The following is a 42,610-nucleotide window of genomic DNA, read 5'->3' on the forward strand; positions in this document are numbered from 1 at the left end:
CAGAGACCTTCGACAAGCCTCATCTTCCCAGCACAGAAGGCACTTTCGCGTTCCCGCTCATGATCTGGACACCACCGCAAGTGAAACGCGCAGGTTAAGGCTCACTTATCTGTCGCGAAGATGTCTTTTCTTGTGCTTAAGCATGAACGGCAGCAGGATTCTTGCTCGCGGCCCGGATGCGCAAGCCTCCACCCCCCGGGTCCGCGACCCACCACCTCCCTCGTCGGGCGCGTTCGTGCGTCCGCGGGGCCGTGCACCCCCTCTTCCGCAGCCTCCTGACCCCGCGTCCGTCGGGCGGGTGGGCTGCGGAGGAGACGGCCGTCGACGATCGACTCCCGCCCCCGAAAGGAAGTGGTATGCCCAAGCCGCTCATCGGACTGACCACCTACCTCGCCGACGCTCAGTGGGGGGAGTGGGAGCTGCCCGCCGCGCTGCTGCCCGCGGCGTACATCAGCTGTCTCCAGGCGGCGGGCGGCCGCGTGGTCCTGCTGCCGCCGGACGCGCCGGAAGCCGCGGCCGATGTCGTCGCGCGCCTGGACGCGATCGTCCTGACCAGCGGCGAGGACGTGGATCCCGCGCTGTACGGGGCGCGGCCGCATCCGTGCACGGGACCGCCGGTCCGCGAGCGCGACCAGTGGGAGTGGGCTGTGCTGGCCGAGGCTCTCGCGCGTGACATGCCGGTGCTCGGAGTGTGCCGGGGAATGCAGTTGATGAACGTGCATGCCGGCGGAACCCTGATCCAGCACCTCCCCGAAACGGTGGGTCACCACGGGCACAACCTGCACGGCGGCCACTTCTCCCCCCATGCCGTCACCACGGTGCCGGGGACGCGGATCGGCGCGCTCCTTCCGGGGACCCGCCAGGTCGCCACGCACCATCATCAGGCGGTGGACTCCCTCGGGGCCGGCTTGATCGTGGGCGCCCGCACGGCGGACGGCACCATCGAGGCGGTCGAGAGCACCCGGCACCGCTTCGCGGTCGGCGTGCAGTGGCACCCCGAAATGGCTTTCGATTCGGCCGTGGTGCACGCCCTGGTGGCCACCGCCAGGTCGGCTCCGAACCCCGCCCCGAGTCGCATCGCCGAGAGCAAGGTGCGCATCCGGCGGAGTACACCGGAGGTCACTTCGTCGACCCCGATGTCTTGACACCACTGTGCTCCGACGCCCAGGATCACCCCGTGAACCTGTCAGACAGCCAGACAGGTGGTCCGGTCCCACGGCGCGTCAGCGCGATGGAAGCGGTGTTCGGCCACCTGCGCAGCGCCATCGAGCGCGGTCAGTACGCCCTGGGGGACAAGCTCCCCTCGGAAGCAGAGCTGTGCCGGACCCTGGAGGTCAGCCGGCCCGTGCTGCGGGAGGCACTCCGGGCCCTCCAGGCCATGGGCCTGACCGTCTCCAAGACCGGCAAGGGCACCTTCGTCGTGGCGAACACGGTCGAAGACCCCACCTTCGGCGACTACGCGGCCAGCGATCTCCTGGAAGTGCGCCGGCACGTCGAGATCCCGGTCGCCGGATACGCGGCGCTGCGCCGGACCCCGGAGGACTTGGACCACCTGGCCCACCTGCTCGACCGGATGGAGCGGGAGACCGACACCACCGCGTGGGTCGCGCTGGACACCGTGTTCCATCTGGCGGTGGCCGAGGCCTCCGGCAACCCGGTCTTCCGTCGGGTCATCGAGGAGATCCGTGACGCACTGGCGCGTCAGTCGACCTTCCTCAACGAGCTGGGCGGTCGGCGCGAGCAGTCCAACTGCGAGCACCGGGCGATCGTCGAGGCCTTGGTCGACGGTTCCGAGTCCGACGCCGTCGAGGCGATGTCCCACCACCTCCACCGCGTGGAGGCCACCCTCACCGACATCGTGCGCCCCCAGCGCGCGGACACCTCAAGAGAAGGCAGAGCCGAGGCGTGAGCGAGCAGTTCCTCAAAGACGAGAAGCGCCCCACGACCCGTCACGTCGATGCCGGCGACACCGGCTACAGCAAGTCCCTGAAAGCCCGGCACGTCAACATGATCGCCATCGGCGGCGCGATCGGGACCGGGCTGTTCCTCGGCGCGGGCGGACGGCTCGCCGACGCCGGGCCCTCCCTGTTCGTCGCGTACGCCGTCTGCGGCGTCTTCGCGTTCCTGGTGGTGCGAGCGCTCGGCGAGCTCGTCCTGTACCGCCCCTCCTCCGGCGCCTTCGTCTCGTACGCCCGGGAGTTCCTCGGGGAGAAGGGCGCCTACACCGCCGGCTGGATGTACTTCCTCAACTGGGCGACCACCGGCATCGCCGACATCACCGCCGTCGCCACGTACACCCACTACTGGCACCTGTTCTCCGACGTTCCGCAATGGGTGATCGCGCTCATAGCCCTGGCCGTGGTCCTCACCGTGAACCTCATCTCGGTGCGGATCTTCGGCGAACTGGAGTTCTGGTTCGCCATCGTCAAGGTCAGCGCCCTGGTCGTCTTCATGGGCATCGGGATCTTCCTGCTCGTCACCCAGCACCCGGTCGACGGCGCCGTACCCGGTCCGTCCCTCATCACCGACAACGGCGGGATCTTCCCCAACGGGCTGCTGCCGATGCTGCTGATCATCCAGGGCGTCGTCTTCGCCTACGCCTCCGTCGAACTGGTCGGTGTGACGGCCGGGGAGACCGAGAACCCCGAGAAGATCATGCCGAAGGCGATCAACTCGATCATGTGGCGCGTGGGCCTGTTCTACGTCGGCTCGGTCGTCCTGCTCTCGATGCTGCTGCCCTGGAACCGGTACACCTCCGGCCAGAGTCCCTTCGTGACGGTGCTCTCCCACATCGGTGTCCCGGCGGCGGGCAGTGTGATGAACCTGGTCGTCCTCACCGCGGCCATGTCCTCACTCAACTCCGGCCTCTACTCCACCGGCCGCATCCTGCGCTCCATGGCCGTCAACGGATCGGCCCCGCGTTTCACCGCGCGAATGAGCCGCACCCAGGTGCCTTACGGCGGCATCCTGCTCACCAGCGGCATGTGTGTCCTCGGTGTCGGCCTCAACTTCGTGGTCCCCGCCGACGCGTTCGAGATCGTGCTCAACCTCGCGGCGATCGGCATCATCGCCACCTGGGGCATGATCATGGTCTGCCATCTCCTGTTCTGGCGGAAGACCACGGCCGGCGAACTGACCCGCCCCGACTACCGCCTGCCCGGCTCGCCCTGGACCGAACTCGTGACGCTGGCCTTCCTCGCTGCCGTCCTGGTCCTCATGTACGCCGACGGCGGCGCCGGACGCACCACCGTGCTGTGTGTACCGCTCATCGCCGCCGTGCTCGTCGCCGGCTGGTACGCGATCCGCGGCCGCCTGGCGCGCGACGCGACCACGGGCCACGATCCTTCCTGATCTACCGTCAAAAGGCGTCGGGCTCGCGGCACTTCGTGAGACCGGCGCCACCCGTAGCGACCCATCATCGAACGAGGCAGTGATGCTCAGCAGTTCCCTCGCGGACGCGCCCCCGATCCGTGAGCCCATCCACGCACCCGTCGCCCACGTCACCCGCGGCGGCATAGTCGAGGGCGTCCACCACGGCTCCGTCGTCGTCCTCGACGCCGCCGGCGAAGTACCGTTCCGGATCGGCGACATCGAGGTCGCCTGCTACCCGCGGTCGGCCCTCAAGCCGCTGCAGGCCGTCGCCATGGTGCGCGCCGGGCTGCCGCTCGAGGGCGAACTCCTCTCGCTCGCGATGGGCAGCCACTCCGGCGAGGAACGCCACCTCGCCGGCACCAGGCGGATCCTCGAACTGGCCGGGCTCACCGAGGACGACCTGCGCAACGTCCCGGACCTTCCGTACGACCCGGCCGTCCGCGACACCTGGGTGCGGGACGGCCGCCCGCCCTCCCGGCTCGCCCAGAACTGCTCCGGCAAGCACGCCGCGATGCTGTACCTGTGCCGGCTCAACGGGTGGCCGCCGCAGGACTACGACGCCCCCGGGCACCCGCTCCAACGGATGATCGCGGAAGCCGTGGAGGACCTCACCGGCCAGCGCATCGCGCACGCCACCGTGGACGGCTGCGGCACCCCCCTGTTCGCCGTCTCCCTGCACGGCCTGGCCCGCGCCGCCGCGCGCATCGCCACCGGCGCACCCGGGACCCCTGAATTCCGGGTGGCGGACGCGCTGCGCAGCCACCCGGAGATGGCCTCCGGCGCCGGACGGGACGTGGCCGAGCTGATGCGCGCGGTGCCTGGGCTGATCGCCAAGGACGGCTTCGAAGGCGTCCACGTCGCCGCACTGCCGGACGGCCGCGCCGTCGCCGTGAAGATCGCCGACGGCGCGAACCGGGCGCGCGTTCCCGTGATGGCGGCCGCGCTGGCCCTCGCGGGAGTCGACGCACGGCTGCTCACCGGGTTCGCGGGGGAGCCAGCGACCGGCGGCGGTCGGCGCGTCGGCGGCGTCCGGCCGGTGGCGGCGCTGGACCCGTCGGTCCTGCTCGCTCCCGCGTGACCCGACCCACCACTCCCGGCACTCACCGCGCTGGCGCGAACGGGCGCCGGCAGGCGCACGATCCGCTCGAACGAGCCGTACCGGAAATTCGATCGCTGGGCCGTGCGCTTGTCCGCGCTGTGCTCGGCGCTGACGGCGAGGACAGCGTCATCGACGGTGACCGTGATCTCCTGCGGCTCCAGACCGGGAAGCTCGGCGTGCAACACGTAGGTGCCATCCGCCAGGTCCTCCTCGATCGCGATCGGGCGGCGGTCGTACGTGCCCCAGCGCAGCGGGGTGGTGGGGATGCCTCCTCCATTCGCTCGACCGGGTCGGGCAGCCGGGTGTTCGGGAGCAGCGTCATCGACTGAGCCATCACGGCCGCCCTTCTCCACGGCGGAATCCGCGTTCCGCCTATTCGCGTGTGCTTCGTAACGGCCCGGGAAACGGGCAGGCCGCACGGAGGCGTGGACGAATGTCCTATGCCGAGTCGGTGCGATCGGACACGGAGGAGCCGGCGCTCTGCCGGTCCGGGGCGGGCGGCTGTTCGACCGCCACCTGGGCCGGGCGCAGCAGGATCTCGCCGAGCCGGTAGCCGACCCGCAGGATCTGGGTGCAGGTGGGGCGGTCGACCTGGTCCGATTCGGTCGAGGTAACGGCCTCGTGGAGGGCAGGGTCGAAGGGTTCGCCCTCGGTCCCGAACTGCTGCACCCCGAGCGCGGCCAGTTGTTCCTCAAGGCTCCTGGCGACGGTGTCGAAGGCCGCCGCGGTGTCCTCGTGGGCTTGGGCGCGGTCGATGGTGTCGAGGATCGGCAGGAGCGAGCGGAGCACCTCGGCCACCGCACTGGCGTGGATGGCGAGGCGTTCGCGCTGGACGCGCCGGCGGAAGTTGTCGTACTCGGCCTTCACCCGCTGCAGGTCTTGAGTCCGCTCGGCCAGCGCGGCGCGCAGCGACTCACCGTCGGCTCCCGCAGGAGCTTGGCCGGGCGAGGGTGCGGCGCCGCCACCGAGCAGGGCGCTGGCGGGGCCGCCAGCACCCTGCTGGCCACTGGGCTTGGCGGGCCGTTCCTCAGCGCCGGGCCGAAGCTGCAGGGTGTCCGGGTCGATGCGCCGCTTGTCGCGGATGACCACAGGCGAACGCTGCTCTTCGGGTTTCTTCCTCGGCCTGGATGGGGTGGTCATACGGCGCCTCGCTTGTGCTCGTCCTCATCCACGATCTCGGCGTCCACGACCTCCTCTCCTTCCTCGCCCTGGGGGCCGGTTGCGCCGCCACCTGGTGCACCGGGGGCGGTCTGGGCATAGATGGCCTGGCCCAGTTTCTGGCTGACCTGGGCGACCTTGTCGCTCGCTGCGCGGATCGCGGCGGTGTCCTCGCCCTTGAGCTTGTCCTTCAGCTCCGCCAGGGCCGTCTCCACCTCGTTCTTCACGTCGGCCGGGACCTTGTCCTGGTTGTCCTGAAGGAACTTCTCGGTGCTGTAGGCGAGTTGCTCGCCCTGGTTTCGGGTCTCGGCGGCCTCCTTGCGGCGGCGGTCCTCCTCGGCGTGCTGCTCGGCTTCCCTGATCATGCGGTCGATGTCGTCCTTCGGCAGGGCGGAGCCGCCGGTGACGGTCATCTTCTGTTCCTTGCCGGTGCCGAGGTCCTTCGCGGCCACGTGCATGATGCCGTTGGCGTCGATGTCGAAGGTGACCTCGATCTGCGGCATCCCGCGCGGGGCCGGCGCGATCCCGGTCAGCTCGAACATGCCGAGCTTCTTGTTGTACGCGGCGATCTCCCGCTCGCCCTGGTATACCTGCACGGTCACCGAGGGCTGGTTGTCCTCGGCCGTGGTGAAGACCTCCGAGCGGCGGGTCGGGATCGTGGTGTTGCGCTCGATCAGCTTGGTCATGATGCCGCCCTTGGTCTCGATGCCCAGGGACAGCGGGGTGACGTCGAGCAGCAGGACGTCCTTGACCTCGCCCTTGAGCACGCCGGCCTGCAGGGCGGCGCCGATGGCGACGACCTCATCCGGGTTGACGCCCTTGTGCGGGTCTTTGCCGGTGAGCTTCTTCACCAGGTCGGTGACGGCGGGCATACGGGTGGAGCCGCCGACCAGGATGACGTGGTCGACGTCCTTCACCTCGATCTTGGCGTCCTTGACGGCCTGGTGGAACGGGCCCTCGCAGCGCTCCAGCAGATCGGCGGTGAGCTGCTGGAACTGGGCGCGGGTGAGCTTCTCGTCCAGGTGGAGAGCGCCTTCGGCGGAGGCCGTGATGTAGGGCAGGTTGATCGTCGTCTCCGTGGCCGCCGACAGCTCGATCTTCGCCTTCTCCGCGGCCTCCCGGAGCCGCTGGGCTGCCATCTTGTCCTTGGACAGGTCGATGCCGTAGCCGTTCTTGAACTGCTTGACCAGGTAGCCAGCCGCTCTCGCCCATGTGCCGCTTCACCGAGCGCGCGGTGCGGTCCACGTTGGTGACGGCCTGGCGCTTGGCGACCTCGCCCACGAGCACCTCGCCGCCCTTGCCGAAAGCCACCACCGACGGGGTGGTCCGGGCGCCCTCGGCGTTGGCGATGACGGCCGGCTCGCCGCCCTCCAGCACGCAGACCACCGAGTTCGTCGTTCCGAGATCGATACCGACTGCGCGAGTCATCTCCGACCTCCTTCATCGCGTGCACGTACAGAACTTCCCTACATCGACACATAAAACTTGAGCCTCCTCATGTCAAGGTATTCGCAGGTGGCAGTGCGCGATGCGGAAGGCGCGCGGGTCGCTGCACAGCGCGTGGCTGGGGCTGGAGGAAATCTGTAGCGTGGAGGTGAGGTTTCGTGAGCGGCGAGGTGAGGCCGTGGTGCTGCCGATCGACGATCCGGACGCGGCGCTCTACGCGGTGGGACAGGTCGCGGCCGTGCTGCATGTCCAGGTGGCCTTCCTGCGGCGGCTGGACGAGCAGGGCGTGGTCGTGCCGGGTCGTTCGGCGGGCGGCCAGCGCAGGTACTCGCGCCGGGAGATCGACAGGGTCGCGGCCCTGGTGAAGCTGATCAGCGAGGGACTGACCCTGGAAGGCGCGCGCCGGGTACTCGATCTCCAGGTGCGGGTGGAGAAGCTGGAGGCCGACCTCGGCCGGGCCCGCGGCCAGTGATACCGGGCGCCTCCGCGTAGCGCGGGCGCGCGTCCTGGCGCCGCCGCTTGATCCCCGCCCTTGGGCGGCTCTCAGGCGGCGGCGGTGGCGGTGAGGTCGGCGCGGCCGAACAGGAGCGCGTAGCTGCGGGGCAGGCGGGCGAGGAGACGGTCGGTGAGCCGCTCGCCGCCGAGGGATGCCAGGGCGGCCAGGACGGAGGAGGCGTCCCAGCGAGCTGCGGTGAGGCTGGTGTTCAGGACTCGGGCGACGGCTTCGACGAAGGCGGGGGCGGCGACGGGCTTCGGCAGGGGGATCTGCGAGGCGAAGACGGCGCGGGCCCGCTCGGGGAGCGTGGCGGCCAGCTCGCAGCGTTCGTCGCCGGTGAGCTGGGAGCCGAGGACGGCCAGGACGGCGGTGAGGACGCGTTCGGCTTCCTCGTCGCTGGGGTAGCGGCCGAGGGTGCGGACCTGCTGGATCAGGCGGCGATGCCGGGTCATGACGGGTGGCCTTCCAGGGGCGGGCCGCCGCCGTGTGGGCGGCGGCACGAAAGCGGGTCAGGGTCGGTGGCCGGGGGCAGGGCGGCCGAACAGGACGTCATAGCCGGGCGGCAGCTGGAACAGGACACCCTCCATGAGGTCGTCGCCGGCGGCGTCGGCCACCGTGGACAGGACGGCGCCGATGTCCCACACGGCGGTCTTCTCGGTGGCGCCCTCGATCCAGGCGGCGGTGGCGCGCACGAACCGTTCGGGACTGAGCGGTTCGGCGGCCTGCAGGGGGTTGAGCAGGATCAGGGCGAAGGTCTCGGGCAGACGGGCCGCGAGCTTCGCGCGCACGTCGCCGACCAGGTGGGCGCCGAGCAGGGCCAGCACGACGCGGGCCGCACGCTCGGCGTCCTGGGGTGTGTCGTACTCTCCGCGTTCCTGGACCTGGTCCAGGAACGCCTCCCATCGAAGAGTCACCGCGCATTCCTCCCTTCCTCCCGGCACGGACCAGGCCCTGCCGGATGCGGGGCGTGCGAGGCCGATCAGAATTCGGCGGCCAGGCGGCGAGTAAGGCCGGTGAGCTTGAGGAGCCTGGCCACGGGGTGGCCGACCCCGTGCAGGACGAGCCGCCTGCCGCACCGGTCGGCCTGGTTGCGGGCCTGGACGAGGACGCCCAGGCCCGAGCAGTCCATGAACGTCACCTCCGACAGGTCGAGCACCACCTCCCGGTGCGCCTCGAGCGCGGCGGCCAGCCGCTGGCGAAGCCTCGGGGCGGTGGCGACGTCGATCTCACCGCCGACCCTGACCACCAGCGGTGTCGGCCGCCCATCGCGTACGGCGTCGCCAGTCGCGATGGCGCGGGCCAAACCAGGGGATGCGGGGCCGGATACGGGGGTGTTCCGTGCCGTCCCCTCGGGGGGCGGGGACGGCACGGAACGGCACAGGGACGCGGTCAGGCCTTGATCTCCTTGCGGCCACCGCTGTGGCTGATCGCGATCTTGCGGGGCTTGGCCTTCTCGGCGACCGGGATCTTCAGGGTCAGCACGCCGGCGTCGTAGTCGGCCCTGATCCCCTCGGGGTCGAGCGTGTCGGAGAGCATGACCTGGCGGGAGAACACGCCGAGCGGACGCTCGGACAGCTCCCACTTCACGTCCTCACCCTCGTGGCGCGGGCGGCGCTCGGCCTTGACGGTCAGCATGTTCCGCTCGACATCGATGTCGATCGCCTCCGGGTCCACGCCCGGCAGGTCGAAGCAGATCACGTACTCGTCGCCGGCGCGGTAGGCGTCCAGCGGCATCGGGGTCGGCCGCGACCACGTGCCGGTCGTGTTGAAGAACTGCTGGGTCAGCCGGTCCAGCTCGCGGAACGGGTCAGTGCGCATCAGCATCGCGAAACACCTCCACTGATCGATGGGTGCCAGTGCGCTTCACCTGACACCGTTCTAGCACGTCATCCATCCGATGACAAACATAGGGCGTCGTCCGTAAAATGACAGCATGAGCAAGAAGCCCCCGCAGCCCGCCCCCAGGCCCGATCCGGTCTCCTTCCTCGCCGCCGCCGCGGCGCTCGCCGCCATTGACGACGCCGTCCGCACCGCCCGGCAACCCGGCCGTCCCGCGGACCGGGACACGCAGGAAGGCGGCGCCGAACAGGCCCTGGCCGCGCTGGTACTGCTGCGGGAACTGCGCACCCAGCTCGCCGACTGGGAGGCCCCACTGGTGGAGACCGCCCGCGCGGCCGGCGCCACCTGGGCCGACCTCGCCCAGCCCATGGGCGTCGCCAGCCGCCAGGCCGCCGAGAACCGCTACCTGCGTCTGCGCCCCACCAAGAACGCCTCCGCCGGCGCGGAGACCGGCGCCGAGCGCGTCAAGGCGGTGCGCGACCGCCGGGCCGCGGACCGCGCCGTCACCGCCTGGGCGCGCGACCACGCCGCCGACCTGCGCGTGCTCGCCGCCCAGGTCGCCGCACTCACCGACCTCGCGCCCCAGGCCCGCCCCGCACTGGCCGACCTCACCACCGCCCTCGGCACCCCCGACCCGGCCAGCCTGATAGCTCCGCTCGCCGCGATGCGCCCCCACCTCGGCACGGGCCACCCCCACCTCGCCACCCGCCTCGACGACCTCACCCACCACACCGACCAGCTCCGCCATGACAGCGACCAACGGCGCACCTGACCCCGTCGCCGCCGCCGAAGAACGCTGGCAGCGACTCCAGGACCAGCTCGAGACCGTGGGCATCCGCATGCGGACCGAGACCGGCTCCGCCATCGCCTCCATCGACGCCTGCCTGCGCAGGCTCGACGCCATGCGCCAGGACCTTGCCGACCACCTCGGGGTCCCCCCGGCCGAGACCTGGCCGCCCGATCCCCGACGACCGGAGTGCGCCACGTGCAGCCCCGTTCGCCTACCATGCCGCTGCCGCAGGCGCGAGCCGTCCAGGCTCACGCCGAACCCGTTCCCCACGCCTCACCCGGAAAAGGAGACCCAGAGTGGGTAGCACTGTCGAGACGCTGGAATTCCAGGCCGAGACCCGTCAGTTGCTCCGGTTGGTGATCCACTCGATCTACTCGAACAAGGACATCTTCCTGCGCGAGCTGATCTCGAACGCCTCCGACGCACTGGACAAGCTGCGACTGGAATCGTTGACCGACTCCGGCCTCCAGGCCGACACCTCCGACCTGCACATCGCCCTCGAAGTCGACCGGGGCGCCCGCACGCTGACCATCCGCGACAACGGGATCGGCATGAGCCGGGACGACATCGTCGAGCTGATCGGCACGATCGCCAAGTCCGGCACCGCCGGCCTGCTGGACAAGCTCAAGGAAGCCAAGGACGCCGCCGCCGCGCAGAGCCTGATCGGGCAGTTCGGCGTCGGCTTCTACTCGGCGTTCATGGTCGCCGACAAGGTCACCCTGCGAACCCGGCGGGCCGGCACCGACCAGGGCACCCTGTGGGAGTCCGACGGCCAGGGCACCTACGACATCCAGGCCGTCGACGGCCTGCCCACCGGCACCTCGGTCACCCTGCACCTCAAGCCCGCCGACAGCGAGGACGCTCTCGCCGACTACCTGTCCGAGTGGAAGATCCGCCAGATCGTCAAGCAGTACTCGGACTTCATCCGCTGGCCGATCCGGATGGCCACCGAGCGCACCGACGCCGACGGCGGCGGCGAACCGGAGACGCTGAACTCGATGAAGGCGCTGTGGGCCCGTCCGCGCAGCGAGGTGACCGAGGCCGAGTACCACGAGTTCTACCAGCAGATCAGCCACGACTGGCAAGAGCCCGCCGCAACCATCCACATGCGCGCCGAGGGCACCTTCGAATACGAGGCGCTGCTCTTCCTCCCCTCGCAGGCACCGTTCGACCTGTTCTCCCGCGACACCCGGCGCGGCGTCCAGCTGTACGTCAAGCGGGTGTTCATCATGGACGACTGCGACGCGCTGATGCCGAACTACCTGCGCTTCGTCAAGGGCGTCGTCGACGCCCACGACCTGTCGCTGAACATCTCCCGCGAGATCCTGCAGCACGACCGCCAGATCCAAGGCGTGCGCCGACGCCTGGTCAAGAAGGTCATCGGCGCGATCAAGGACATGCAGACCAAGGACAGCGAGACCTACGCCAAGGTCTGGGAGCAGTTCGGCCGCGTGCTGAAGGAAGGCCTGATCGAGGACACCGACAACACCGACACCCTCCTCGAACTGATCTCGGCCGCCTCCACCCATGATCCGGAGAAGACCACCACCCTGCGCGAGTACGTGGCGCGCATGAAGGACGGCCAGGACGCCATCTACTACCTCACCGGCGAGAGCCGCGCGATGGTGGAGAACTCCCCCCACATGGAGGCGTTCGCCGCCAAGGGCTACGAGGTCCTCATCCTCACCGACCCCGTCGACGAGGTCTGGACCGACCGGATTCCGGCCTTCGACGGCCACCGCCTGCAGTCCATCGCCAAGGGCCAGGTCGACCTCGACGAACCCGCCGACGGCGACCAGGAGGCCAACGCCGACAAGGCCCAGCACGAGCAGGACTTCGCCGCCCTGCTGCCCTGGCTGACCACCACCCTGTCCGAGCACGTCAAGGAAGTCCGCCTGTCCTCCCGGCTGACGACCTCGGCCGCCTGCATCGTCGGCGACGCCCACGACATGACCCCCACCCTGGAGAAGATGTACCGGGCCATGGGACAGGAACTGCCCGCCGTCAAGCGGATCCTGGAACTCAACCCCACCCACCCGCTGATCACCGCGCTGCGCACGGCACACCAGGCCAACCCCGACGACCCCGCGCTGGCGGAGATCGCCGAACTCGTCCACGGCAGCGCCCTGCTCGCCGAAGGCGGCGACCTGCCCGACCCCGCCCGCTTCACCCGGCTGCTCACCGGCCGCCTGACCCACACCCTGTAACGGCACGGGGTGCGGCCGGCCATCGCTCAACGAGCCCCGGCCCGCCGCACCCCACCCCGGCCAACAAGCATCACCAGGCGGGTCAACACCGCACAGGGCGCCACCGGATCGCGCCTCCCCCGTCAGACCTGACCGAGCGGGCGGGGCGCGGTGGCGTGCCGCTTCCAGGAGTGATGAACAGAGCACCGCTGTCCTCGCTGGCATGAGGAGCCCCCGCGGCCGCACTCACCCGGCCGCTTCGGCAGCAGCGTCGGGAGCCGGCCGCCGCCGACGGTCACCCGAACGGACCAAGGAGATCCCAACCGTGTACGAGTACACCGACCGCAGGAATCGCAGCCTGGCCGACCGTATCCAGGCCGCCGCCGAGCGGCACCCCCAGCACGGCACCGAGCAGGACCAGGCCGCGGCAACCGCCCTGCTGGCCGACATGCTCCAGGCCGCCGCCCGGCACGGCATGACGCTCGCCAGCTTCGACTGGGTCACCGATCTGCCCGGCAGCTGCTACCGCGCCGTGGCCCGCAACCGCCACCTGCCGGACCGGATCGACGCCGCCGCCGAACGGCGCAGCAACCCGGGTACTGAGCAGGACAAGGCCGCGGCGACCGCCCTGCTTGCCGACATGCTCCAGGCCGCCGCCCGGCACGGGATCAGCCTCGACGCGTTCGACTGGGCGACCGACCTGCCCGGCAGCTGCTACGCCGCCGTCGTCTCCAAGAGCCGCAACGAGGCCGGCCGATGGGCTGCGGCCCGGTGAGCGACGGCGGGCCGTGCGCATCCCTCCCGCCCCCGCCAGCTTCACCAGCCTGCTCGCCGAGCGCCCGACCCACACCCGGTAGTCGAGGGCACCTTGAAGGCTTGCCTTCCGGGGCTTCCCGGGTGCCGGACGCGCCGTTGTGGCGCGGCGGCACCCGGGCCACGTTCACTGTGCCGGACAGGTCGCCAACGTCGGCCGCGAGCCTCTCGCCGCCGATCTCCGGTGCCGACCGCTCGTCCATATAGCTCCATTTCGGGCATCTTGACTAGTGCTGGCCAAGGTTCTATCCAGGTCAATGAGGAGGTTTGCCGCGGTCACCCGGGAGGTGGTCCGCCATGACGGGATCGCGAGACCGACGCGATCACTACGCGGCGCTGGGAGTGGAACCCACAGCGTCCGCGCGGCAGGTCACCTCGGCCTATCGCTCCCTGGTCCGGCTGCTGCACCCCGACACCCGCCCCGTCGAGCCGGGATCGGCGGAGCGACTCAGCGCGGTGGTCGCCGCCTACGAGGTCCTGCACGATCCCGAGCTGCGGGCCGCCTACGACGCCGAACGCGGGGCCGCCCGGCAGCACCCGGGGGACGGCCGCGCCTCGGCCCGTCCCCCGACCACGGGCCGGCGGGTGTCCGTACGCATCGTCCGGGAACCCGGTGGCGCAGAGCCCTGGCGCACCGCGCCCACTCCCTCCGGCGCAGCGATGCCGCACGGGTCCGAACCGCTCGTGCGGGTGGGCCCAGTGCGGGTCGCACCGCCGGGTGCGTCGCCGTGGGCGCGGGATGGCCCCGGCGACCTCTGGGAGTGGATGGTGCACCGGCTGTGGGAGGTGGAGCCATGGCTGTGAACGGCAACGACTACCCTACCGCCGTCTCCCGGTGGGACGGCCAGGTCACCGTCGCGGTCACGGGCGAGATCGACCTCGCCACCGAACCCCAGCTCGAGAGCCGCGTCAAGGAGTGCCTGGCGCGCCGGCCCAGGCGCGTCGACCTCGACTTCGCGCAGGTGAGGTTCTGCGACTGCTCGGGCGCGGACGCCCTGGAACGGCTCCACCGCCAGGCACAGGAGGAAGGCGTCGTCCTGAAGGTCACGGATGTGCGGGCCCGCTCGTCGCCCGGCTGTTCGACCTTCTCGGCCTCACCGACCTGGTCGAACCTCACCGATCTGGCTGAACCCGGACAAGGACGACACCGGGCCGCATACCGCGGCCCGGTGTCATGACTCGCGCGCAATCCAAAGCGCGGCACCCGACCGCGCTCAGACTCCTGGGAGCGGCCCGGTGTAGACCAGCTCCGCGGCGGTGTGCTGCGCCTGGCGCAGATGGGTCCCGGCGCGTTCGATCGCCGCGATCGCGCACCCCAGCTCGAAGGCGACATCAGCCTGCTTCTGCACCGGAGTCGGCGGATCCTCCAGGACCGCGAGATGCTCCAAGTCGATCGCGTTCAGGCCCGCCGCGAGCTGGTGCAGTGTGCGGGGAAGCTGCTCCAGCAGACCCGCCAGCACACCGACCGTGTGATGGACATCCGTCGGATACGGATAGGCGCCGGGCCGGCCGGTGCACTCGTTGAGGCGGCGGATCTCGTCGGCTGCCGCCACCGCGATCTCGCGCGGCATTCGCTCCCTCAGCATCACGCGACCTCCTTATCGCCCGGGCCCCATGCGATGCGGGCCGGTGTTCAGGCGTGGGCCGGAACACCCGCCCATCGGCCGCCGGGCCGGGCCAGCGGCTTCTCGGGCTCTGGCATCGCCCCGGGGATGTCCTCCTGGCGCCCGTCCGCCGCGATGGCGGCCCGGCTCACCGCCGTGCGCAGGTCGGCCGCCGTTTGCGGCGCCTCGGCCGAGTGGACCGCGATGCGCGCGAACGGGGAAGGCCGGTGCAGGTCGACGCTCACCACGACGTCCGTGAACGGGCGCAGGGCCACGAAATCCCGGCCGCCGGGATGGCGCCACACCCCCAGGCACAGCCGGCCGGGCACCAGCACACCGCTCTCGCGAGCACCACGCAAAACCCGCCACGGCTCCCGGGCGACCGCGACCTTCTCCACCGCCGCAAGCGGCACCCGCACCGGTCCCGAACGCGCCACGAGCCGCTCCCACCAGCGCAGCCGCACCACCAGGTCCGCACCTTCGACCGTCAGCCTCGCCATCGCCTCACACCCCCTTACCGGCGCCACCCTGCGACTCCACTTTCCGTACGGGCGAGGCCGCCTCCACTGCCATGGCCTCACCGGCGCCGGAAGCGGGCGGGCCGAGCTGGTCCGGCTGACGATGGGCCCGCGCTGCGAGCAGCGGCGCGCCGTGCCGCTCGGGCCGGTGACCTACCGCATCCATGATCGGCTGGCGGGGCGTGTCGAGCGCACCCGGCGGCGTGGGGATCAGACGGCGGGCCGCACAACGCCCCACCCAATGGCGCCCGCACTCGGGACAGGGCGGCGCACCCGCAGGAGTGTAGGGCGAGTCCACCGCGATCCCGTCCCGGGAGAAGTACTCCCAGTCACGCCCTTCGCCGTCGCGGTAGTGCTGGACGTCGTAGTCGATGCTCCACTGATGCCAGCAATGGCCGCAGGTGAACTCCACACGCTCCAGAGCCAGTTCCGTGATCACTGCCGACACCTCCTCGGCCGACGCTTCACCCTCTTCAGCTCCGGGCCCGCCCTATCGCCTCCGCCCGTTGGTACCCGGAGACCCCCACCAGTCCGTATACCCCCGAATGGCCCATCAAGGCAACCCGAGCTCCAGGTTCTCTCGGAGCCGACCTGGAGGTTTTTCGCTGCAAGTCGGGACGACAGGATTTGAACCTGCGACCCCTTGACCCCCCAGTCAAGTGCTTCAAGTAGTGTCGCCAGCCGAGGCCTCAAGGTCTCGGCCTCTCTGTTGCTCAACTACACTGGAATCAACGGATTTTGAGACACGTAACAGACGGAGGCCGATCGCAGCCTCTCTTGGCGAGTGACTCTCCGTCAGAGTCAACTTTGTACATAGACGTCTGTTTCGACTCATGGGTGATCATGGGCGCTCATAGCGTGCGGTCCCAAGCTGGTCCCCAAGGTCCCGGGCCGGCGTTCTCCTCGCCGCCGCTCGTCATGACCGACACCACCACCGCCATCGGCGCCGCCATCCCGGCCCAGCGCACCGCCGTCCTGGACGACGCCCACCTGGGCGACGTCAAGGGCGCGCTCGGCACCATCAGCCTCGACGGCACCGCACCGCGCCAGGGCCTGTCCGCCAAGCTCAAGACCCTGCTGGCGATCATCGGCCCCGGCCTGATCGTGATGGTCGGCGACAACGACGCCGGCGCGTTCGCCACCTACGGCCAGGCCGGGCAGAACTACGGCACCCACCTGCTGTGGACCCTGCTGCTGCTCGTCCCCGTCCTTTACGTGAACCAGGAGATGGTCCTCAGACTGGGCGCCGTCACCGGGGTCGGCCACGCCCGGCTGATCCTGGAGCGCTTCGGCAAGTTCTGGGGCGCATTCTCCGTGATCGACCTGTTCCTGCTCAACGCGGTCGCCCTCAGCAGCTGACCATCCCGCTGGGGTGGCGGGCCTGAAGCCCCGCCACCCCGGCACGCCCGGAAACCTGACCTGTGCCTCACCCGAGGAAGGAAGGGCACCACCGTGCGCCACACACAGCAACACTCCGCCACCAGGCCGCCGCACACCTGCCCGCGCGTCACCCTCGCCCTGCACGACGGCATCGAGCGCGCCTACCGCCTGGACGACCCCAGTGCCTGTCCCCGGTCCGGCACCACGAACACCACCGGCTCCGCGTACGAGCCCCGCGTGCACCCCGCGTACCTGCTGGCCCGCCAGGGCCACCACCCCGGCTGGTTCGCGCACTTCGCCGATCTGCCTCTGCCGGCCGCGCACCGCATCACCGCGGCCGCGGCGCTCCTGAGCGCCTGAGGCCCGTTCCGCACCTCGACACCACAGACATCAGCCCCGTGCCGTGCGCCGATGCGCGCACGACGCCTCACGGAGGCGACTTTGCCACGGCCGTTTTCGCTTCCTGCCACGTCGGAATACCGCTCCCCGCGACCCAGGTGCGCGGCACCCCGTGAGCTTTCCTGTCTGCCATCGTGCGGCGGCTCGCCGACAGCCCCCTCGGCAGCCCGACGCTGCACGCGGTCGCCGCGCAGGCCCCCGCCGGGCCGCCGGTACGAATGCGGGCTCGCTGGCTATCTGGCGCAGCATCAGGCAACTGCCATGAAGGAGGTGCCCCGTGCGGGCTCTGACCAGTTTCGACTTCGTGATCCGCCTGACCGTCGGTGTCGGCTGCGGGCGCTGCCACGCGCCCGGCGGGAAACTCGCAACCGTCCCGGTTCCCGCGTCCCGCGCAGCGTCCGACGCCACCCGGCTCGCGGGCGGATCATCAACGAGACACTCTGGCGGCTCGCCATCCCGCAGGCTTCGGCGCCCGGGAGTGGTTTGAACGCCCCTGGCTTGCGGACATCGCCGGGGTGGCGAAGTACGCAGGGATCGTCGCCGTGTCCGTGGCGGTGGCGGTGGCCACAGTCTGGCGCTGTCCGAACCGGCCGGCCGGCGAAATCGTCCTGCGGGCGGCATAGATCGCCCGCCCCGCCCCGCCCAAGACCAGGCCATCACCCGTCTGCTGAGCCCGGACGGGCCGACCGCCGTCAAGCGTCGCCAGCTCCGGCCAGGGCCCGCTGGGCGGCGGCCAGCGCGGGCCCGAGCAGCCGCCCGGTCACGACACCCTGTGCGCGCAGCGCGGCACGGGCGGCGTTCGCGCCGCAGGCGCCGTGTACGCCGCCGCCCGGGTGGGCGCAGGCGGAAGCCAGATAGAGCCGCTCAATGGGGGTCTCGGGCCGGCCGGTGCCGGGCACCGGCCGCAGCACCGCCTGCTGGTGGGCGGCCGTGGTACCACCGTTGATCGCCCCGCCGACCAGGTTCCCGTCCAGCCGTTCCAGCACCGGCGGTGTGAGCACGCGCCGGGCTGCGACGTGGTCGCCGAAGCCAGGGGCGAAGCGTTCGACCTGCTCCTCCATTCGGTGGGCGATGGCCTCGCCCTCCTTCTCGTCCCAGCGCCCGGTGATGCCATCGGGCCCGAGGTCGTCGACGACGTGTTGGGGGACGTGGGTGTACATCCAGGCCGACTCGGTGCCCGCGGGCGAGCGCGACGGGTCGGCGGTGGTCATCTGGCCGAGCAGCCCGAACGGGCGGGCCGGGAGGCGGCCGGTGGTGACCTGGAGTGCGTAGTCGCTCAGGTCCGCCATGTTCGCACCGAGGTGTACGGTGCCGGCCCGGCGTGCTTCGTCGGCGGACCAGGGGATCGGACCGTCCAGCGCCCAGTCGACCTTGACGGTCGCGAAGTCCCACTGGAAGCGGCGGACGCCGTCGAGGAGCCCGGCCGGCAGGTGCTCGCCCGCGACCAGCCCGCCGTACAGGTGCGGGGCGGGCACATCGGCGAGCACGGCTCTGCGGGCACGGACGCTGTCCCCGTCCGCGGTGCGGACCCCGAGCGCGCGGCCCGAGCGGACGACGACCTCGCTGACCCGGGTACCGCAGCGGATCGTCCCGCCGCGGGATTCCAGGCGCCGTACCAGGGCGCCGCTGAGCGCGGAGGCGCCGCCGACCGGCACCGGCCATCCGTACTGCTGGCCGAGCATGGCCATGAGCCAGCCGAACACCGCGCTGCCCGGCGATTCCGGCAGCAGATCGGCGTGCAGCGCGCAACCCGCCAGCAACAGTCCGGGGCCGTCCCGGTCGAACTCCTCCTCGGCCATCCGCCGCACCGGCAGCGCCGCGAGGCGGGCCAGCCGCAGTAGACCTGCCGCCCGCAGACGTGCCGCCAGTGCCAGCCCCGTGCGCACCGGCGGGAACGGCGCGAACATCGCCCGTACCAGGCACGGGTCGAGCTCCTGCCACAGCCGTGACAGCCGTCTCCAGGCGAGCGCGTCCGGCCTGCCGAAGCTCCGCTCGAACGCGTCGATGTTCGTTTCCAGGCCGCGGTGCAGCAGGGCGCACCGGCCGTCGGGCAGAGGGTGGGCGAGCACGATCGGTGCGTGGCTCCAGGTCAGGCCGTGGTCTTCCAAGCCGAGGGCTGTGATCGCGGGCGAGGCGGCGGCCAGTGGGTAGAAGGAGCTGAACAGGTCGTTGACGTAGTCGGGGTGGACGCCACGGTCGCTGCGGACCGCGCCGCCGGGCTGGTCCTGGGCCTCCAGCACCTCCACGCGCCAGCCGGCGTCGGCCAGGACGTTCGCCGCGACCAGTCCGTTCGGTCCGGCCCCGATAACGATGGCGTCGGTCATGACGAACCTCCTCCCGCGGCGGCGGCCGCTTCCTGACACGCTGCTCGGGGTGCTTCCTCCACCACGCAGGCGAGGTGGGCAAGCATCCGGCGGTGGCGCAAGTGCAGGACGAAATCCGTGGGCGCCATGTGGAGGTTCCCGCCCAGGCCGCGTAGCGGGTGCTCGTCGACGATCACCAGGGTGCCGTCGCCCCACCCGATCAACTCGATGGCGATCCGGGCGCTGCCGAGCCACCCGGCGAATGCCTCCAGTTCCAGCCGGCGCCCGCTCTCGCACACGCGGACGATGGTGTGGCCGTGGAGGCGGAACGGGCCGGCCTTGACGGTGTAGCGCAGCTTCGAGCCGACATCGGGCCACCGGCCCGCGCCCGGCCGGGTCCGGTCCGTGCCGGGCACCCACCGGGCGTACGTGGCGGGATCACCCAGCACGCACCACACCGCGTGTGGCGGCCGCTCCACCAGGACGTGTCGGATGGCCATGGTCGTCCTCCTCGCTCCCCGATCGCCCGCAGGGCCCTCCCCCCGGTGATGGCCCTCCTTGGCGGCTGCCCGGAAACGCACCCTTCGTACCCACCCTGGGCGCCAGCTTTGCGGCGGCCCGGCTGCAGTGCCCTGCCACCAGGCGGGCTATCGACAACTCACCCTGCGGCACGCCTGCCCCGGCGGCCAGCACGGCGCCGCGATACTGCCCAAACTACCCACGCCGATCAGCGCGAGGGTTTCAGGCCGGCACCAGCGGTTAGCCGCGTCAACGGGCGCTTCACGCCGCGCCGAACGGGCCAGAGCCGGATCAGGAGGAGCAGGACGATGAAGGTTGCCGACTACCTGTTGCAGCGCCTGCGGGAGTGGGACGTCGAGTACGTCTTCGCCTACCCCGGGGACGGCATCAACGGGCTGCTCGCCGCCTGGGGTCGCGCGGAGGACCAGCCGCGGTTCATCCAGGCCCGGCACGAGGAGATGGCCGCCTTCGAGGCGGTCGGCTACGCGAAGTTCTCCGGCCGCACGGGAGTGTGCGCGGCCACCTCCGGCCCGGGTGCGATCCACCTGCTGAACGGCCTGTACGACGCCAAGCTCGACCACGTCCCGGTGGTCGCGATCGTGGGTCAGACGGACCGCAGCGCGATGGGCGGCTCGTACCAGCAGGAAGTCGACCTGCTCGCCCTCTACAAGGACGTGGCCTCGGAGTTCTGCGAGATGGTCACCGTCCCCGCCCAGCTGCCCAACGTGCTGGACCGGGCCCTGCGAGTGGCCGCGACCCGCCGCACGGTCACTGCGGTGATCATCCCGGCCGACGTGCAGGAGCTCGACTACGAGCCGCCGACGCACGCGTTCAAGCAGGTCCCCTCCAGCCTCGGGATCCCGCACTATGCTCCCGTCCCCGCCGACGAGGACCTTGCGCGGGCGGCGGAGATCCTCAACGCGGGTGAGAAGGTCGCGATGCTGATCGGGCAGGGCGCCCGACACGCCCGCCCCGAGGTCGAGCAGGTCGCCGATCTGCTCGGCGCCGGGGTGGCCAAGGCGCTGCTCGGCAAGGACGCGCTGCCGGACACCCTGCCGTATGTGACCGGCTCGATCGGCCTGCTCGGCACCCGCCCCTCGTACGAGATGATGCGCGACTGCGACACGCTTCTCGTGGTGGGCTCCAGCTTCCCCTACACCCAGTTCCTGCCCGAGTTCGACCAGGCGCGGGCGGTGCAGATCGACCTCGACCCGTCCCTGGTCGGGCTGCGCTACCCGTTCGAGGTCAACCTCGTCGGTGACGCGGGCGAGGCGCTGCGCAGGCTGATCCCGCTGCTGGAACGCAAGGTGGACGGCACATGGCGTAAGACCGTGGAGGACAACGCGGCGCGCTGGTGGGAGGTCATGCAGCGCCGCGCCGAGGTCTCCGCCGACCCCGTCAACCCCGAGTACGTCGTCCATGCCCTGGACGCGCTGCTTCCCGAGAACGCGATCGTGGCTGCGGACTCCGGATCGGCGGCGAACTGGTACGCCCGGCACCTGCGCTTCCGCGGCGGCATGCGCGGCTCGCTGTCGGGGACGCTGGCGACCATGGGGCCCGGAGTGCCGTACGCGATCGGCGCGAAGTTCGCCCACCCGGACCGGCCGGCGATCGCGATCGTCGGCGACGGCGCCATGCAGATGAACGGCCTCGCGGAGCTGATCACCGCCGCGAAGTACTACCGGGAGTGGTCCGACCCGCGCATGATCGTGGCGGTTCTGAACAACCACGACCTGAACCAGGTCACCTGGGAGATGCGGGCGATGCAGGGCGCACCGCAGTTCGAGCCCTCGCAACGCCTGCCCGATCTGCGCTACGCCGAGATCGCCGCTCTGTTCGGTCTTGACGGCGTGCGGGTGGAGCGGCCCGAGGACGTGGAGCCGGCGTGGCGTCAGGCGCTCGCATCCGACCGGCCGTTCGTCATCGACTTCCGCACCGACCCGGCGGTCCCGCCGATCCCGCCGCACGCCACCTGGGAGCAGATCAAGGCCGCCGCCGAGTCGGTACTGAAGGGCGACAGCGATCGCACCGCGGTGGTCCGCCAGGGCATGAAGGCCAAGATCCAGGAGTTCCTGCACGGCAGCGGAGGGAACTGACCGATGACCGAGCATCAGGAGGTGGACTTGGCCGCGCTCGAGCGGGCACTGCGCACCGAGGTGGACGGCGAGGTCCGCTTCGACGCGGGCAGTCGCGGCGCGTACGCGACCGACGGCTCGAACTACCGCCAGGTCCCTCTTGGTGTGGTGGTGCCGCGCACGGTCGAAGCCGGCGCCAACGCGGTGGCGGTCTGCTCCCGTTTCGCCGCGCCGGTGCTCTCGCGCGGTGGCGGCACCAGTCTCGGGGGTCAGTGCACCAACGAAGCCGTGGTCGTCGACTGGACCAAGTACTGCAACCGCCTGCTGTCGGTGGACCCGCAGGCGCGGACCTGTGTGGTCGAGCCGGGCATCGTCCTGGACGAACTGAACCGCCAGCTCGCGCCGCACAACCTGATGTTCGGGCCGAAGCCGTCCACGCACAGCCACTGCGCGCTGGGCGGCATGATCGGCAACAACAGCTGCGGGGCCTCCGCGCAGGCGTACGGCAAGACCGTCGACAACCTCCGCCGGCTGGAAGTCCTCACCTACGAGGGCGCCCGGTTCTGGGCCGGCCCCACCAGCGATGAGGAGTACGCGCGGATCGTGGCCGAGGGCGGGGCGAGGGCCCGGCTGTACCAAGGGCTGCGGGACGTCACCGGTCGCCATCTCGCCGAGATCCGGCGCGGCTACCCGAAGATTCCGCGTCGCGTCTCGGGTTACAACCTGGACTCCCTGCTGCCGGAGAACGGCTTCGACGTCGCCCGGGCGCTCGTGGGCAGCGAGGGCACGCTGGTGACCGTCCTGCACGCGGAACTGGAGCTGGTCGACGTACCGGCCGCCGAAGCGCTGCTGGTCCTGGGCTTCGACGACATCTACGCCGCCGCCGACGCCGTCCCCCAGCTGCTGGAGCACGGCCGGCCCAGCCAGCTGGAGGCGATCGACGGGCGGATGGCGCAGCTGATGCGCGAGGAGCACGCCTACCTGGACTCGCTGGAGCGCCTGCCCGAGGGCGACAGCTGGCTGCTGCTGCAGTTCACCGCAGACACGAAGGAGGAGGCCGACGAGCAGGCGTACGAGCTGCTGCGGGCGCTGGGCCGCGATGAGGACGACGCATCGGTGGCGCTCTCCGACGATCCGGCCCGGGAACAGGAGATGCTCAAAGCCCGGGAGGCGGGTCTTGGTGTGACCGCCCGGCCGCCGGACGGCTCCGAGACCTGGGAGGGCTGGGAGGACTCCGCCGTCGCCCCGGAACGGCTGGGCGACTACCTGCGTGACCTGGAGCGGCTCTTCGGCCGGTACGGCTACCAACAGGCCTCCCTGTACGGGCACTTCGGGCAGGGCTGCGTGCACACGCGGATCCCGTTCCGGCTGCGCGAGGGCAAGGGCATCGAGGCGTTCAGGGCGTTCCTGTTCGACGCGGCCGACCTCGTGGCCTCTTATGGCGGGTCGCTGTCGGGCGAGCACGGCGACGGGCAGGCCCGCGGCGAACTGCTGCCGCGGATGTTCGGACAGCCGCTCGTCGACGCCATGGGCGAGGTCAAGGCGCTGTTCGACCCGGACAACCGGATGAACCCCGGCAAGGTAATCCACCCCCGTCGTGTCGACGACAGCCTGCGCCTGGGCGCCGACTGGCGGCCCGTGCCCCGGGAAACCCACTTCGCGTTCGCCGACGACGGCCACGACTTCGGCCGTGCGGTGCTGCGCTGCGTGGGCGTCGGCAACTGCCGTACCCACCAGGGCGGGGTGATGTGCCCCTCCTACCGGGCCACCCGCGAGGAGGAGCACTCCACCCGCGGCCGGGCGCGGCTGCTGTTCGAGATGCTGGGCGGCCACGACGACTCGCCCGTCACCGGCGGATGGCGTTCCACCGCAGTCCGCGACGCACTCGACCTGTGCCTGGCCTGCAAGGGCTGCAAGTCCGACTGCCCGGTCGGGGTGGACATGGCCACCTACAAGGCCGAGTTCCTCGCCCACCACTACCAGGGCCGACTGCGCCCGGCCGCTCACTACACGATGGGCTGGCTTCCGTTGTGGGCACGGCTGGCCCGCACGGCGCCGGGCCTGGCCAACGCCACGCTGCACGCCCCAGGCCTCGGGCGGCTGGGAAAGCGGCTCGCCGGTATCGACCCACGCCGCGCCGCGCCGGTTTTCGCCCCGGCCTCGTTCCAGGAGTCCTGGCGCCGGGCCGGTCGGCCGGAGCCCGACCCGCGCGATCCGCGCACCGTGCTGCTGTGGCCGGACACCTTCACCAACCACTTCCACCCCCACATCGCCGACGCCGCGGTCCGGGTCCTGGAGGACGCCGGCTTCCACGTCGCCGTCCCCGCCGGGCCGGTGTGCTGCGGCCTGACCTGGATCTCCACCGGGCAGCTCGCCACAGCCCGCCGCGTCCTGACGCGCACCACCCACGTGCTACGGCCGTGGCTGGAGGCCGGCACACCCATCGTCGGCCTCGAACCCTCCTGCACGGCCGTCTTCCGCGCCGACGCCCCCGACCTGCTCGCCGACGACCAAGACATCCAGCGCCTGGCCGCGCAGACACGCACCTTCGCCGAACAACTCGTCAACCACACCCCGGACGGCTGGCAACCGCCACGGACCAGCCGGGCAGCGACCGTACAGACCCACTGCCACCAGCACGCGATCCTCGGCGCCGACCCGGACCGCGAACTGATGCGCCGCGCCGGCATCGACGCCGACGTCCTGGACGCCGGCTGCTGCGGCCTGGCCGGCAACTTCGGCTTCGAGCGGGGGCACTACGACCTGTCCCAGGCGATCGCCGAGCAGGGCGTCCTGCCCGCCGTACGCGATACCGCCCCCAGCGCCTTCGTCCTCGCCGACGGCTTCAGCTGCCGCACCCAGATCGACCAGGCCGCCACCGGACGACACGCGCTGCACCTCGCCGAAGCCCTCGCGCTGGCGATGGACGGGCCGCCTCCCAGCGACCTCCCCGAGATGGCAGTCCCGCGCCCGCAACCCCGCCCCGCGCCGGCCCGGCTGCTGGCCGCCGGGGTCGCGGGCGGGCTGACCGGCCTGGCCGCGGCAGCCGTTCTCGCCGCCCGAAACCGCGCCCGGAGGACACCATGAAGCCGGCCACCCAAGCGTGGGAGTCCCTGCGCGAACGGCTCCACCGCGAGGCCCGCGCCTACACCGGTGGCGGCGACCGTCCGCTCGCCGCCTGCACCGGCGCCATGGGCGTCTATGCCACCACCGTGCTGGGCCTCACCGCCGCCGCACGCGCCACCCGCCGCGAGCTGCCGAACCCGAGCCCGTGGGCGGTCACCCTGCATGCGCTGGCCACCCACCAGCTCGGCTACCTGATCGCCAAGGACCCCGTCACCAGCCCGTCTCGCGCGCCGCTTCGAGGGCACCTCCGGTCCGGCCGAACTGGAGGAGGACATGTGCGGCGCTCGAGCCCGCAAGGCGATCAGCGAGCTGGTCAGCTGCCCATTCCGCGCCGGCCTGTGGGCCGCCGGGTCCGTCTTCGCCCCGCGCACAAGTCGGCTCGCCACCCCAACCCTGGCCGCCCTGGCCGCGGCCGACTTCCTACAGTTCGCGCGTGTGGCCGCCCAGCACGCAGCCGAGGAGACGCCATGACCTCCGGATCGACGCCGACCGTCGACGCCCTGCAGGTGTGGGTGCTTGATTTCCCCACCGACGCCCCGGAGGCCGACGGCACCGCCCACTGGGACACCACCACCATGGTCCTCGTGCGGGCGCTCTCGGAGAGCGCCCGCGGATACGGCTGGACCTACGGGTCCGCCGCCTGCGCACTCGTCATCACCGAACTGCTGGCAGACCACGTCGTGGGCCGCAGCGCCTTCGATGTACCAGCCGCCAACGAGGCCATGCACCGCGCGCTGCGCAACGCCGGACGCCCCGGCATCGGCGGCTACGCCCTGTCCGCCGTCGACATCGCCCTGTGGGACCTCAAGGCCCGCCTTCTCGAACTGCCCTTGGCCGACCTGCTCGGACGAGCCCGCGACGGTGTGCCCGTCTATGGCAGCGGCGGATTCACCAGCTACGACGGCCGGCAGATGGAAGTGCAGCTGCGCGGCTGGACCGAGAAGGACCGCATTCCCCGCGTCAAGATCAAGATCGGGGAGGAGTGGGGAACCCGCGAGGGACGGGACCTTGCCCGCATTCAGCGGGCCCGTGAGATCATCGGGCCCGGCGTGGAACTCTACGTGGACGCGAACGGCGCCTACTCCGCCAAACAGGCGATCCGGCTCGCCAAGCGCTTCGAGGACTCCGATGTGCGCTGGTTCGAGGAGCCCGTCTCCTCCGACGACCTCGCCGGCCTGGCCCGGGTCCGCGCAGCCATCACAGCGGACGTCGCCGCCGGCGAATACGGCTTCACCCTGCCCTACTTCGCCGCCATGGCCCCCACGGTCGACTGCCTGCAGGCCGATGCCACCCGCTGCGGCGGCATCACCGTGTGGCTCCGCGCGGCCGCTCTGGCCCAGGCCCATGGCCTGGAGCTGTCCGGCCACTGCGCCCCGCACGTCCACGCCCACGCCTCGGCCGCCGTGCCCAACCTGCGCCACCTGGAATGGTTCCACGACCATGTCCGCATCGAGAACCTCCTCTTCGACGGAACCCTCGACCCCGCGGGCGGCGAGCTCCATCCCGGCGCGGACGACACGCCCGGCCACGGCGTGGTCCCCCGCAACGACGTGCTCGAACGCCACAGCCGCACCGCCTACGCAGGACCGGCCAACAACTGATAGTCACCGAACCTGCAACACCACGGTCGGCAAGCCGAAGCTGCTTATCCCCGCAGGAGTCAGTCTTGATCACTACGCGCCCGGCCAACCCGCCCCCGCGCCCGGCCACTCCACCCCGGCGCCACGCCCGCTCCCCCAGCCGCCAGCACGACCACGACCGACCACCACAGGGAGAACCGAGTGCCTCACCCCACTGGCCCCCCGAACCCGCACGCGCTACGTGACTACGCTCTGCTGGCCGACGGTCGGCGCGGGGCCCTCGTGGGGCCGCGCGGCGACATCGTGTGGATGTGCGCGCCAGCCTGGGACAGCGACGCCGTCTTCGCCGGCTTGATCGGCGGGCCCGGCTGGTTCACCGTCACCCCCACCGGCCCGTACGTGTGGGGCGGCTACTACGAGGCCGGCAGCCTGATCTGGCGCAGCCGCTGGGTCACCCCCGGCGGCATCGTCGAATGCCGCGAAGCCCTCGCCCACCCCGGCCAGGCACACCGCGCAGTGGTTCTGCGCCGGATCACGGCCGTGGACGGCCCGGCCGAGTTGGCGGTGGGGCTGCAGGTGGCCGCCGGATTCGGCGAGCACCCGCTGCGGAAGATCAAGCGGGACGAACATGGGCACTGGACGGCGCGTGCCGGCGACCTGCACCTGCGCCTGACCGGCCTGCCTCACGCGAAGGCCGACGAGAGCGGCGGCCATCCGCAGGTGCACGCCGTACTCCGGCTGGAACCGGGTGACCATCACGATCTCCTCCTGGAGTTCTCCGACCGGCCGCTGGAGCAGCCGGAGCCGGCCCGGGATCTGTGGCGGGCGACCGAGACGGCGTGGGCCGAGCAGGTGCCCGATCTCGCGGGCATGCTCGGTCGGCGCGACGCCCGGCACGCGTATGCGGTGCTGCGCGGGATGACCGGCCCCGGTGGCGGCACCGTGGCCGCGGCGACCACCAGCCTCCCGGAGCGGGCGGAGCAGGGCCGCAACTACGACTACCGGTACGTGTGGATCCGCGACCAGGGCTACATCGGCCAGGCCGTGGCCGCCGCCGGGCTGCACCCGCTCCTGGACGACTCGGTGCGGTTCGTCACCGCCCGCCTCTTCGAACACGGCCCCCGTCTCGCGCCCGCCTACACTGCCGCCGGCGGCCCTGTCCCGGATCCGCGCACCCTGGACCTGCCCGGCTACCCGGGCGGGTTCGACGTGGTCGGCAACCGCGTCAACCGGCAGTTCCAGCTCGACGGCTTCGGGGAGAGCCTGCTGCTGCTCGCCGCGGCCGCCCGCCACGACATGCTGGACGCCGCGGGCTGGGGTGCCGCTCGGATCGCCGCCGACGCGATCGCCGCCCGCCACGGCGAACGCGACGCCGGGATCTGGGAACTCCACCCGGACCGGTGGGCGCACAGCCGGCTGACCTGCGCGGCCGGGCTGCGCGCCATCGCCACCGCACACCCGGCGGCGGGCCGCGGCCTCGCGGCCAACTGGGAGGCGCTCGCGGATCGGATCACCGCCGAGGCCGACCGTGACTGCCTGCACCCCACGGGCCGCTGGCAGCGGTCCCCGGCCGACCCCGGCGTGGACGCCTCACTGCTGCTGCCGGCCCTGCGCGGCGCGCTGCCCGCCGATGACCCCCGTACCCGCGCCACCCTCGACGCCGTGCTGGCCGACCTTGGCCAGGACCACTACTGCTACCGGTTCCGCCACGACCAGCGCCCGCTCGAGGACGCCGAGGGCGCGTTCCTGCTGTGCGGCTTCCTCGTCGCCCTCGCCCAGCACCAGCAGGGCAACGCCGTCGAAGCGGTGCGCTGGTTCGAACGCAACCGCGCCGCCTGCGGACCACCCGGGCTGTACGCGGAGGAGTTCGACATCGCCCAGCGTCAGCTGCGCGGCAACCTTCCCCAGACCTTCGTCCACGCCTTGATGCTCGAAGCCGCCGTTCGCCTGGTGGCCGATCTCTGACCGGCAGGGGCCGAAGGTGTCGAATCGGGCCGATAAGGCAGTCGCCCGATGGCCCTGGACGGTGTCCTGGTCGCGTAACCCGGTGTCCCCTGGGCGGCGGCCGGGTAGCCGCGCAGCCGAAGGGAGCACGAAGCGATGACCGAGTACGGTTACTTCCTGTCCTGCGAGGAGTTCACCCCTGCCGAGCTGCTTGACCAGGCCCGGCGCGCCGGGCAGGCGGGCTTCACCCGTCTGGCGATCTCCGACCACTTCCATCCGTGGAACGACGCCCAGGACAACAGCCCCTTCGTCTGGTCGATGATCGGCGCTCTGTCCCAGACCACCAACCTGCCCGTCACCACCCTGGTCACCTGCCCGACGATCCGCCTGCACCCGGCGGTGACCGCGCAGGCGGCGGCCACATCCAGCATCCTGCTGGGCGACCGCTTCGCCCTGGGCGTCGGCACCGGCGAGGCGCTGAACGAGCACGTCCACGGGGACCGGTGGCCGTCCTTCGCCGAGCGAGCCGACATGCTGGAGGAGGCGATCGGCGTGATGCGGGAGCTGTTCACAGGCCGGCCGGTCAGCCACCGCGGCCGCCACTACACCGTGGACAACGCCCGCCTCTACACCACGCCCGAGCGGCCCCTGCCGATCCATGTCTCCGGGTTCGGGCCGAACGCGGCCGAGCTGGCCGGCCGGGCCGGCGACGGCTTCGTCACCATGACCCCCGACGGTGACCTCGCCGAGGCGTTCCGCCGCGGTGGCGGCGTGGGCAAGCCGGTGGTCGGCGGTGTGAAGGTCTGCTGGAGCAGCGACCAAGACAAGGCCGTCGACACCGTCCACCGAGCTGCTGCCCGGCGAACTCGCCCAGCTCCTGCCCACTCCCGCACATTTCGAACAGGCCAGCCAGCTGGTCACCCGCGAGATGGTCGCCGACGCCGTCACCTGCGGCGACGACCCTGATGAGCACGCACAGACCATCCAGGCCTACACCGATGCCGGCTTCGACGAGGTGTACGTCGGCCAGATCGGCCCCGACCAGGAAGCCTTCTTCGACGCCTACCGGCAGCACGTCCTGCCCGCCCTGCGATCCTGACCGCCGCGGCCCGACCGTTTCGCCACCGCGATGAGGACGGACACAGACAAGGAAACGACGGCTCAGTGTGGTTGTGGGAGCATGACCGAACGCGGTCGAGGTCGGCGGGACAAGCGGTCGCATCGTCGCCCGGATGCGCGACGCCGCCGCGCAGCGCTGTGTCACGGAAGGTCGAGATGGGCGAAGTGTGGCGCGCCGTCTTCGTGCAGGTGGAGGGTGACGTCCAGGGGTGGTTGGAGCCAGCGCACGACCTGGTCGGGCACGCGACCATCGCGTGCGGTGACAAGGTGCCCCGGCAGGCGCTCGGCGATCGCCCGGGCCTGCTCCTGGTCGAGTTCGGCGGTGACCGCGCGATGGTCGCCCCAGACAACCAGCAGGCGCCTGGGCTGCTCGAGCGGGCCGAGAACACCAACGACAGCGGCGGGCTGCGGCTCCAACGGCGGTCCTTCCCGTACACGCGCGGCTGGGCAACATCCAGCCCAGGGGCTCACCCGTTGATGATGCCCCTGGCGAATCCCGCGTGCCATCCCGTCGGTATCCCGCGTTGCATGGCAGCGAAAGCCGGCCCCCGGGCCGGGCCGGGACGTGTGGAGCTGCGGGAGGCGGGGCGGCCCGGCCCGGACGGAGGTTTGCATCCGCGCTGAGCGGACAGTCGCCTCGCATGACATCCCATATCCACACCGTGCGCACCGTGGTGGTCACCGGTGCCAGCGGCGGCATCGGCCGGGCGAGCGCCGCCGCCTTCGCGGCCCGCGGTGACCGTCTCGCGCTGATCGCCCGCGGCCGCGGCGGCCTCGAGGCCGCGGTACGGCAGGCCGAGCAGGCCGGCGCGGCGAAGGTCGTCGCGATCACGACGGACGTCGCCGACCCCGACGCCGTCGAGGCCGCCGCGCAGCGCGCGGAGGACGAGCTCGGGCCGATCGACGTGTGGGTCAACGACGCGTTCGCCTCCGTGTTCGCCCCGTTCACCGAGATCACCCCCGAGGAGTTCCGGCGAGTCACCGAGGTCTCCTATCTGGGGTACGTGTACGCCACGCGGGCGGCTCTGAAGCGGATGCTGCCTCGCGACCGGGGCGTGATCGTGCAGGTCGGTTCGGCGATCGCCTATCGGGGCATCCCGCTGCAGAGCGCCTACAGCGGCGCCAAGCACGCCCTCCAGGGTTGGCATGAGGCGCTGCGATGCGAGCTGCTGGCCTCCGGGACCCGGGTACGCACGACGATGGTGCAGATGCCGGCGGTGAACACCCCGCAGTTCGACTGGGTGCGCTCCCGGCTGCCCGAGCGGGCGCAGCCGGTGCCGCCGATCTACCAGCCGGAGGTCGCCGCCCGCGCGGTGCTCTTCGCAGCCGATCACCCGGGGCGGCGCGAGTACTGGGTCGGCGGCAGCACGGTGGCCACGCTGCTCGCGAACGCGGTCGCGCCCGCCCTGTTGGACCGGTACCTGGCACGCACCGGTTTCGCGTCGCAGCAGAGCGGCGAGCGCCGGCGCGCCGATGCCCCGGACAACCTGTTCACACCGGTCGACAACTGGCAGGACTTCGGGGCCCACGGACGCTTCGACGACCAAGCACGCACCCGAAGCGTGCAGCAGTGGGCCGCCCAGCGCCTCGGGATGCTGGGCGGGGGCCTGTGGCGGGCAACCGGGCGGGTGACGGGTTTGCGACCGGGACCATGCGGGTTCGCATCCGGGCTGCGGGGCAGACGCGCCCCGCGGGTCCGAGCACAGCGAAGGAGCGTGTGACATGCCACGCGAATCGAGCCCCAAGCGGGAACGACAGTACGAGCACATCAGGGACAGCGCGCTGGAGCGCGGTGAGAGCGAGAAGCGGGCCAAGGAGATCGCCGCCCGCACCGTCAACAAGGAACGCGCCCGGCACGGTGAGTCGAAGACCGCCACCCGCAGCTCGGTGAAGGACATCTCCTCCAGCCGACGCGGCGGCCAGCACTCCCACAGCGGCTCCCAGGGCCCACCTACGAGCAGCTGTACAACGAGGCCAAGCAGCGCAACGTCCAGGGCCGCTCAAAGATGAACAAGAAGCAGCTCGCCAACGCCCTCGGCCGCTAGAAGGCCTTGGGCTGGAAGGAGTGGTACGCGATGGCCTCCATCCCGGTCCCGCCGGATCCCGACGTCGCCCCGATGCCGCCTGTTCCGCCGGTGCCACCCGAGCCGCCTGCGCCCCCGGTGCCGCCGGACCCGCTGGCGCCGCCCGGCTCGCCGCCACCCGGCCCGCCGACGCCGCCCGGTCGGCCGGGCGGGCCCGAGCCCGGTCCGCCGACACACCCGAAGCCCCCCGAGCCGGGCCGTCCCCGTCCGCAGGAGCCGCCCGACTGAACCACACCGCGGCTTGCCAGTACCGAAGGCGCTCGGCTGTCCGGGTGACGGACGGCGCGGCGGTCGTGCCGGAAGGGTGCCCACCCACAGCGGGTCGAAGAATGACGGTGAGTCAGATCTTCCGGAGCTGCGCGGTGGAAGGGAGGGGACGCGTGGTGCGCGGTGCGGTGGTGGAGAGCGCGGTGCGGTTCGGCGTGCTGGCAGGTGTGACGGTGGTGTCGATCAGTTCGGTCTCCCCGGTCGAGCTGCTGGTGGCCGCCGTCGCCGCGGCCGGCGGGGCATTCGCCGCGCGGCGTCTGCGGCTGGCCGCCGGCGTCGCCCCGGGCGGTGCCCAGGGCGCCGTGCGGGCTGCGGTACTGGTGCCGGCCGGCGTAGTGCGCGGCTGTGGCGTGCTCACCTCCGCTCTGGTATCGGGATCGCGGAGGGCCGGTTTCGGGCGGATCCTCCTGCGAGAGGGGGTTGGTGCGGGCTGGGCCGGTGTGCTGCTGGCCGCCTCGCCGGACACCTGCGTCGTGGAGATCCCTGAGCCGGGCGAGGTGTTGGTCCACGAGCTCGGCCCGGGGCCGGGACCGGTGGATGGCGTGGTCGCCGACGCGGAGGGCGCACCGTGAACGCGTGGGCCGCGGCCGCCCTGGTCCTGCTGGCGGCTGCGATGCCGGTGTGTCTGTGGGTGGCGGCCCGGGGCAGCGCGGTGCGACGCCTGGCGGGTGTCTGCCTGTTGTCCACCGCGGTGGGCGCGGTGTTCCTGGTGCTGCCGCAGGCCTACCAGCGCTCTTCCTACCAGGACCTGGCCCTGATGCTCGCGGTGCTGTCCCCGGCGGGCACGCTCGTCTTCACCCGCTTCGTGGTCGGCCACAGCTACGAACACGACAGCACCGGCGCGCACCGCCACGGCAGCGGGAGTGGGAGCGGGAGTGGGGTATGACGGACAGCCACGTGTTGTGGATCGAAGGGAGGATGATGGCAGGTCACGTGCTGGTGCTGGTGCTGCTGTGGGCGGGGGTCGCGTTCGTACTGCTGTCCGTGGTGGCACTGGCGCGCTTTGGGGACACGTTCTTGCGGCTGCACGCGCTCGCGCCGGCCGCGTGCGCGGGGGTGCCGCTGATCGCGGCGGCGGTGGCCGCCGATCAGGGCGCGGGACGAGCCGCGGTGAAGACGCTGCTGATCGGCCTGCTGTTTGCTGCCGGTGGCACGGTGACCACGATCGCCCTGGGCAAGGCCTCCTGGCAGGCCGAGCGGCGGGAGCGGGAGTGAGCGAGTGGCTGGTCGGCGTGGCGGTCGCGTTCGTGGTGCTCGCGGCCACCGTAGCGGCGCTCTGCCGGGACCCGGCCCGCCAGGCCGTGATGCTGGCCGTCCTGGGGCTCGGCCTGTCTGTGCTGTTCGCGGTGCTGCAGGCTCCCGACGTGGCGCTCTCCCAGCTGGCGGTCGGCACCGCGCTGACCCCGCTGCTGATCCTCCTCACCGTCCGTAAGGTGACCCGGCGCCCCACGAGCGGCGGCGACGACGGTGACGGCAAGGACCAGAGCCGGTGACCGCCCGCACCCGGCTGGTGATGTTCCTGGTCGCCACCACGGTGATCGCGGCCTTCTTCACCGCCGCCTGCACCGAGGTACCGCGCTTCGGCTCCGACTTCCACCCATACGGCCAGCGTGCGGTGACGGCGGCGCTCGCCCACCGCACGGCGAACGTCGTCTCCTCGGTCAACTTCGACATCCGAGCGTTCGACACTCTCGGCGAGGAGTCGATCCTATTCACCACCGTGCTCGGCGCCACCCTGCTGTTGCGTCTGGCCCGGGACGAGCGAGAGCACCCACCGGCAGCGGAGCGGGTGCTGCCCACCACCCGGCTGTTCGGCACGGTGCTTATGCCCATCACCCTGGTTGTCGGGGTGTACATCGTCGCGCACGGGCAGCTTTCGCCCGGCGGCGGATTCCAGGGCGGCGTGGTGCTGGCCACCGCCCTGCACCTGGCCTACGTCGCCGCCGACTACCGCGTACTGGAGAGGATCCGCCCGCTCACGGTACTCGACGTGGCCGACTCCCTGGCAGCGGCCTCCTTCACGATCATCGGGCTGGCCGGCCTGATCGCGGGTGGCGCGTTCCTGAAGAACGTGCTGCCGCTGGGCACGTTCAACCAGATCACCTCCGGCGGCACCCTGCCGGTGCTGAACGCCGCCGTCGGCGTCGAGGTCGCCTCCGGGCTGATCGTCCTGCTCGCGCACTTCCTCGACCAGGCCGTCGAGATCACCGATTCCGATAGTCAGGAGGCGCACTGAATGGGGATCTGGGTCTACCTGGCCGCCGGCTGGGTCCTTCTCGTCGCCCTCTACGGCCTGGTCACCAGCCGCAATCTCATCCACGCCATCGGCTGCCTCGCCGTCGCCCAGTCCTCCACCTACCTACTGCTCCTCGCCGTCGGCTACCGGCGCGGCGCGACCGCCCCCGTCTACTCCGACCTCATCCCCGGCACGCGGCCGGTCGTCGACCCCGTCGTGCAAGCCCTGGCCCTGACCGACGTCGTCGTCGGCGCCACCGTCACCGCCCTGCTGCTCGCCCTGACCATCCAGCTGCGCAAACGCCACCACACCGTCGACCCACAGGGCCTCACCGGCCTCAAAGGCTGACATGGCATCCGGGAACCTGCTGCCGCTGGCCGTGGCCATCCCGCTGCTGGGCGCCGCGTTCCTCGCCGTCGCCGGCCGCCGCCTGCCGCGCCTTGGTTGCGACGCCTTGGCCACCACCATCGCCACCCTGGAGGTGGTGTGCCTGACCCTGCTCTGGACTCGCACCGGCAGCGTTGCCACAGCCCGGCTGGGCGGCTGGGCCGCTCAGGTGGGGATCGTATTGATCGCCGATCCGATCGGTGCGGGCCTGGCCCTGCTGGTCGCCGTCCTCGTCCTCGCCGTGGTCGTCTACTCCTGGCGGTACTTCGAGGAACCCGCGGGCGAACGCGCCGGGATCTTCCCCGCGCTCCTGCTGCTGTTCGAGGCGGGCATGGCCGGCTTCGCCCTCACCGGCGACCTGTTCAACGCCTTCGTCTTCTTCGAGCTCATGGGCGCCGCCGCGTACGCGCTGACCGGCTACCGCATCGAGGACCCCCGTCCCCTGCAGGGGGCACTCACCTTCGGCATCGTGGATTGGGTCGAGGCCATCGTGCGGGCCCGCCACGGCCCCGTATCGCGGCAGAATTCGAGCGCGAGCCGGTATGGGCCCGTGACTTCGCCGACCTCTCGTATGAGGGCCGACGGCTGTTCAGTGAACTGTTCGGGACCTTCCTGCTCGTCCTGGCCGGTGGCGGAGCCGCGGTCCTGAAGGCAGTCACCCACGGTCAGATCGGGCGCGGCGCCGCTGTGACAGCGCCGGGGCTGACCGTGTTGGCCGTGATCCTCTTCATGGGAGCGGTCTCCGGTGCGCACGCCCACATCCTGCGCGGCCCCGGCGGATCCCGAGCCGCGCCGCCCAGGGCGCACTTCGACCACCCACCACCAAGCACCGCTGACGGGGGTCACAGTGACGCCACATGCCCGCGCATCGCCTCGTCGAAGTCGAGCGATTGCGCCGGGGCGGGCGGCTCCCCGCTTGCATGAGCGGTTCGCGCGTCTGCTGGGGCCGGGGCTTGGCGGTGTGTCACCAGTAGTGGCGGCGGCCGCCGACGGCGTGTCCCACCAATCCCAGGATCCACAAAATGGCCCCGATGACCAGCAGGACGATCCCGATCATCCACAGGAAGCCGAGGTGGAGCAGAAACCCGACGACAAGCAGGATGATTCCGAGGACGATCATGGTGTCCTCCGATCTCGCAGACAACTCTAGCCACACATCTTTCCCGCAGTGGCCTGGGCAAACGACTGAGGGCGGGTCCCGTGCGCTCACTTTTGCGGGATCTGGGCCGCGATCCGGCTGTGTCGGTCGCCTCGGTGTCCTGCTCTCGCGAAGCCTAACCCGCGAGTGCAGCTCCGACGGACACTGGGCACCGGGCCTGCCTGCCCGGTACCTGTTGTCGAGGGCGGCTGTCCGCAGCACGCTGCACAGGGTGTCCCAGTGACGACGGTCAGGGGTTCACGCTGAAGGGGTCTGGAGTTGCCCCGGTCTGACAGACACAGATGGGCTTGCGGGCTATGCGACCGCGTAGAGCACTCTATGTGGCGTCTTCGCGGTGTGACGGCGTTCGAACTCGGCGGGGCTGAGCTGGCCGTTCGCCGAATGGCGACGCCGGGGGTTATAGAAGCCCTCGATGTAGGCGAAGAGGGCCTGCTCAGCGTGATGGCGGGTGGGGAAGGTGGTGCGGTCGATGAGTTCCGTTTCCCGGGCTACGTGGGTTTCCGGATCGCCGCAGGTGTTGATCTGGACGGTAGGGCCACAGCGCCGGGGTGGGGGCGTACAGCACGTCGTACAGGTCCAGTTGGACCGCCGGTCGTTGCCTTCGGCCGTTGGGTCCAGGGCCACTCTTGCCATCACGCCACGTCCACGAGCGCCCCACACTCAGGCCGACGCGCGGCACGTGGAGCGCCGAGCATCGGCCTGACTGGACCACGCTGTTGCCGAAACATCGGGTCAGTGCTGGTGCCGTGTGACTCGTGGCTTTGTTGCTAGGCTCGCGGCTGCGTATGAGCCGCCTGAGGAGGCCGACTCATCTCTGGTCCTCCTCATCCTCATAGTCCTCGTCCTCGTCGTCTTCCTGGCGCTCGCCGTCCTCCGCATCCTCCTCTTCGTCGGCTTCTCCGCCGTCGTCGTACTCTTCTTCCTCCTCTTCGTCGGCTTCCTCGTCTCCGTCGTCGTACTCTTCTTCCTCCTCGTCTTCGGCTTCCTCGTCTCCGTCGTCGTACTCGTCCTCAGGTTCGTCCTCGTCGTACTCGTCGTCGGGCTGTTCGTTCTGGTCTGCTTCCTCCTCTTCCATGGCCTCCTCGTGGGTGCGGACGACCTCCCCGTCGCGGATCTCGCCGCGCCAGCCCTTCGCCTCGTCGTTGCTGAGGGAGACATGCCGCTGGAAGTTCTTGAAGTCCAGGCGCAAACGGCGGCCCTGGGCTCGCCAGATGTTCCCGGTCTTCTCGAAGAGCCCCGAGGGGTAGTACTCCACAGCGAGAACGACGCGGGTGAGGGTCGGTGTCAGTTCGTGGAAGCTCACGGCCCCACGGGTACTGCCCTTGGCGCCTTGTGACGTCCACACGATGCGTTCGTCCGGCACCTGCTCCTGGACGGTTGCCTTGAAGCCGCGCTTCGAAGGCCCGACCTTGACCTTCCAGTCGGTGGTCACCTCGTCGACCTGCGAGACGTCCTGCACGCCCTTGGCGAACCCGCTGAAGTCCTGGTACTGCGTCCAGTGGTCGTACACGGTCCGCACCGGCAGGCCGATGTCGAGGACCTCGACCATGTTCATAACCTTCTTGCCAGCCTTGCGGCCGGCCTTGCCGCCGCCGAAGACACCCTTGAGCTTGTCGACGACCTTGTCCTTGACACTCTTGGCCTTCTCTGCCACGAACGCTTTGGGTGGTGATTCCCCCTGCAGGACGCGGCCGCCCACCTTGGGCAGCACACCACCGCTCTCCGCGACATCAGTGAGCTGGCCTGTGAGGTCTTTGACCTTGTTGCCGGCTTTCTCGACCAGGTGTTCCATCTGGGCGCCGAGGAATTTGACGGCTTCCCCTCGAAGCCGGTCGACGCCTGAGACCTCGGGGGGCTCCTGTTGTTCCGTCCTGGCCATGGCCTACCTCCGCCGGGTGGACCGCGCGGGTGCCTTGGCCGCGCTGCTCTTGCCCGCTGCGGTCCTCTCGACCGGGGCCTTCTTCGCCGGCGCGGCCGCCTTCGTTCCCGCAGCCTTGGTGGCGGCGGTCTTCGCGGGGGCGGCGCGTGTCGACGACCGCTTGGCCGGGGGCGCTGTCTTCGCGGGAGACTTCTTCGCCGCCGGAGTCGTCTTCTGCTCGCGAACCGAGGCCTTCTTCGCCGGCGTGCGTGCGGACGGCGACTTCGATGCGGCCTTGGAGGCGGTCGAAGCGGCGCGCCGGCGGGAGGGGCGCTCGTCGGCCGTGGGGGCGACGCGGCGGCGTGCAGGGCGCTCCCGATGCGGTTCTTCCTCCGGCTCCTCCTCTGCCTCGGCTTCGTCCTCTTCCTCTGGCGCCTCGTCTTCGGCTTCGTCCTCTTCCTCCGGTTCCTCCTCGTCCACGTACTCTTCTTCGTCCTCATCACCCTCCGACTCTTCGTCTTCGGGCTGCTCGTACTCTTCCTCCTCGTCGGATGGCTCTTCCTCTCCTTCTCCCTCTTCCTCCTGCGGCTTCGGTTTGCCGATGTTCAGCGTGCGCTCCCTGAGGGAGTCGGCGAACTGCCCGATACGGCGGTCGGCCGCGGCCGCCACGGCGTGCTTACCGGCTTCGAGCAGTTCTCCGCGGACCTGTTCGTTCAGCTCCGCCAGCTGCGGCACCTCGCCGAGCCGGCGGAGCCCCTCGGTGGCGAGCTGGCGCGGATCCAGCCCGAACCGGCGGCCGGCGAGATAGGTCGCAACGCCGAACGCAAGCCGGCCTTTCTTGGCTCGTCCGATCAGGTAGCCCCCGGCGACCGCAGCCGCAAGGGCAATTTTGGCGGTGTCTTTCATGAGGTCGTTCCTTCCGGCTCCTGTGCCCCTCCTGCCCAAGAGGCACAGGAGCCGGAGGAGCCTGGGCGAGACGGGTGTGCTGCCGAGAACCTGGGATCAGCAGCAGCTTTTCGTGGGCGCGCCTGCATATCTGCATAGGGGCCGCCGACCAGTCGCCACCCGGGCGAGCATGTGCCGCATCGAGGCGATCGGCTCACGCGCGCGGGCACACTGCGCGCGGGCTCGCAGGGCCCGCGTACCGGTGCGATTCTGCACTGGCGCTTCTACCACCAGTCTGGTCAACGCGGACGCTATTCGCATGCGGGGCGCTTCGAATCCCCACGTCGGCGGACCGGGGACGAGTGAGCCCTCAGACCTCACCAGGCGCAACCCGCCGAATATCATGAACTAGGCTGTGTTGGTGGGAAGTTCCGGAAAACACGGTACCAAGTAGCACGTCGTCTCCGAGCCCGGAAAGGAACATGGCCGCAGGCAATGACGATGGCGTCGGCGGAAGGGCTGCGTCGAGCAGCACGTCCGCAGCTCCTACCAGCGGCAGAATGTAGCCGAAGACCCACCGCGCAAAAGCGCCAGCACCGGCGGATCTCAGCGCCGAGGGCCATGGGCTACGCAGCCGAGCAGCTCGCACAACTCCTGGGCCGCGCACCAGAGTCCGTCTCGGCGCTCAAACCCATCGACGACGGCTGGCAGGCCGATGTGGAGGTGGTGGAACTGGAGCGCATCCCCGAGACGACCAGTGTGATGGCCAGGTATCGGGCAACGCTCGACGAGGAGGGCGAACTCGTGGCGTACGAGCGAATCCGCCGCTACACCCGTGGGCGGATCGACCGGCGCACCCGAGAGCCCGCTGTCCGGGCGGGCAGACAACCGCTCCGGCTGCTACGGCAGCTGTCGGGAGGCACCGTGACTGTACGGCAAGAGCAAGGGCGCGCTCAGCGGCGCCATCGAGGCTGTCACCGACTGCCTCCACCTTGGCCGCGGCAACGACGACGAGGACAAGGAACCCGCCCCGAAACGCGAGAGGCCCACCCGCCGGCCCGCCAGGCGCAGCAGCTCCTCGTTGCTGCGCTGGGAGCGGAGGTCGGCGATGGCCGGGAGGTTGAGCAGGTCGCGCAGGTCCTCGTCCGTGACCACCGGCGAGGCGTAGGTGGCGTACACGGTGACCGGCTCGCCCACCTTCACGGAGGCGACCAGATCGGCGATCCGGGCGGTCTCCAACGCCTCATTCCGCGAACACGCCGCCACCGCAAGATCCCGACGCCCACCCTTGAGCGACCACGACGCGGCGGTCGGCTCCAGCAACTCGATCGTCGGCACCAGCACCACGCGGCTCGTCTTCACCCTCATGATTCCGAGCGGCCACCCGCCGCGGCGTCCTCGTAGCATGGAGATACACGCGGCCTTCTTCGCGAAGTGGACATCGCCATGGCGGATGGCGAGGGCCTGGAACAAGGTCTGGTCCAAGATCTACTGGACCAGACGCTCACCGAGGCAGTGGAAACCCTCGGCGCGTCTTCAGGGGCCATCGTGCTGCTGGAGCACGGCGGCGAGGTACTGAGCCTTGAGGTGACGGCCGGGATCCCCCCGGAGTTCTTCAGCCCACTGCGGCACATGCGGCTGGCCACCGCGACTCCGGATCCGGTGCTCGAAGCAGTGCGCGAACGCCACCTGGTGTGGGTCAGCTCCAGCGAAGACCTGGCGCGCCGCTATCCGCACGTCGCCCTGCTCCTGCCGTATCCGCGGGCCCACGCCATCGTCCCGATCGCCACCGGGCACACTGCCTGGGGCGCCCTCGCGGTGCTGATGTCCCCCGAACGGTCGCCAGAGCTCAGCGCCTGCGAGCGCCGCACACTGACCACAGCCAGCGGTCGCATCGCGACGGTACTGCAACAGGCCGCCGACGCCGGAGCCCCCCTCCGGCCCGCATACGAGCCCCGATACATCCCCCTGACCAGCTCCGCCTCGGCCAACCCCCCGGCCGCATACCTCTCCCGCCTCCCCGACGGCGCGTGCTGCCTCGACCCACACGGACGGATCACCTTCATCGATGCCACCGCGGCCGACCTGCTGGGCGAGAGCATCCCTCACCTACTCGGCACCCGACTGCGGGAGGCGTTGCCGTGGCTGGACAATCCGGCCTACGAGCACCGGCTTCAGGATTCGGTCATCAGCCAACGGCCGACCTCGTTCACCGCGGTACGGCCACCCGACAGGCACCTACTGTTCCAGCTCTACCCTGACCGCACCGGCCTCAGCGTGCGGATCAATGCAACCGACGGCTCGCGCCCCGCGAAGGCACCGACCGATGGCGGCGCCGGGCTGGACCGTTTGAACACGATGCGTCATCTGGTACGCCTGGCCGGCGCCCTGGCGCAAGCGGCGACCGTCCGCGACATCGTCGAGCTGGTAGCCGATCATCTCCTGGTCCCCTTCCGAGCGCAGGGCTTCCTGCTCCTGATCCCCGAAGCTGGCCGAGTCCACGTCATCGGCCATCGCGGCTTCGCCCCCGAGGTGGTGGACTCCCTCGACCACACGCCCTTGACGGCGAACACTCCAAGCGTGCTGGGTCTGACTGCAGGAGTGCCGTCCTTCTTCGCCTCCCGGGAGGAATTCCGCGCGGCCTATCCGGTAAGCCCCGCCATCGACGGCGGCCTGGCCGCCTGGGCATTCCTGCCGCTGATCGCCTCCAAGCACCCCCTCGGCACGTGTGTGCTCGGCTACCAGCAGCCCCACCGCTTCACCTCCGACGAGCGCACCATCCTCACCACCCTCGGTGCCCTGATAGCACAAGCCCTGGACCGAGCTCGGCGATACGACGCCGAACATCAGCTCGCCCACGGACTCCAGGCGCGCCTGCTGCCCTACACGCTGCCGGAGATCCCCGGTCTGGACGTGGCCGCGCGTTACCTGCCCGCCAGCCACGGCGTGGACATCGGCGGCGACTTCTACGACCTCATCCGCCTGACGACTACCGAGGCCGCCGCGGTCATCGGCGACGTGCAGGGCCACAACGTCAGCGCCGCCGGGCTGATGGGCCAGGTCCGCACCGCCGTCCACGCCTACGCCGTCGCCGGCGCCACCCCCGGCGAGATCCTCGCCCGCACCAACAGGCTACTGACCGACCTTGACCCCGACCTGCTCACCAGCTGCCTGTACGCACACCTCGACCTCGCCCACCACAACACCCAGCTCGCCACCGCCGGACACCACCCGCCCTTCCTGCGCCACCCCGACCTGCACACCGAGATCCTCGACATACCGCCAGGACCCCTGCTGGGCGTGGATCCCTCAGCGTCCTACCCCACCACCGAAGTCGCCCTGCCCCCCACCACCGTCCTCGCCCTGTACACGGACGGACTCATCGAAACCCCCGGCACCGACCACGACACCAACATCACCAAGCTCGCGACAGTCCTCTCACACGCCGGCCACACCCTGGACAACATCGCCGATGCGCTCCTCGACCAAGCCCACCCATCCGGCAACCAGGGCGACGACACCGCCCTTCTACTCCTGCGCGTCCGCCCAACGCCACGCGCACCCTCGTAAACGCCACCGCCGGGCACGCCCGACCATCGGGCCACGCCGGCTTCGTCACTCGCCGCCCAGGCCAACCAGGCGCGCTATCGAGGGCCTGATCTGCGCGATGACGGCTTCGCCATTACGCCGTGCTCGGAACCGCTTCGCTGGCAGGTGCGGAGGGGTGAAAGTACTGATCCGCGGGCCGCACGGGTCTGTAAAAAAAGTTCGCTGGACAGACCCGGCCAAACCGGTGCACCCGCCGCGCGCCGTATCGCGGGTGTGTCGGATGTGTCAGCGAGTGCGGCGTCGGCTTACGCGCCGGAGCCGAACTGCGGAGACGGCCAGCGCGAGGATCAGCACGGCGACGCCGATGAACAGCAGGTAGAGCAGGCCCTTGGCGACGGCGCCGATGATGCCGAGCACGA

At 70.9% G+C, this 42,610-nt stretch carries 43 protein-coding genes and 6 pseudogenes; 31 read left to right on the plus strand and 18 right to left on the minus strand.

The features are described from left to right. The first annotated feature begins 356 nt into the window (after positions 1 to 356). The 4 genes from ABD369_RS35870 (at position 357) to ABD369_RS35885 (ending at position 4,450) form a co-directional block, all read left to right on the plus strand. Positions 357 to 1,145 (plus strand): gamma-glutamyl-gamma-aminobutyrate hydrolase family protein, encoded by a 789-nt coding sequence (locus ABD369_RS35870; RefSeq protein ID WP_344640834.1) that lies wholly within the window; start codon positions 357 to 359, stop codon positions 1,143 to 1,145. Positions 1,146 to 1,231: 86 nt separating this feature from the next. Further along, positions 1,232 to 1,909 (plus strand): FadR/GntR family transcriptional regulator, encoded by a 678-nt coding sequence (locus ABD369_RS35875; RefSeq protein ID WP_344640875.1) that lies wholly within the window; start codon positions 1,232 to 1,234, stop codon positions 1,907 to 1,909. Then, on the plus strand, positions 1,906 to 3,351 hold the full coding sequence (locus ABD369_RS35880) for an amino acid permease (RefSeq protein WP_344640835.1): 1,446 nt from the start codon (positions 1,906 to 1,908) through the stop codon (positions 3,349 to 3,351). Before ABD369_RS35875 ends, ABD369_RS35880 begins: the two co-directional genes overlap by 4 nt. Positions 3,352 to 3,433: 82 nt before the next feature. Continuing rightward, a complete protein-coding gene (locus tag ABD369_RS35885) occupies positions 3,434 to 4,450 on the plus strand; it encodes an asparaginase (protein WP_344640836.1) in 1,017 nt (338 codons plus the stop codon). 29 nt (positions 4,451 to 4,479) lie between these two features. Here the strand turns inward: ABD369_RS35885 and ABD369_RS41355 are convergent. The 3 genes and pseudogenes from ABD369_RS41355 to ABD369_RS35895 all read right to left on the minus strand — a co-directional run. Beyond that, a pseudogene (locus ABD369_RS41355) lies at positions 4,480 to 4,890 on the minus strand (Hsp20/alpha crystallin family protein); the annotation flags it as partial. Between the two features lie 19 nt (positions 4,891 to 4,909). After that, positions 4,910 to 5,560 carry a nucleotide exchange factor GrpE gene (gene grpE, locus ABD369_RS35890; RefSeq protein WP_344640837.1) on the minus strand — a complete coding sequence of 217 codons (651 nt, stop codon included), beginning with the start codon at positions 5,558 to 5,560 and terminating at the stop codon, positions 4,910 to 4,912. Between the two features lie 47 nt (positions 5,561 to 5,607). Next, positions 5,608 to 7,057 (minus strand): annotated as a pseudogene (locus ABD369_RS35895) (Hsp70 family protein). Between the two features lie 160 nt (positions 7,058 to 7,217). On the opposite strand from ABD369_RS35895, the gene ABD369_RS35900 reads away from it, so the two are divergent. Then, positions 7,218 to 7,547 carry a helix-turn-helix domain-containing protein gene (locus ABD369_RS35900; protein ID WP_344640838.1) on the plus strand — a complete coding sequence of 110 codons (330 nt, stop codon included), beginning with the start codon at positions 7,218 to 7,220 and terminating at the stop codon, positions 7,545 to 7,547. Between the two features lie 71 nt (positions 7,548 to 7,618). On the opposite strand, the gene ABD369_RS35905 is transcribed toward ABD369_RS35900, so the two are convergent. The 4 genes from ABD369_RS35905 to ABD369_RS35920 all read right to left on the minus strand — a co-directional run bounded on the left by ABD369_RS35905 (position 7,619) and on the right by ABD369_RS35920 (position 9,395). After that, the gene (locus tag ABD369_RS35905; protein ID WP_344640839.1) at positions 7,619 to 8,023 is read right to left on the minus strand and encodes a DUF2267 domain-containing protein; all 405 of its coding nucleotides are present in this window, start codon (positions 8,021 to 8,023) and stop codon (positions 7,619 to 7,621) included. Positions 8,024 to 8,080: 57 nt separating this feature from the next. Continuing rightward, positions 8,081 to 8,485 carry a DUF2267 domain-containing protein gene (locus ABD369_RS35910; RefSeq protein ID WP_344640840.1) on the minus strand — a complete coding sequence of 135 codons (405 nt, stop codon included), beginning with the start codon at positions 8,483 to 8,485 and terminating at the stop codon, positions 8,081 to 8,083. A 65-nt stretch (positions 8,486 to 8,550) separates the two neighbouring features. Next, positions 8,551 to 8,874 (minus strand): STAS domain-containing protein, encoded by a 324-nt coding sequence (locus tag ABD369_RS35915; protein WP_344640841.1) that lies wholly within the window; start codon positions 8,872 to 8,874, stop codon positions 8,551 to 8,553. Between the two features lie 86 nt (positions 8,875 to 8,960). Next, entirely contained in the window at positions 8,961 to 9,395 is a 435-nt protein-coding gene (locus ABD369_RS35920) for an Hsp20/alpha crystallin family protein (protein ID WP_344640842.1), read from the minus strand. A 109-nt stretch (positions 9,396 to 9,504) separates the two neighbouring features. On the opposite strand from ABD369_RS35920, the gene ABD369_RS35925 reads away from it, so the two are divergent. From ABD369_RS35925 to ABD369_RS35950, 6 genes are all read left to right on the plus strand, one after another. Further along, on the plus strand, positions 9,505 to 10,182 hold the full coding sequence (locus tag ABD369_RS35925) for a type III effector protein (RefSeq protein WP_344640843.1): 678 nt from the start codon (positions 9,505 to 9,507) through the stop codon (positions 10,180 to 10,182). Next, positions 10,157 to 10,504 carry a hypothetical protein gene (locus ABD369_RS35930; protein ID WP_344640844.1) on the plus strand — a complete coding sequence of 116 codons (348 nt, stop codon included), beginning with the start codon at positions 10,157 to 10,159 and terminating at the stop codon, positions 10,502 to 10,504. Before ABD369_RS35925 ends, ABD369_RS35930 begins: the two co-directional genes overlap by 26 nt. Then, entirely contained in the window at positions 10,497 to 12,407 is a 1,911-nt protein-coding gene (gene htpG / locus ABD369_RS35935) for a molecular chaperone HtpG (protein ID WP_344640845.1), read from the plus strand. The genes ABD369_RS35930 and htpG overlap by 8 nt, the downstream gene beginning before the upstream one ends. A gap of 304 nt (positions 12,408 to 12,711) precedes the next feature. After that, positions 12,712 to 13,161 carry a hypothetical protein gene (locus tag ABD369_RS35940; protein ID WP_344640846.1) on the plus strand — a complete coding sequence of 150 codons (450 nt, stop codon included), beginning with the start codon at positions 12,712 to 12,714 and terminating at the stop codon, positions 13,159 to 13,161. Positions 13,162 to 13,496: 335 nt separating this feature from the next. Then, entirely contained in the window at positions 13,497 to 14,003 is a 507-nt protein-coding gene (locus tag ABD369_RS35945) for a J domain-containing protein (RefSeq protein WP_344640847.1), read from the plus strand. Continuing rightward, positions 13,994 to 14,377, plus strand: coding sequence for an STAS domain-containing protein (locus ABD369_RS35950; protein ID WP_344640848.1), 384 nt, complete (start codon positions 13,994 to 13,996; stop codon positions 14,375 to 14,377). Before ABD369_RS35945 ends, ABD369_RS35950 begins: the two co-directional genes overlap by 10 nt. A gap of 36 nt (positions 14,378 to 14,413) precedes the next feature. On the opposite strand, the gene ABD369_RS35955 is transcribed toward ABD369_RS35950, so the two are convergent. Genes ABD369_RS35955 through ABD369_RS35965 form a run of 3 tightly spaced genes read right to left on the minus strand, consistent with a single transcriptional unit; the run spans position 14,414 to position 15,760 of the window. Further along, positions 14,414 to 14,785 carry a hypothetical protein gene (locus ABD369_RS35955; RefSeq protein WP_344640849.1) on the minus strand — a complete coding sequence of 124 codons (372 nt, stop codon included), beginning with the start codon at positions 14,783 to 14,785 and terminating at the stop codon, positions 14,414 to 14,416. Between the two features lie 47 nt (positions 14,786 to 14,832). Next, a complete protein-coding gene (locus ABD369_RS35960) occupies positions 14,833 to 15,303 on the minus strand; it encodes a hypothetical protein (RefSeq protein WP_344640850.1) in 471 nt (156 codons plus the stop codon). A gap of 4 nt (positions 15,304 to 15,307) precedes the next feature. Further along, on the minus strand, positions 15,308 to 15,760 hold the full coding sequence (locus ABD369_RS35965) for a hypothetical protein (protein ID WP_344640851.1): 453 nt from the start codon (positions 15,758 to 15,760) through the stop codon (positions 15,308 to 15,310). Positions 15,761 to 16,239: 479 nt separating this feature from the next. On the opposite strand from ABD369_RS35965, the pseudogene ABD369_RS35970 reads away from it, so the two are divergent. After that, positions 16,240 to 16,671: pseudogene (locus ABD369_RS35970) on the plus strand (divalent metal cation transporter); the annotation flags it as partial. 102 nt (positions 16,672 to 16,773) lie between these two features. Next, positions 16,774 to 17,061 carry a hypothetical protein gene (locus tag ABD369_RS35975; protein ID WP_344640852.1) on the plus strand — a complete coding sequence of 96 codons (288 nt, stop codon included), beginning with the start codon at positions 16,774 to 16,776 and terminating at the stop codon, positions 17,059 to 17,061. 731 nt (positions 17,062 to 17,792) lie between these two features. Here the strand turns inward: ABD369_RS35975 and ABD369_RS35980 are convergent. Next, positions 17,793 to 19,424 carry a phytoene desaturase family protein gene (locus ABD369_RS35980; RefSeq protein WP_344640853.1) on the minus strand — a complete coding sequence of 544 codons (1,632 nt, stop codon included), beginning with the start codon at positions 19,422 to 19,424 and terminating at the stop codon, positions 17,793 to 17,795. After that, the gene (locus ABD369_RS35985) at positions 19,421 to 19,903 is read right to left on the minus strand and encodes an SRPBCC family protein (RefSeq protein WP_344640854.1); all 483 of its coding nucleotides are present in this window, start codon (positions 19,901 to 19,903) and stop codon (positions 19,421 to 19,423) included. Before ABD369_RS35985 ends, ABD369_RS35980 begins: the two co-directional genes overlap by 4 nt. 327 nt (positions 19,904 to 20,230) lie before the next feature. Between ABD369_RS35985 and ABD369_RS35990 the strand changes: the two genes are divergently transcribed. From ABD369_RS35990 to ABD369_RS36020, 7 genes are all read left to right on the plus strand, one after another. Continuing rightward, on the plus strand, positions 20,231 to 22,018 hold the full coding sequence (locus ABD369_RS35990) for a thiamine pyrophosphate-requiring protein (protein WP_344640855.1): 1,788 nt from the start codon (positions 20,231 to 20,233) through the stop codon (positions 22,016 to 22,018). 3 nt (positions 22,019 to 22,021) lie between these two features. Continuing rightward, entirely contained in the window at positions 22,022 to 25,084 is a 3,063-nt protein-coding gene (locus ABD369_RS35995) for an FAD-binding and (Fe-S)-binding domain-containing protein (protein ID WP_344640856.1), read from the plus strand. 312 nt (positions 25,085 to 25,396) lie between these two features. Then, positions 25,397 to 25,594 carry a DUF1360 domain-containing protein gene (locus ABD369_RS36000; protein ID WP_344640857.1) on the plus strand — a complete coding sequence of 66 codons (198 nt, stop codon included), beginning with the start codon at positions 25,397 to 25,399 and terminating at the stop codon, positions 25,592 to 25,594. Beyond that, positions 25,591 to 26,724, plus strand: a complete 1,134-nt coding sequence (locus ABD369_RS36005; protein ID WP_344640858.1) for an enolase C-terminal domain-like protein — start codon at positions 25,591 to 25,593, stop codon at positions 26,722 to 26,724. The genes ABD369_RS36000 and ABD369_RS36005 overlap by 4 nt, the downstream gene beginning before the upstream one ends. A gap of 180 nt (positions 26,725 to 26,904) precedes the next feature. Beyond that, positions 26,905 to 28,668 (plus strand): glycoside hydrolase family 15 protein, encoded by a 1,764-nt coding sequence (locus ABD369_RS36010; RefSeq protein ID WP_344640859.1) that lies wholly within the window; start codon positions 26,905 to 26,907, stop codon positions 28,666 to 28,668. 135 nt (positions 28,669 to 28,803) lie between these two features. Then, a complete protein-coding gene (locus ABD369_RS36015; RefSeq protein ID WP_344640860.1) occupies positions 28,804 to 29,613 on the plus strand; it encodes a TIGR03557 family F420-dependent LLM class oxidoreductase in 810 nt (269 codons plus the stop codon). Next, on the plus strand, positions 29,576 to 29,746 hold the full coding sequence (locus ABD369_RS36020) for a hypothetical protein (protein WP_344640861.1): 171 nt from the start codon (positions 29,576 to 29,578) through the stop codon (positions 29,744 to 29,746). Before ABD369_RS36015 ends, ABD369_RS36020 begins: the two co-directional genes overlap by 38 nt. A gap of 161 nt (positions 29,747 to 29,907) precedes the next feature. Here the strand turns inward: ABD369_RS36020 and ABD369_RS36025 are convergent, their stop codons facing one another. Beyond that, positions 29,908 to 30,183 carry a hypothetical protein gene (locus ABD369_RS36025; RefSeq protein ID WP_344640862.1) on the minus strand — a complete coding sequence of 92 codons (276 nt, stop codon included), beginning with the start codon at positions 30,181 to 30,183 and terminating at the stop codon, positions 29,908 to 29,910. 224 nt (positions 30,184 to 30,407) lie between these two features. On the opposite strand from ABD369_RS36025, the gene ABD369_RS36030 reads away from it, so the two are divergent. The 9 genes and pseudogenes from ABD369_RS36030 to ABD369_RS36070 all read left to right on the plus strand — a co-directional run bounded on the left by ABD369_RS36030 (position 30,408) and on the right by ABD369_RS36070 (position 35,389). Next, the gene (locus ABD369_RS36030) at positions 30,408 to 31,487 is read left to right on the plus strand and encodes an SDR family oxidoreductase (protein WP_344640863.1); all 1,080 of its coding nucleotides are present in this window, start codon (positions 30,408 to 30,410) and stop codon (positions 31,485 to 31,487) included. Position 31,488: 1 nt separating this feature from the next. Next, positions 31,489 to 31,811, plus strand: a pseudogene (locus ABD369_RS36035) (plasmid stabilization protein). 374 nt (positions 31,812 to 32,185) lie between these two features. Then, on the plus strand, positions 32,186 to 32,689 hold the full coding sequence (locus ABD369_RS36040; protein ID WP_344640864.1) for a hypothetical protein: 504 nt from the start codon (positions 32,186 to 32,188) through the stop codon (positions 32,687 to 32,689). After that, positions 32,686 to 33,003: a monovalent cation/H+ antiporter complex subunit F gene (locus ABD369_RS36045; RefSeq protein WP_344640865.1), complete on the plus strand. Its 318-nt coding sequence runs from the start codon at positions 32,686 to 32,688 to the stop codon at positions 33,001 to 33,003. The genes ABD369_RS36040 and ABD369_RS36045 overlap by 4 nt, the downstream gene beginning before the upstream one ends. Beyond that, the gene (locus tag ABD369_RS36050) at positions 33,000 to 33,332 is read left to right on the plus strand and encodes a cation:proton antiporter (RefSeq protein ID WP_344640866.1); all 333 of its coding nucleotides are present in this window, start codon (positions 33,000 to 33,002) and stop codon (positions 33,330 to 33,332) included. Before ABD369_RS36045 ends, ABD369_RS36050 begins: the two co-directional genes overlap by 4 nt. After that, entirely contained in the window at positions 33,329 to 33,610 is a 282-nt protein-coding gene (locus ABD369_RS36055) for a Na(+)/H(+) antiporter subunit B (protein ID WP_344640867.1), read from the plus strand. The genes ABD369_RS36050 and ABD369_RS36055 overlap by 4 nt, the downstream gene beginning before the upstream one ends. After that, positions 33,607 to 34,353, plus strand: coding sequence for an MnhB domain-containing protein (locus ABD369_RS36060; RefSeq protein WP_344640868.1), 747 nt, complete (start codon positions 33,607 to 33,609; stop codon positions 34,351 to 34,353). Before ABD369_RS36055 ends, ABD369_RS36060 begins: the two co-directional genes overlap by 4 nt. Further along, the gene (locus tag ABD369_RS36065; RefSeq protein WP_344640869.1) at positions 34,354 to 34,701 is read left to right on the plus strand and encodes a sodium:proton antiporter; all 348 of its coding nucleotides are present in this window, start codon (positions 34,354 to 34,356) and stop codon (positions 34,699 to 34,701) included. A 1-nt stretch (position 34,702) separates the two neighbouring features. Then, positions 34,703 to 35,389 carry a hypothetical protein gene (locus ABD369_RS36070; RefSeq protein ID WP_344640870.1) on the plus strand — a complete coding sequence of 229 codons (687 nt, stop codon included), beginning with the start codon at positions 34,703 to 34,705 and terminating at the stop codon, positions 35,387 to 35,389. A gap of 315 nt (positions 35,390 to 35,704) precedes the next feature. On the opposite strand, the gene ABD369_RS36075 is transcribed toward ABD369_RS36070, so the two are convergent. From ABD369_RS36075 to ABD369_RS36090, 4 genes and pseudogenes are all read right to left on the minus strand, one after another. After that, a complete protein-coding gene (locus tag ABD369_RS36075) occupies positions 35,705 to 35,860 on the minus strand; it encodes a DUF6131 family protein (RefSeq protein ID WP_344640871.1) in 156 nt (51 codons plus the stop codon). Between the two features lie 333 nt (positions 35,861 to 36,193). Further along, positions 36,194 to 36,382: pseudogene (locus ABD369_RS36080) on the minus strand (IS3 family transposase); the annotation flags it as partial. Positions 36,383 to 36,707: 325 nt separating this feature from the next. Continuing rightward, positions 36,708 to 37,778, minus strand: a complete 1,071-nt coding sequence (locus ABD369_RS36085) for an SRPBCC family protein (RefSeq protein WP_344640872.1) — start codon at positions 37,776 to 37,778, stop codon at positions 36,708 to 36,710. A gap of 3 nt (positions 37,779 to 37,781) precedes the next feature. Beyond that, positions 37,782 to 38,663 carry a histone protein gene (locus ABD369_RS36090; protein ID WP_344640873.1) on the minus strand — a complete coding sequence of 294 codons (882 nt, stop codon included), beginning with the start codon at positions 38,661 to 38,663 and terminating at the stop codon, positions 37,782 to 37,784. Positions 38,664 to 39,143: 480 nt separating this feature from the next. On the opposite strand from ABD369_RS36090, the pseudogene ABD369_RS36095 reads away from it, so the two are divergent. Further along, a pseudogene (locus ABD369_RS36095) lies at positions 39,144 to 39,497 on the plus strand (gas vesicle protein GvpO); the annotation flags it as partial. Positions 39,498 to 39,542: 45 nt separating this feature from the next. On the opposite strand, the gene ABD369_RS36100 reads toward ABD369_RS36095, so the two are convergent. Then, the gene (locus ABD369_RS36100) at positions 39,543 to 40,115 is read right to left on the minus strand and encodes a hypothetical protein (protein WP_344640876.1); all 573 of its coding nucleotides are present in this window, start codon (positions 40,113 to 40,115) and stop codon (positions 39,543 to 39,545) included. Here ABD369_RS36100 and ABD369_RS36105 point away from each other — a divergent pair. Then, positions 40,089 to 42,212 carry a SpoIIE family protein phosphatase gene (locus ABD369_RS36105; protein WP_344640874.1) on the plus strand — a complete coding sequence of 708 codons (2,124 nt, stop codon included), beginning with the start codon at positions 40,089 to 40,091 and terminating at the stop codon, positions 42,210 to 42,212. The genes ABD369_RS36100 and ABD369_RS36105 overlap by 27 nt on opposite strands. The last annotated feature ends 398 nt before the right edge of the window (positions 42,213 to 42,610 follow it).

This window comes from Kitasatospora cystarginea (assembly GCF_039533515.1).
Lineage (GTDB): Bacteria > Actinomycetota > Actinomycetes > Streptomycetales > Streptomycetaceae > Kitasatospora > Kitasatospora cystarginea.

What these genes read in the sequence shown, in the direction of transcription:
- ABD369_RS36065 (WP_344640869.1), top strand. Translation starts at nt 34,354, where the DNA reads ATGGGGATCTGGGTCTACCTGGCCGCCGGCTGGGTCCTTCTCGTCGCC.
- ABD369_RS35950 (WP_344640848.1), top strand. Translation starts at nt 13,994, where the DNA reads ATGGCTGTGAACGGCAACGACTACCCTACCGCCGTCTCCCGGTGGGAC.
- ABD369_RS36105 (WP_344640874.1), top strand. Translation starts at nt 40,089, where the DNA reads ATGGCGGATGGCGAGGGCCTGGAACAAGGTCTGGTCCAAGATCTACTG.
- ABD369_RS35990 (WP_344640855.1), top strand. Translation starts at nt 20,231, where the DNA reads ATGAAGGTTGCCGACTACCTGTTGCAGCGCCTGCGGGAGTGGGACGTC.
- ABD369_RS35985 (WP_344640854.1), bottom strand. Translation starts at nt 19,903, where the DNA reads ATGGCCATCCGACACGTCCTGGTGGAGCGGCCGCCACACGCGGTGTGG.
- ABD369_RS36090 (WP_344640873.1), bottom strand. Translation starts at nt 38,663, where the DNA reads ATGAAAGACACCGCCAAAATTGCCCTTGCGGCTGCGGTCGCCGGGGGC.
- ABD369_RS36030 (WP_344640863.1), top strand. Translation starts at nt 30,408, where the DNA reads ATGACATCCCATATCCACACCGTGCGCACCGTGGTGGTCACCGGTGCC.
- ABD369_RS36005 (WP_344640858.1), top strand. Translation starts at nt 25,591, where the DNA reads ATGACCTCCGGATCGACGCCGACCGTCGACGCCCTGCAGGTGTGGGTG.
- ABD369_RS35960 (WP_344640850.1), bottom strand. Translation starts at nt 15,303, where the DNA reads ATGGCGAGGCTGACGGTCGAAGGTGCGGACCTGGTGGTGCGGCTGCGC.
- ABD369_RS35885 (WP_344640836.1), top strand. Translation starts at nt 3,434, where the DNA reads ATGCTCAGCAGTTCCCTCGCGGACGCGCCCCCGATCCGTGAGCCCATC.
- ABD369_RS35875 (WP_344640875.1), top strand. Translation starts at nt 1,232, where the DNA reads ATGGAAGCGGTGTTCGGCCACCTGCGCAGCGCCATCGAGCGCGGTCAG.
- ABD369_RS35925 (WP_344640843.1), top strand. Translation starts at nt 9,505, where the DNA reads ATGAGCAAGAAGCCCCCGCAGCCCGCCCCCAGGCCCGATCCGGTCTCC.
- ABD369_RS36020 (WP_344640861.1), top strand. Translation starts at nt 29,576, where the DNA reads ATGGTCGCCGACGCCGTCACCTGCGGCGACGACCCTGATGAGCACGCA.
- ABD369_RS35870 (WP_344640834.1), top strand. Translation starts at nt 357, where the DNA reads ATGCCCAAGCCGCTCATCGGACTGACCACCTACCTCGCCGACGCTCAG.
- ABD369_RS35920 (WP_344640842.1), bottom strand. Translation starts at nt 9,395, where the DNA reads ATGCTGATGCGCACTGACCCGTTCCGCGAGCTGGACCGGCTGACCCAG.
- ABD369_RS36015 (WP_344640860.1), top strand. Translation starts at nt 28,804, where the DNA reads ATGACCGAGTACGGTTACTTCCTGTCCTGCGAGGAGTTCACCCCTGCC.
- ABD369_RS35955 (WP_344640849.1), bottom strand. Translation starts at nt 14,785, where the DNA reads ATGCTGAGGGAGCGAATGCCGCGCGAGATCGCGGTGGCGGCAGCCGAC.
- ABD369_RS36075 (WP_344640871.1), bottom strand. Translation starts at nt 35,860, where the DNA reads ATGATCGTCCTCGGAATCATCCTGCTTGTCGTCGGGTTTCTGCTCCAC.
- ABD369_RS35945 (WP_344640847.1), top strand. Translation starts at nt 13,497, where the DNA reads ATGACGGGATCGCGAGACCGACGCGATCACTACGCGGCGCTGGGAGTG.
- ABD369_RS36000 (WP_344640857.1), top strand. Translation starts at nt 25,397, where the DNA reads ATGTGCGGCGCTCGAGCCCGCAAGGCGATCAGCGAGCTGGTCAGCTGC.
- ABD369_RS35995 (WP_344640856.1), top strand. Translation starts at nt 22,022, where the DNA reads ATGACCGAGCATCAGGAGGTGGACTTGGCCGCGCTCGAGCGGGCACTG.
- ABD369_RS35905 (WP_344640839.1), bottom strand. Translation starts at nt 8,023, where the DNA reads ATGACCCGGCATCGCCGCCTGATCCAGCAGGTCCGCACCCTCGGCCGC.
- ABD369_RS36070 (WP_344640870.1), top strand. Translation starts at nt 34,703, where the DNA reads ATGGCATCCGGGAACCTGCTGCCGCTGGCCGTGGCCATCCCGCTGCTG.
- ABD369_RS36050 (WP_344640866.1), top strand. Translation starts at nt 33,000, where the DNA reads ATGACGGACAGCCACGTGTTGTGGATCGAAGGGAGGATGATGGCAGGT.
- ABD369_RS35980 (WP_344640853.1), bottom strand. Translation starts at nt 19,424, where the DNA reads ATGACCGACGCCATCGTTATCGGGGCCGGACCGAACGGACTGGTCGCG.
- ABD369_RS35930 (WP_344640844.1), top strand. Translation starts at nt 10,157, where the DNA reads ATGACAGCGACCAACGGCGCACCTGACCCCGTCGCCGCCGCCGAAGAA.
- ABD369_RS36085 (WP_344640872.1), bottom strand. Translation starts at nt 37,778, where the DNA reads ATGGCCAGGACGGAACAACAGGAGCCCCCCGAGGTCTCAGGCGTCGAC.